Consider the following 56863-nt stretch of genomic DNA (forward strand, 5'->3'; position numbering starts at 1 on the left):
GGCGGCGCCTGCGGCGCCACGTACCCCGGCCCCGGACCCGTACTCGGCGGCAACGGCAGCGGAATGTCGTTCCCCTGCTCGATCTTCTTCATCTCCTCCGCGTTCTCGTCATCCGTCCCCCGGTGACTCGCCACCATCGACTTCAGATTCGCCGCCACCTGACCCGTGTTGTCCAGGAACGCCTTCAACGCCGCCAGCGTCTTCTCCTGCTGCTCCGACAGACCGATCACCGCCGCCGTCTTCCCACCCAGCGACTCCCCCACCAGATCCTTGCCGTAGATCTCCTTGTTCACCGTCCCCACATACGTCTTCAGGACGACGAACGCCTCCTGCAGATCGTCGTACATCCGCTGGATCATCGTCGCCGACGAATCCACCTCAGCCAGATCGATACTGAACGAACCGGAACTCCCGGCCATCTACCCCTACTCCCACCACAGTTGACCGCCGGCGCGGCACACATCCGGTGCCAATCAATCCGTCGTACGTGACCAAGGGGTGCCATCGAGCGACTGCGGAAGCAACGCACGGGTTAAGGGAGTTCGAATACCGCACCATCGCGCTCGGCCTTTCACCGGCAGCAGGGAAGTAAAGAGACCGGAGGGCAATCGACAGTGCCCGAAAGGGCAGATCCGGTCAACGCCGTTATGCGAGGGCGCGATTGAATGACCGTCAGAGCGAACCGGCCGAGGGACGGGCGGCACCGGTCCGTGCGGGGTCCCCCGCCTCGGTCAGGGCGCGGACCCGGGCCGCCAGGGTGGCCATGTCGACGGGGAAGCGGGCCTCCAGGTCGATGCCGAGCGCTTCGGCGATCACCAGGACGGAGAACAGGCAGTCCGACAACTCGTGGGCGATCCGCTCACGGTCCGCCGTCAGGTCGATACGGTGCCCCGCCTGGGCCATGACGAGTTTCGCCAGGTCGCCGACGTCACCGGCGAAGCCGAGGGCGTAGTCGGTGAGGTCCCAACGTCGGCCGAGACGCTGCTCGTTGAGCCGGTCGTAGGCATCGCGCACCTCGCGCGCGGCATCGTGCAGACCGTGTCCGTCGGACATTCCCGCCTCCTCGGCCGTCCGGGATTCAGCTGTGGGCCTCGACCAGTGAGCGCGGGTCGAAGCCGTCACCCCACCCGTGGGTAGAGAAGCCACGCCCGCCGGCCAGGTAGCCGGAGAGTGCGGCGTGCGCGGAGGCGAACATCGGCAGCGGCAGGCCCGTGGCCGGGGCCCAGCGGGCCTCCAGGTGCTTCTCCGGCTCGACGTTGGTGAGCCGGCCGCTCCAGGTGGTGGCGAGGAAGACCGAGACCAGGAAGGCGCCCTTGCCGTCCCAGCCCTCGCGGACCTGGACGGTGTGCACCAGCCGCAGCCGCTCCGGGTCCGTCAACAGGCCGGTCTCCTCGCGCAGTTCGCGGGCGGCGGCGACATCGAGCTGCTCGCCGGGCTCGACCTTTCCGCCGGGGATCGTCCAGGCCGGGGTGCCGTCCCAGCCGGGGGACGCGTACCGGAGCAGCGCGATCGCCGCCCTCTCCCGATCGTGCGCGATCACGGACACGGCCTGGCGCAGGATCTCCACGGCCCCACCTCCGAGTGGCTGGTCGCCCGGCCGGGTAGGACGGGGTCGGCGACAGATGATGCTGCCCCGTCGGAGCACCGTTCAAGCAGGACCTACCATGCGGGGATGCCCGAACCGATCGTCTACCGCGTGACCAAGTACGACCCCGCCGACCGCAACGAGCGGGGGTACTACGTGGGCACACTCGACTCCGCCTGCGACGAGGGGCCGATCGAGGCGGCGTACCTGGAGGCGCTGGCCGCGTTCGCCCGGGCGGCGGGGGTGGAGCGGCTGACGGTGCGTGAGCCGGAGCTCGGCGGGTCGGTGCACTTCGGACTCGGGCCGAGGCTGCCGGGCGGCGGCCTGGCCGACCTGTTCGCCGAGCCGACGGACTTCCACGACGGGGCCGAGGTGAGCCTGGCGACCGGGATCGAGCTGGTCCGGGTGATGCTGCGGGAGAGCGGCGGCTGGTGCCGACTGGAGGTGGCGGACCGGTTCTTCGTCCACGTCGGCTACGACCAGTACCTGTACGTCGGCACTGCGGGGCCGATCCGGCCGGGGGTGGAGCGGGCGCGCGAGCTGGGCCTGTACCCGGAGCGGATCGACGAGTCGCCGTACGCCCCCGAGCCGGACGGAAGCGCGCGGGAGCTGCCCGCCGACGCGTCGTACTGGGCCCGGCTGCGGGACGCAGTGGCGGACGGCCGGGTGCGGCTGCTGGAGGAGCGCTCCGCCATGACGCGGTGGCACTGGCTGCGCTCCCCCGGCGCGGTGGACGCGGTGCGCGCCCGGCTGGTACCGCGCGCGCGGCTCACCGCCTGGCCGGACCTGTTCACCGTCGGGCCGGCCGCCGTGCTGTCCGGGCTCGATCCCGAGGAGCACCACCGCCTGCTGTGCGAACTCCCGGACGGCCGGCTCGCCACCGACTGGTTCGACCTCCAGGACCCGGCGGACCTCGCGGTGCTGGCCGCTGCCCACAGCGTGGCCCTGGTCCCGGAGGAGTCCACGGCGTTGCCGGACGCGGTGCTGCCCGACGCCGACGGCGTGGTGCGGGTGCGCGGCTGACGACCCGGTCGGTCACGACCCGTCAGAGGCGGCGAACGGCCAGGCCACGATGTCCCGGTAGTAGATCGGGCCGGGGCCGCGCCCGATGTTGCTGCCGACCAGGTGGAGCCGTTCGGTCGGCCACGTCCGCCCCTTGAAGTCGGTCAGCCCGGCGGCGACGGCCGGGACGCTGAGCGGGTCGTCACGGCGGGCCCGGGCCAGCGTCAGGTGGGGACGCAGCCGGCGCTCCAGGAAGGTGATCCCGCAGGACCGCACCACACCCCGGACCTCGGCCGCCAGGTCGTGCAGACCGTCGAGGTCCCCCTCGATGCCGCTCCACAGCAGCCGGTCGTCGAAGTGGCCGCCACCGCGCAGGGCCAGCCGCAGGGCAGGGCGGGAGCCGGCCGTACCGGCCAGTGCGGTGCGCAGCAACGGCACGGCGCTGCTGGGGAGTTCGCCGAGGAAGGCCAGGGTGACGTGCCAGTCCTCGATCCGGTTCCAGCGCAGCTGCGGGTACGCCCGGTAGGCGGGTTGCAGCGCCCGGGCCAGTTCGTCCTTGGCATCGTCGGGCGGGGCCAGCGCCAGGAACAGGCGGCGGGTCGGCGGGTCGGGGTGTCGATCTTCCACGGGGGACATTCCAGCACCTCCGTGCGGTCCGACCACCCGCCGGGACGGCCACCCGCCGGGCGACCGGCCGACGGTCCGTCAGGCCGGGTGGGAGGGCGGTACCAGGCCGGACTGGTAGGCGATGGCGACGAGCTGGGCCCGGTCGCGGGCGTCGAGCTTGGCCATCGCCCGGTGCACGTGGGTGCGGACGGTGAAGGGGCTGACCACCATCCGTTCGGCGATCTCCTCGTTGGTGAGACCGGTGGCGGCCATCGCCATCACCTCGCGTTCGCGGGCGGTCAGGACCGCCAGCCGGGCCGAGGGTGGGGCTGCGGCGGCCGGGCCGGGCTGGGCGAGCAGACGGTCGATCACGGCCCGGGTGGCGGCGGGCGAGAGCAGGGCCTCACCCGCGGCCACCGTACGGACGGCGGCCAGGAGTTCGGCAGGGGCGGCGCCCTTGCCGAGGAAGCCGCCAGCTCCGGCGCGCAGGGCCTGGGCGACGTACTCGTCCTCCTCGAAGGTGGTCAGGATGAGCACCCGGGTCCCGGCCAGTTCCGGATCGCCGCAGATCTCGGCGGTGGCACCGAGACCGTCCGAGCCGGGCATCCGGATGTCCATCAGGACCAGGTCCGGCCGGGTGGCGCGGGCGAGTTCGACGGCCTGGTGGCCGTCGGCGGCCTCGCCGACCACCTCCATGTCGTCCTCGGAGTCGATCAGCATCCGGAAGGCGCCCCGGAGCAGGGCCTGGTCGTCGGCCAGCAGTACGCGGATGGTCATACGGAGCCGTCCTCCTCCATCGGATCGGTCAGGTCGGTCGGGTCGGTCCGGCCGGCACCGCCTGCGCGACCGGCACCACCGGCACGGTCGGCCGGGGCGTCGGGGGCAGCCGGGACGTCGGGGGCAGCCGGGCGATCGTCCAGCGCGGCCGGGCGGTCGTCCAGCGCGGCGGGGCCACCGGTCCGCAGCGGGAGTTCGGCGGTGACCAGGAAGCCGCCGTCGGGGCGCCGTTCGGTGGTCACCCGGCCGCCGACGGCGGTGGCCCGCTCCTGCATGCCGATCAGCCCGAAGCCGCCCTGCCCTCCGCCGCCCGCCGTCAGCGGGGCCCGGCCGTCCGGTGCGGGGCGGCCGTTGGCGACGGTGAGGGTGAGGCGGCTGCCGCTCCAGCCGAGCGCGATCCGGGCCTCGGCGCCCCGGGCGTGCTTGGCGACGTTGGTCAGCGACTCCTGGAGGATCCGGTAGGCCGTCAGGTCGATGCCCGGGGAGAGCGGGCGGGCCTCGCCCTCGACGCTGAGCCGGACCGGCAGCCCGGCCCGTTCGAAGGTCTGCAGCAGCTCGGGCAGCCGGTCCAGGCCGGGGGCCGGCTCCAGCGGGGCGGGCTCCTCGGCGCGGCGCAGCAGGCCGACGGTGGCGCGCAGCTCCTGGAGCGCGGAGCCGGTCGCCTCGGTGAGGTGGCTGAGCACCTCGCGGGCCCGGTCGGGGTGACGGTCCATCAGGTGGACGGCGATGCCCGCCTGGGCGTTGGCCAGCGCGATGTGGTGGGCCACCACGTCGTGCAGGTCGCGGGCGATCCGGATGCGCTCGTCGGCGACCCGGCGGCGGGCCTCCTCCTCACGGGTGCGTTCGGCCCGCTCGGCCCGCTCCTCGATGGTGGCCAGCTGGACCCGGCGGTTGCGGATCGAGTCGCCGATGGCGCCGGGCAGCAGCGACCAGGCGAGCACGCCGAGGCGTTCGGCGATCGGGCCGCCGGGGCCGAAGGCCAGGGACATGCCGGTGAGCAGGGCGGCGGTGACCAGCGAGGCGCGCAGCGAGGTGGTGCGGTCGGTGCGCACGGCGAGGAAGTAGAGCGCCAGCAGCAGCGGGGTGGCCAGGGCGGGGGTGAGCTTGGCGCTGGTGGTGGTGAGGGCGGTGGTGCAGAGCAGGGTGACCAGGACCACCGCGCGCGGGTGGCGGCGGTGCAGGAAGACGGCGGCGGTGGAGAGGGCGGCGATCAGGGCGGTGGCCAGGCCGGGGGCCTTGTAGTGGCCGGCGTTCTGATCGACCGTCACGCCCAGCACCATGACGACGACCAGGGTGGCGCCGCCCACGGCGTCCAGCAGCCGGGGGTGGTCGCGGCGGACGCGCCGCCACAGGTCGCTCATCGGGATCTGCGCTCCGGTCGGGAAGGGGTGGTCCTGGCTGCCAACGGTAGCCCTCCGCCCCCGGCCGTCGGGCCGGGGGCGGAGGGGGTGTCACACGGTCAGACGCGGGCGGGTTCGCGCTGCGGGGCCGGCGCGGGGGCGGCGGCGTCCTGGAGCTTGCTGCCCTCGACGTCGACGTCCGGCAGCACCCGGTCCAGGCCGCGCGGCAGCCACCAGGCGCGGCGGCCGAGCAGGGCGAGCACGGCCGGCACGATGGTCATCCGGACCACGAAGGCGTCGAAGGCGACGGCCGCCGCGAGCCCCAGGCCCATCATCTTGATCATCGGCTCGCTCATCCCGATGAAGCCGGCGAACACCGCGATCATGATGAAGGCGGCGGCCGTGACCACCCGGGCGTTGTGCCGGAAGCCGGTGACGATGGCCTCCTCCGGGCTCTCGCCGTGCACGAAGCCCTCCCGGATCCGGGTCACCAGGAAGACCTCGTAGTCCATGGCCAGGCCGAAGACCACGCCGACCAGGAAGATCGGCATCATGCTCATCACCGGGCCGGTCTGCTCGACCCCGATCAGGCTCGCCAGCCAACCCCACTGGAAGACCGCGACCACGGCACCGATCGCGGCGGCCACCGAGAGCAGGAAGCCGAGCGCCGCCTTCAGCGGCACCAGCACCGAGCGGAAGACCAGCAGCAGCAGGAGCACGGCCAGGCCGACCACCACGGCGAGGTAGACCGGGAGGGCGTCGGTGAGCTTCTGCGAGACGTCGATGTTCATCGCGGTGGTGCCGCTGACCAGGACGGTCGCACCGGTCTCCGCCTTCAGCCCGCCCGCGTGGCCGCGGATCGCGGTGACCAGGTCCTTGGTCGCGGCCTCGGCCGGGCCGGTCTTCGGGACGGCGCTCACCAGGGCGGTGTCCCCGGCCGGGTTGAACATCGGCGGGGTGACCGCGACCACGCCGGGCAGGCCGGCCACGGTCTTCGCCACCCGGTCGGTGGCGGCCTTCGGGTCGGGTGAGCCCTTGACGTCCACCAGCAGGGTGAGCGGGCCGTTGAAGCCGGGGCCGAAGCCCTCGGAGAGCAGGTCGTAGGCGCGGCGCTGGGTGGAGGAGGTCGGCTTGGACTCGTCGCCGGGCAGGCCCATCCGCAGGTCCAGCGCGGGGGCCGCCAGCACGCCGAGGCCGACCACACCGCCGAGCAGCACGGCCAGCGGACGGCGCAGCACGAACCGGGCCCAGCGGGCCCCGCCGTTGTCACCCTTGCCGACGACTCCCTTGCGGGCCTTGCGCGGGAGCACCCGCCGGCCGAGGAAGCCGAGCAGGGCGGGCACCAGGGTGAGCGCGACCAGCACCGCGAGCACCACCGTGCCGGCGGCGGCCAGGCCCATCTTGGAGAGCATCGGGATGTTCACCACCGACAGCCCGGCCAGCGCGATCACCACCGTCAGCCCGGCGAACACCACCGCCGAGCCGGCCGTACCGACCGCCCGTCCGGCGGCCTCGCGCAGCTCCCGGCCCTCGGCCAGCTCGGCCCGGTGGCGGGAGACGATGAACATCGCGTAGTCGATGCCGACCGCCAGGCCGAGCATCATGGCCAGCGTGCCGGTGGTGGTGGAGAGTCCGAGGGTGCTGCCCAGTGCGGTGATCAGCGCCATGCCGAGGCCGACCCCGACCAGCGCGGTGAGCAGCGGCAGCCCGGCCGCCAGCAGCGAGCCGAAGGTGATCACCAGCACGACGGCGGAGAGCGCCATGCCGATCGCCTCGCTGCTGCCGCCCGCCTCGCCCTTGGTCAGCAGCGCGGTGCCGCCGATCTCGACCTTCAGGCCGGCGTCCCGGCCGTGCTGGGCGGCCTGCTCCAGCGCGGCGGTGGCGCCGTCGGACAGCTCCCCGGCCTTGGCCGAGTAGCTGACGGTGGCGTAGGCGGTGGTGCCGTCCTGGGAGACCGCCTTCGCCTGGAACGGATCGACCGCACCGGTCACCTGCTCGGCGTGCGCCAGCTCGGCGACCGTCCGGTCGACAGCCTCCTTGGCCGGCCCGGCGGTGATCTTCTGGCCGTCGGGCGCGACGAAGACCAGGCGGGCCTGCGCCCCGTCGGCGTGGCCGCCCGGGAAGCGCTCGTTCATCAGGTCGAAGGCGCGCTGCGCCTCCGTGCCGGGCATCGCGAAGCCGTCGTCGGGCGCGGCGGGCGCCTTGGCCGCGAGCACACCGGCCACGGCCAGCACGGCGACCCAGATCAGCGTCACCCACTTGCGCCGGTCGAAGGACCAGCGGCCCAGGCGGTACAGGAACGTGGCCACGGGGTGCGGCCTCCTTCGGGGTCGGTGTGGTGCGGGGTCGGTGCCGTGCGGGTCGGCGCCCGGGTCCCGGAACGCGCCGCGAGCGGCCCGCCACCGTCTCCGGTACGGTCCGCCCGCAGCGTGCTCCATCCTTCGCGGCCGACCCCTCACCCGTCGTCGTCCCTGTGCAGGCAGCTGCCGTACTGCGTCCGCAGTACTCCCGCGCTCGCCGTCCACTACTTCCGGAGGAACCCGTCTCCTCCCTAGGCTGGCGCCGCAGCCCGTCCCCGACCGAGAGACCGAGAGACCGCCCGCCATGAACGACCCCCAGCAGGTGGTGGAGCGTCAGCTCACCGCCTACAACGCCCACGACCTCGACGCCTTCCTCGCCACCTACGCCGAGCAGGTGGAGGTGAACCGGCGCGGCGGCGACCCGCTGCGCGGCCGGGAGGCCCTGCGGGAGGTGTACGGGCCGCAGTTCGCGGCCGGCCGCTGCCGGGCCGAGATCCTGGGCCGGCTGACCGAGGGCGACTGGGTGGTGGACCACGAGCTGGCGCACGGCGTGGCCGCCGAGCCGGTCCGGGTGCTGGTGGCCTACCGGGTGCGCGCGGGCCTGATCGACCGCGTCGACTTCCTCGGCTGAGGCCCGCCCGCCGGGCTGACGCGGGCTCATCCACGGCTCCCGGCACGGCGGTTCGCTCCGTCGGATAGCGTGCCGACCATGACCGATCTCGGCGTCACCGACTGGCCGCCCACCCCGCTCCGCACCGAGCGGCTGGTGCTGCGCGGCGCCCGGCCCGGGGACCGCGCGGCGTTCGTGGAGCTGCTCGCCTCACCGCAGGTGTACGAGTACCTCGGCGGCGCCCGGCCCCGGGCGGAGCTGGAGGCGGCGGTGCCCGAGGCCCCCGGGCAGCGGCCCGGTCTGTTCGTGGTGGAGCTGGACGGGAAGATGATCGGCACCGTCACGGTCGACCGCCGCGCGGCCGGGCGGCCCGGCCGGGTCGGCCCGGCGGGCGGGGACGCCGAGCTCAGCTACCTGCTGCTGCCGCACGCCTGGGGCCGCGGCTACGCTACCGAAGCCTGCACGGCGGTGCTGCAGTGGACGGCCGCGGCCCTGCCCGGCGAGCCGGTGGTGCTCTGCACCCAGAGCGCCAACGCCCGGTCGGTGCGCCTGGCCGAGAAGCTCGGCTTCGCCGAGCTGGAGCGCTTCGAGGAGTTCGGCGCCGACCAGTGGTTCGGCGTCCGCCACCCCAGGCTCCCAGCCGCCTGACCACCGGGCGCTTCACTCGCACCGCCGCGAGCTGCAGGGCGGCGATCTGCCCGGATCAGCCCTCCGCCCTGCGCGACCGGACCAGTGCGGTGATCCGCACCGCTGCCTCCTCCGGTGCCTCGTGCTCCCAGACACGGACGGAAGCCCAACCGGCCTCCGCGAGGCGGGCGTCGGTGTCACGGTCCCGGGCGCGATTCTTCTCGATCTTCTCCCGCCAGAACGCGGAGTTGTTCTTCGGCCAGGTCGCGTGCTCGGGGCACCCGTGCCAGTAGCAGCCGTCGACGAAGACCGCGACCCGGGCGGGTCCGAAGAGGATGTCGGCCTCCCGACGGACACCCTTGAGCGGACGCCGGTGCACCCGGTACCGGAGTCCGCCGGCGTGCAGCAGTCGGCGGAGGCTGAGCTCGATGCCCGTGTCGCGGCTGCGCTGGCTGCTCATCCGTGCCCGGACCTTCGGGGTGGTCTCCAGAGGGGTCATGGTCTCATTCTGCCGCGCGGCACTCACAGAGCTCACTCACGCACCTCGGGCCGGGCGGCTGTCGGCCGGGCCCGCTAGCGTGCACGGCATGAGGGCTGAACTGGCAAGGAGCGTAGCCGCGTTGCTGCCGCCCGGGGGATGGGTGGAGCACGAGGACGGGACCGAGCCGGTGCTCTGGCTGAGCGCGGGGCCGGTCGGGGCCGGACTGTGGGAGTCGGTGCTGGCCGAGCATCCCCGGTCGGAGCTGTGGCCGCTCCTGCTCGACGGCGAGAGCCGTGAGGGTCAACACATGTGGGAGCGAGGCGAGTTCCACCCGGGCCGGGCGTCCCGGCCGGACCTCTACGATCCGGGCCTGCTTCTGGCCCGCTGGTGGACGGAGCGCCTGGCGGAGGACGGTCCGGAGCCGATCGCGCCGTTCGGGGTCCGCTGGCCGGGCCTCGTGCCGGGCGGGCCGCCTGCGGCCGACCCGGCACGGGCGGCGGCGGGCTGCGCCCGGGATGTGGTGTCCCGGCGGTCACACGTGCGGCTCGGGCTGGTGGCGGCGGAGTCGGGCGCCGAGGCGCTGGCGCTGCTGGGGTGGGACGGGGTGGCGGAGCAGGACGACGACCTCGGCACCTACGCGGCGGTGCTGGCGAGTTGGGAGGACCGGTTCGGCGCCCGGCTGGTGGCCGTGGACGGTTCGGAGCTGGTGCTGAGCGTGGCGGCACCGCCCTCCGACGAGGCGCAGGCGCTGCGGATCGCCGCAGAGCACTACGCGTTCTGCCCGGACGGCATCCGGTACGGCCCGACGGACACCTTGGCCGGGTACGCACCCACCCTGATCGACTCCGGCACCTGGCGCTTCTGCTGGGACTGAGCCGGGCGCGGCAGCATCGCCGCCGGGCGGGCCGGCTCCGCCCCGAGGTCCGACCGGAGCCGCCCGAAGGGGCGGGCGGTCCCGGCCCCGCACGCGGGCCGAAGCCGACTGCGGGCGGAGGCCGAGCCGTCGGCCGCTACGCCCCGCGCGCACCCTCCGTACTCCCGTTCACCCGTTCCTGACCGAGCACCGGCCGGTCCGCCACCGCCGCCGGGACGGCCGGACGGGCCGTCAGGCGGAGCCGCAGCCGCCTCGGGCGGTAGACGGTGGCCAGCGGGACGGCCCGGGTGTCGGCGTCCTGTTCGGGGGTGAGGCGCCAGCGGCTGAGCACGGTGGCCAGCGCGAGGGTGGCCTCGGTGCGGGCGTAGAGGTCACCGAGGCACTTGCGGGCCCCGGCGCCGAAGGCGGTGAAGGCCTGGCGGGCCGCCTGGGTCTCCTCGCCGGCCAGCCAGCGGTCCGGGCGGAACTCGTGCGGCAGCGGGAACGCCTCCGGGTCCATCGCCACCGCCGCCGGGCTGAAGACCAGGGTCGCGCCGGCCGGCAGCGGCACCCCGGCCAACTCGGTGCCGGCGCTGGTGAGCCGGGTGAACAGCCAGCCGGGCGGGTGCAGCCGGAGCGTCTCGGTGATCACCCGGTCGGTCAGTGCCAGCGCCGGCAGGTCCTCCCAGACGGCCGAGCGGCCCGCCAGCACGGTGTCGATCTCGCGGTACAATTCCTCGGCGATCGCGGGGTGTTGGCTCAGCCGGTGGAAGACCCAGGCCAGCGTGGCGGCCACCGTCTCGGTGCCGGCCGCCATCACGGTGATCACCTGGTCGTGCACCTCGGCCTCGGTCAGCCGCCCGCCGTCCTCGTCCCGGGATGCCAGCAGCGCCCCGAGCAGGTCCAACTCCCCGGATTCCAGGCCCTCCTGGCCCCGGTGACCGGCGATCAGACCCTGCGTCACCCCGTGCAGGTGGCGCAGCGCCGACCGGTAGCGGCGGTTGGCGGGGGTGGGCAGTCGGCGCAGCGGCGCGGGCAGGAACATCTGGCGGAACAGTCCGTTCAGCACCGTGTCGAAGGCCCGCTCCACGCCCCGGGTGAGCTCCGCGTCGAGCGCGGTGGACCAGAGCGTGCCGGCCACCACCCGCAGCGCCAGCCCGTAGAACTCCGGGAAGGCGTCGATCACCTGGCCGTCCCGCCACCGCCCGGTGGTGTGCTCGATCTCGGCATGCATCGCCACCGCGTAGTGCCGCAGCTGAGGGCGGGTGAAGGCACCCTGCATCAGCCGCCGCTGCCGCCGGTGGTCCCGGTACGGACAGGTGACCAGGCCGTTGCCCGCCACGTCGCGGGCCCGGTCGTAGAACACCCCGCCCTTGTCGTAGACCTGGTCCCCGGTCAGCACCCGGCGCAGCAGTTCGGGGTGGCAGGGCACGTAGGCGGTGGACGGGCCGATCCTGATCCGGACCAGGTCCCCGTGGGCGGCCAGTGAGGTCATGAACCGGACCGGACTGCGTGTCATCTGCCAGGCGTGCCCGACCCCGGGCACCGCTCCGGGGGCCGTACCGACCACGAAGGTCTGCTGGTTCACCGCGCTCCTCCTCGTCCTCAGGGCGTGCCGCACCCGTCCGGCGGCACGCCCTGGGGACTACATCGGCCGATCGGCCGCACGGGTGAAGCTCCGGGCGGCTACCGGCCCTGCTCGGCGGCGAGGTAGACCCAGGCCGTGGTACCGGAGGCGAGCACCACCTCGCGGCGGGCGTAGTCGTCCACCTCGTAGTCGTCGGCGGCGGCCAACTCCTCGTCGGTGATGGTGAAGACCCGGCCCTCGACCGAGTCCTCCGGGTCCTCGGAGCGCAGCACCAGCGGGTGGCGGTCGGTGCCGCTGGTGGCGATCACGGCCGGGTCGGTGATCCGGAGCACGGTCATCCGGTGGCCCGGCAGGGCATCGGCGCTCCCCTCCAGCACCCTTCCGAAGCGGTCGAGTTGGACCTGTTCGAGCTGCAGGGTGCCGTAGGAGAAGAGACGGTGGGTCATCGCCGGGTACCTCCAGGGTCGCTCGGATCGGGACCCCGCCATCCAAGCAGCCCGAACGCCCGCACCAGGAGGAGTTTCCCCGAGTGCGGGCGTACTGGGTCAGAACGGCCCGACGGACCGGCTGCCGGATCAGCGGCTGCCGGTCCAGCGCCTGCCGGTTCACCGGCTGCCGGTTCAGTGGCTGCCGTTGACCACCGAGTTCTGGATCGCGCCCTCGGCGAGCTGGCGCTTCTGCAGCACGGTGTCGTAAGTACCGTTCACGATGAGCGTGTTGACCGCCTTGACCAGGACGTCCCGGAGCTCCTGGTCGCCCTTGCGGACCGCGATGCCGAACGGCCGGGACTGCAACTGCGGCCCGGCCAGGTCGAAGGTCTTGCCGCCGTCCAGGGTCAGCGCGTTGTACTGGGCCTTGGGGTAGTCGGTGATGTAGACGTCGGCACCGCCGCCCCGGACGTTGGCCAGGGCCTCGTCGTCGGAAGCGGTCTCCAGCACCTTGAGCGGCTTGCCGACGTGCTCGCACGCCTTCTGCTGACGGGTCACCAGGTCGTTGTGGGTGGTGCCCTTCTTCGCCGTGACGGAGTGACCGCAGAGATCGTCGATGCTGGAGACGCCCTTGGGGTTCTTCTCCTTGACCACCATGCCGATGCCCGCCATGAAGTAGTCCACGAAGTCCACCCCCTCGTTGACCGGGTCGCCGTTCTTGTCGACGCCGAGCTGGCGCTCGCGGGTGTCGGTGATGCCGGACATGCCGATGTCGTACTTCTTGGAGAGCAGACCGGGCAGCACGTTGGCGAACGCCCCGGCGTCGAAGAAGTCCAGCTTCACCCCGAGCAGCGGCTCCATCGCGGCGGCCAGATCGGCGTCCAGGCCGTCCGCCTTGCCCTCGCCGTTCTTGAAGATCACCGGGGCCGCGGTGAAGGAGGCGCCGACCTTGATGACTCCGGCGTCCCGGTACTGCTTGGGCAGTTGGTCCCGGAGCGAGACCTTCTTCTCACCCGCGCCACCGCCCGAGGTGCTCGAACCGCAGGCGGTGAGCAGCAGGGCGCCGATGACGGCTCCGGTGACGAGGTGGGTGCGACGGCTGGCGAGGCCCTTGTTCATGTTCATCCCGACGGATCGCGCGGTGCGGGGCCGGGCACGGCTTCGGCGGGCACGCCGCGGGCACCCGACCGGCCCCCGCGCCGATGGTTCCCTTCCCGGGCAGGGCACTGCCCCGGGAACGCTTCCGTCGACCGCCGTCCGACGAACTGCCGGACCGATGATAACCAGCATGCGCACGCCACCCCACGCCCGGGTTCGTGCACCGCCAGACCGCCGGGCGGACCGCCCCCGACCTGCGGGGACGCCTGCGGGCCGATCCCCGGCGGGCGCTTCGGGCAGCCCCGCGCGACGCCGCCCCGCACCACGGCCGGGGCACCGCGCCGTACGAGTTCACCCAGGTGCCGCCGAGCCTTCACCGTTCCTCCCTGGCACCTACTCCGGTCCCCCTCGAAGGGGCCGGCCCGGAGGTGCGAAGGCGCGGGCCGCGCCACCGTCCCTCCGGGTGGCCGCGCGAGGGAGGTCGGCGGGTGCGGGTTGGTTCGACGGGTCCGCGCGGTCGACCTCCGGGCCGTCAGGTCGTGCGAGATCCGACCGTCGGCGAGCACCGGAGCCGACGGACGGTCAGCGCTGCTGCGCGCGGCGGCGACAGGCCGCGCTGGTGACCCGGCAGAAGTCCACGTGGGCAGGGGTGGTGAGGACGGCACTGCGGTGCACGACGACGCCCGCCTCCGGTTCGGTGGTGGCACACTTCGCTCACACCGGTGGTTGACACCCGTGGTGATGTCGAGGATTCTCACACGGCAACGCCTGAATGTGGCAGAGCACCATGAGCGGGAGAGAGCGCGTGGACCGCAGCCCGGCCCAGACCCTGGTCGTCCGGCTGCGCGGGCGGCTGCCCTCGCTGTCCCCCGTCGAACGGGCCGTCGCCGAACGCGTCCTGGCCGATCCGGCCGGCACCGCCGCCCTGAGCATCAGCCAACTCGCCGCCGCGGCAGGCGTGTCGGACACCTCCGTCACCCGCTTCTGCCGCACCCTCGGCCTGCGCGGCTACCCCGACCTGCGGGTGGCACTGGCCGCCGCCCAGGTCGCGGCGGACGAGGAGTACGCCGTCCGGGTCGGTGCCGACGGCGACGTCACGGCGGACGACGACACCCGCACCGTGGTCGCCAAGGTGGCCCGGCTGAGCGCCCGCGCGGTCGAAGAGACCGCCGCCCAACTCGACCTGACCGTCCTGGAGTCGGTGGTCGGGAAGCTCGCCGCAGCCCGCCGCGTCGAGGTGTACGCGGCCGGGGCGGGCGCGGTGGTGGCGGCCGATCTGGAGTACAAGCTCCAGCACCTCGGCCTGGTCGGCACCGCCCGCTCCGACGTGCACCGGGCCCTGATCGGCACGGCCCACCTCACCCCCGAGGACGTGGCGGTCGGCATCTCCTACTCCGGCCGGACCTCCGAGGTGCTCGACCCGATCGCCGAGGCCGCCCGCCGGGGTGCCACCACGGTGGCCCTCACCAGCGACCCCGGCTCCCCGCTGGCCGGCGCAGCCGACCTGGTGCTCACCTTCGCCGGGCGGGAGACCGCCTTCCGCACCGGTTCGACCGTCAGCCGGATCGCCCAACTCACCGTGGTGGACTCGCTCTACGTCCGACTCGCCCAGCTGCTGGAGTCCCGTACCGCCGACGCCCTGCACCGAGCCCACGAGGCCGTCCGGGTCCGCGAGGGCCGCAGCACCACCGTTCGGAGGAAGCGCTGAGATGACCGACCCCGACCTGCTCCTCGGCATCGACGTCGGCGGCACCGGCATCCGGCTGGCCCTCGCCCCGGCCCGCCTGCCCGACGATCGGACCGACCACCTGGACGCGGCGCTGCGGACCGTGCGCATCCCCGCCCCCGCCCGGATCACCGCCGGCGGCCTCGACGCAGCCGCCCTGCTGGACGGGTTGCTGCCCGCCCTAGCCGAGCTCCTCCCGTCCGGCGCCCGGGTCGGCACGGTGGCGGTGGGCGCCACCGGAATGGCCATGCTGGGGCGGGAGTTGGCCGCCGCCCTGCCGGCCCCCCTGATCCGGGCCACCGGCGCCCGCCACCTGGTGCTGGCCAGCGACGCGGTCACCGCCTACGCGGGGGCCCTCGGCAGCCACCCGGGCGTGGTCGTCGCCGCCGGCACCGGCGTGGTCGCCCTCGGCCTGCATCCGGCGCCGTCCGGCGACCGGAACGGCGAGCACGAGGCAGCCGGCCGACACGTGCCCCAGCGGACCGGCCACGCCCCGCAGGCCCGACCCCGTCCGGGCGAGCGGCCCGAACGCGAGGCAGAGCGGCCGGCGGAGCGGCAGGCCGTGCCCGCGACTCCCGGCGCCACCTGGCGCCGCGCCGACGGCTGGGGCCAACTCCTCGGCGACTGCGGCGGCGGTTCCTGGCTTGGCCGGGCCGCTCTGGAGGCCGCGTTGCGCGCCGTGGACGGCCGGCCGGGCGGCTCCGTGGCCCTGCTGACGCTCGCTCAGGACCGCTACGGCCCGGCCGCCGGCCTCCCCGCCGCGCTCCAGACCCGGGCCGACCGGGCCGGCCTGCTCGCCGCCTTCGCTCCGGACGTGGCCACCGCCGCCGCCGACGGCTGCCCGATCGCCGACGGTCTGCTCCGCCGGGCCGGCGAGGAGATCGCGGCCACCGCGACCGCCGCCGCCACCGGCCTGGTCACCGCCCGACTCGCCCTCACCGGTGGCCTGTTCAACCTCGCAGCGCTGCGCGCGGCGACCCTCGCCGCGCTCCCCCCGCACCTCCACCCGCAGGCCCCGGACGGCCCGCCCCTGCTCGGTGCGCTCCGCCTGGCTGCCACGGCGGCGGCGGACTCCCCCTGGCCCGCCGACCCGCCGCTGCTCGACTTCCGCACCCTCTGAGGCGCACCCGGCACCGGCCCGAGGAGCAGACCGGGGAGCCGACCGAAAAGCAGCGCACCCCAGCATCCCCGGGCAGGGGGCACCACACCGGAGACCGGGCGACGTGCCGTACGCGGCCATCGGCACGCGACCAGCGGCCACCGAAGCGGGCGGAGCCCGTCCCGCCCGCTCCCGGACCGGAGGGGCACGCGCCGGAGCAACCGCCCCAACAGCCGACCCGCCCGACGCTCCGTCAGGCGAACCGGCTGCTCCGCACCGGCCCGGCCGACCGCACCCGGTCCCGGGTGGCCTCCGCCTGCGCCCAGGTCCCGGCCACCCGCGCCGCGTACGCCGCCAGCACCTCCGCCGAGTCCGCCGGAGTCCCGCCGTCGCCTTCGTCCGGCGTGCCCGAGGCCGCGAGGATCGCCTCCGCCAGCTCCTCCGCCGTACGCCGGTCGGGCTCCGGCGCGATCCGCTCGCCGTCCGCGTCGAAGCCCATCCCCGGCTCCCAGGGCGCGACCACGGTCTGAGCCAGCAGGCCGCAGACGTCGGCCGAGACGATCGGGGTGTCGGTCCAGCAGGTGACGTGCTCGTAGAGGATCTCGTCCGGTGCGCGCTCGTTCAGCGCCGCCACCAGTTCCTGGTCACACGCGTTCAGGTCGTAGGCCACCACCAGCGCCCCCGCGACGCCGGGACGGTACGGCGCGGCCGGCAGGCCGAACAGCTCGGCCGCCGCCAGCCCGAGCGCCCGGCTGCCCCGGTCCGGCAGCAGCCCGACCAAGGTCACCCGGCGCCCGGTGGCCTCCAGCACCACCCGCAGCCGGTCCAACCCGAGCCGGCAGTTGTCGAAGGAGTCGCCCAGGTACGCGTACCGCCCGGTCATCCCGGCCTCGAAGCCGTACGGGGAGAGGGTGGCCAGCAGACCACCCGTCAGCACGTGGTGCCAGCCCCGCAGGTCCTGGTCGTCCACCGGCGGGGCGGCTGCCGCCCGGGCCAGCGAGCGGGCGATCCGGTCGGCGGCCGGCCGCCACGGCTGCTCGGGCTCGGCCAGCCGCCCGAAGACCTCACGGGCCAGCTCCAGCCGACCCCCCATCAGCGCGTTGAACGCCAGCAGGTACCCCTCCGGCCAGTCGTCGAGCCCCGACGGCCGGGCGGCCTGGTCCTGGAGCACCTCGACGGCCTCGCCGTGCCGGTCCCCGTCCTCCAGTGCGGCCACCAGCTCCATCAGCACCTTGCGCACCCGCTGCGGATCCACCGCCTTGGGCCGACCGAACAGCCCGCGCTTCGGCTCGCGGACGATCGCCAGCGCCTCCCGCAGGGCCGGCACGGCGAGCGCGGAGAGCCCGTGCTCGATGCAGGCGTAGCCGTAGTCGTACAGTGCCCCCGGATCGTCGACGTCGTCCGCCAACTGCGCTGCCGCACCGTACAGTTCGTCGATCTCGGCCAGCCCGGCCAGCCGCACCACCAGCGGTGCGAGCTCACCGGCGGACAGCCGGTCGGCGAGCCGCCGGAGCTCCCGGGCCGTGCCGGGCAGGTCCTCGGCAGCGAGCAGTTCTTCCGCCGTGGCGAGATCGGGGTGCACGGGTTCTTCCTCCGGAGGTCGGTGTGGGCGCCGATGATCGGGCGCCCGCCCGATCATCGGCGCCCACACCACCCCGGGCAAATTCCTTTTCAACACCGCCGCACGGGACCGTGACCCGGCCGACCGTCGAGGTCGACCCGGGGCAGGACACCGCCCCACCACTCGGGCAGCGGGCCCGACCGATGCCCCGCACCCGCGCCGCGCGCCACGAACTCCACCGCACCACGGATGAGTTGGCCAGGTCGGCTTCCGCGGCATCCGGCTCCGGATGGGGTCGGCACAACCGGGCCTGGGCCCCTGGGCGGGAGCACCCGCCGCCGGCCGACGACCACGTCGGATCAGCAGCACCACCGACCGACCACCGCACCGAGCCCCGCCACTGGCCCCCCGACGCCCCCTCCGCCAGCACCGGGCCGCACCGAGCACCCCACACCGAACCTGAGTACGCCTACTCTGTTCCGCCCTACCCCCCGGCCGGAAGGCTGGCCCCATGACGAACCGGCTCCCGCAAACGACCGCCCTCCTCCTCGCCCTGCTCGCGGCCACCGCCTGGGCCGGCTGGCTCGGTTGGGACCAGCAGCGCGACGTGCACCCGGACGGCTCGGTCTCCGGCCCGTACGAGGCGTGGCAGGTGATCGGCCTGGCGCTGACCCTGCTGCCCGCCGTGGTGTGGGCCGCCGCCCGGCGGCACGGAGCGGCGGCGGCGCTCGGCACCTCGGCCGGGCTCACCCTCGCGGTCGCCCTCGACTGGTCGGACGACGGGAGCGGGCTCTTCCTGGTGGGGGCGGCGATGGTCGCGGTCGGCAGCCTGGCGGCCACCGGGGTGGTGGCCGGGCTGACCACCGCCGCCGCACGGGCCGTTCGCCCCTGAACCTTCGCCCGGCCACCGCCCCGGAGGGGGGCCGAGCTGACGGTGAGCGGGGGGCGCCTCCGTGAAGTCCGTCACCCCGGCGGGGCTCCGTCCCTGGTCAGGGGCGGTCCGGCGGCAAGATCGAAACGGGCCGAAGTTAGCATGGGGGCAAGGCCCTACCCTCGAAAGATGGACTTGTGACTGTCAACGACGACGTGCTCACGAACTGGAACAACCGCGAGGAGATCGCGGAGTCGATGATTCCGATCATCGGCCGACTGCACCGGGAGAAGGACGTCAACGTCCTGCTGTACAGCCGCTCCCTGGTGAACAAGTCGGTGGTCTCGATCCTCAAGACCCACCGGTTCGCCCGCCAGATCGCCGGCGAGGAGCTCTCGGTCACCGAGACGCTGCCCTTCCTGCACGCGCTCACCTCGCTCGACCTCGGCCCGTCCCAGATCGACCTCGGGATGCTGGCCTCGACGTACAAGCACGACACCCGCGGCCTGACGGTCGAGGAGTTCACGGCTGAGGCGGTGGCCGGTGCGGTCGGCCCCAACAAGCTGGAGCGCCGCGAGTCCCGCGACGTCGTGCTCTACGGCTTCGGCCGGATCGGCCGACTGCTGGCCCGCCTGCTGGTCGAGAAGGCCGGCTCGGGCAACGGCCTGCGGCTGCGGGCGATCGTGGTCCGCAAGGGCAAGGGCGACGACCTCGTCAAGCGCGCCTCGCTGCTGCGCCGCGACTCGATCCACGGCCAGTTCAACGGCACCATCACGGTGGACGAGGCGACCAACACGATCGTCGCCAACGGCACCGCGATCCAGGTCATCTACTCGAACGACCCGACCACGGTCGACTACACCGCTTACGGCATCGACAATGCCATCCTGATCGACAACACCGGCATCTGGCGCGACCGCGAGGGCCTGTCGAAGCACCTGCAGCCCGGCATCGCCAAGGTCGTGCTGACCGCGCCCGGCAAGGGCGACGTGCCGAACATCGTGCACGGCGTCAACCACGACACCATCAAGCCGGACGAGCAGATCATCTCCTGCGCGTCCTGCACCACCAACGCGATCGTCCCGCCGCTGAAGGCGATGGCGGACGAGTACGGCGTGCTCCGCGGCCACGTGGAGACCGTCCACTCGTACACCAACGACCAGAACCTGCTGGACAACTACCACTCCTCGGACCGCCGTGGCCGCGCCGCCGCGCTGAACATGGTGATCACCGAGACCGGTGCCGCGTCCGCCGTCGCCAAGGCCCTGCCGGACCTCAAGGCGAAGATCAGCGGCTCCTCGATCCGGGTGCCCGTGCCGGACGTCTCGATCGCGATCCTGAACCTGCAGCTGTCCCGCGAGACCACCCGCGAGGAGGTCCTCGACCACCTGCGCGAGGTGTCGCTGACCTCGCCGCTGCGCCGTCAGATCGACTTCACCAACGCCCCCGACGCGGTGTCGAACGACTTCATCGGCTCCCGCCACGCCTCCATCGTGGACGCGGGCGCGCTCAAGGTGGACGGCGACAACGCCATCCTCTACCTGTGGTACGACAACGAGTTCGGCTACTCCTGCCAGGTCGTGCGGGTCGTCCAGCACGTCTCGGGCGTCGAGTACCCGACCTTCCCGGCCCCGGCCACCACGGTCTGACCGACCGTCCGGAGCCACGGCCGACCGAGGCCGCCCCCGCCGACACGGTGGGGGCGGCCTCGGCCGTTCGCGCAACCGTTGATCGTCCGAGCGGATGAAAAGCGGTGTCGGACAATACGGTTTGACGGCGTTTCAGGAGGTGGGGGCCGTTCCCGCCGGTGCACTCTCCGGAGAACGACCCCCGGAGAAAGGCCCAGGTAACGCCGGTGCCCGCGCTACGCCGCCCACCCAGGAGAGCAGCAGCTCTCACCGTCCTCTCGCTCTGCGCCGGCTACCTCGGGGCCTGGATCCCCGGCGCCGAGGCCGCAGCCGGAGACGGCTCGGTCACCGTCCGGGTGGTCCGGGAGGTGAACGGGAACGGCGCGTACGACAGCGTCCTGGAGCCCGGGATGGCCGGGGTGACGGTCAATCTGACCGACGACGCCGGCACCACGATCAGCGGCACCACCGGGACGAACGGCCAGGTCACCCTGAACGCCGGCACCAGCACGCTGACCGGCGGGAAGTACCGGGTGCAGGTGATCAACCCCAAGCCGGGCGTGCTGTACTCGGCCTTCGCCGACCGCACCGGCCTGTCCGGGGCACCGAACAAGCTGAGCAGCACCGAGGAGTTCGTCGACCTCTCCGGCGGCAAGAACGTCTCCTACACCACGGCCTTCTGGAACCCGGGCGACTACTGCCAGAAGAACGCGCCGCTGGTCACCGCCTGCATCCGCAGCGACATCGCGCCGGTGGACGCCGCCACCACCCGGACCCTGGTGCAGTTCCCCTACAACGCCCGCGGCGTGGACAACCAGACCACCAACCTGGCCACCAAGGCGCAGACCGGTGCGCTGTACGGCATCGGCTACGGCAAGCAGAAGAAGTGGATCTTCAGCGGCGCCCACGCCCACCGCGGCGCCGGCTACGGCCCGTCCGGCCAGGGCGCGATCTACCTGACCGACCGCGCCACCAACACCACCACCCTCTTCACCACCGTCCCGAACGCCGGCACCACGGCCCACGCCTTCGCCACCGACACCGACGTCGGCTTCACCCCGTACGTGGCCAAGGAGTCGCTCGGCGACGTCGAGGTCTCGGAGGACGGCCAGGACCTCTACGTGGTGAACCTGGCGGACCGTCAGCTCTACCGCTACGACGCCACCGCGAAGACCGCGAGCGCCGCCAAGGCCGTCTACCCGATCCCGCAGCCGACAGTCCCGTGCCCGGCGGACGGCGACTGGCGTCCGTACGGCCTCGGCATCCAGGACGGCGTGGTCTACGTCGGCGGCGTCTGCTCCGGCGAGTCGACCCAGCTGAAGTCCGACCTGCGCGCCGTGGTGCGCACCTTCGACCCGGTGGCCGGGACCTTCGGCGCGGTGGTGATGGACGAGAAGCTGGACTTCCCGCGCCCGATCTCCTTCGAGTCGGCGTCCAACTGCAAGGGCGCCTCCTGGTACCCCTGGAACGACCGGATCCCGAACCAGCAGGACGGCAAGAACTGCCCGGCCGGGTACTACGCCAACCCCGAGCCGATGCTGGCCGACATCATCGTCGACACCGACGGCTCGCTGATCCTCGGCTTCCGCGACCGCCTGACCGACCAGCTCGGCCAGGGCCAGGTGATCGCCCCCGGCAGCGGCCTCTACCAGCCGGCCTCCGGCGGCTCGCTCGCCCGGGCCTGCCTCTCCGGCACCACCTTCGTGATGGCCGAGAACGGCGGCTGCGGGAAGACCGGACGGGGCACCAACTACTACTACAACCGCACCTACTGGGAGCACGGCAACGGCATGTTCGCCGGCAACGCGCTCTCCAAGGTCGAGGCGACCATCGCCAGCTCCGCCGTCGACCCGGTCGGCGAGATCTTCTCCGGCGGCACCGCCTTCGCCAACCGCGACGGCTCCGAGAGCCCGCGCGACGCCACCCACGGCAACCGGCTCACCACCACCTTCGGCAAGGGCGGCTCGATGGCCGACCTGGAGGTGCTGTGCGACGAGGCGCCGCTCCAGATCGGCAACCGGGTCTGGTACGACGTCGACAAGGACGGCATCCAGGACCCCGGCGAGAACCCGGTGGTCGGTGCGACCGTCCGGCTCTACGACGCGAGCGGCACGATCGTCGGCACCATGAAGACGACCGCGCGCGGCGAGTACTACTTCGACGACTCCAACGTGGCGGGCGGCCTCAAGCCGAACACCCGGTACACCGTCAAGGTCGACCTGCCCGCCGACTACGCCTCCGGCGGCCCGCTGTTCCAGTGGGTGCCGACCCAGGCCGACGCGGGCAGCAACGACTTCATCGACAGCGACGGCCGGGTGCCGCCCGGCGGCACGTACCCCGAGTACTCCCTCACCACCGGCGGACCGGGCCAGAACAACCACACCTACGACTTCGGCTTCAACCAGCCGACCGGCACGGTCACGGTGACCAAGACCGACCCGGCGGGCAAGGTGCTGCCGGGCGCCGTCTTCCAGCTCTGGCGGGAGAGCAACTCCACGGCCGGGCTGCAGACCGACGGCGCCACCCCGGACACCAAGGTCGGCACCCCCTGCACCACCGGGGCCGACGGCAAGTGCACCGCCGACGTCGGCCTGGGCACCTACTACTGGCAGGAGACCAAGGCCCCCGATGGCTACCTGATGCCGGCTCAGCCGGTCTTCGGGCCGATGACGCTGACCCTGGCCAACTACCAGCAGGGCGGCGCCGTCACGGCCGTCGACCAGCCGATGACCGGCGTGCTGACGGTGACCAAGACCGACCCGGCGGGCAAGGTGCTGCCGGGCGCCGTCTTCCAGCTCTGGAAGGACACCAACGGCACGGCCGGCCTGCAGACCGACACCGACACCAAGGTCGGCGCCCCCTGCACCACCCCCGCCAACGGCCAGTGCACCGCCACCGTCGACCTGGGCACCTACTACTGGCAGGAGACCCAGGCACCCGACGGCTACTCCCTCCCGACCCCGAGCGTCTTCGGCCCGGCCGTGCTGACCTCCGCCAACTACCAGGCGGGCGTCACCACCGTGGCCGTCGACCAGCCGCTGACCGGCGCCGTGACGGTCACCAAGACCGACCCGGCCGGCCAGGTGCTGGCGGGCGCGCAGTTCCAGCTCTGGCGGGAGACCAACGGCACCGCCGGGCTCCAGCAGGACGCGGACACCAAGGTCGGCGCCGTCTGCACCACCCCCGCCGACGGCCGCTGCACCACCACCGTCGAGCTCGGCACCTACTACTGGCAGGAGACCAAGGCCCCCGACGGCTTCCTGATGCCGGCTCAGCCGGTCTTCGGCCCGCTGGTCCTGACCACCGCCAACTACCGGCAGGGCGTCACCGTCACGGCGGTCGACCAGCCGATGACCGGCAGCGTGACGGTCACCAAGACCGACCCGAAGGGTGCGGTGCTGGCCGGGGCCGAGTTCCAGCTCTGGCGCGAGACCAACGGCACCACCGGCCTCCAGCAGGACGCGGACACCAAGGTCGGCACCCCCTGCACCACCCCCGCCAACGGACAGTGCACCGCCACCGTCGGCCTCGGCACCTACTACTGGCAGGAGACCAAGGCACCGGCCGGCTACGAGCTGCCCGCCCAGCCGGTCTTCGGCCCACTCACCCTCACCTCGGCCAACTACACCGCCGGGGTCACCGCCACCGCCGTCGACCAGCCGGTCAAGGGCAGCGTGACGGTCACCAAGACCGACCCGAAGGGCCAGGTGCTGGCCGGAGCCGAGTTCCAGCTCTGGCAGGACACCGACGGCACCACCGGCCTCCAGACCGACACCGACACCAAGATCGGCACCCCCTGCACCACCCCCGCCGACGGCCGCTGCACCGCCACCGTCGAGCTCGGCACCTACTACTGGCAGGAGACCAAGGCACCGGAAGGCTTCCTGCTCCCCTCCCCGGCCGTCTTCGGCCCGCTGGTCCTCGACCTGACGAACTACCAGACCGGCGTCACCACCACGGCGATCGACCAGCCGATGACCGGCGCGGTCACCGTCACCAAGACCGACCCGGACGGCAAGGTGCTGGCCGGCGCCGAGTTTCAGCTCTGGCGCGAGACCAACGGCACCGACGGCCTCCAGCAGGACACCGACACCAAGGTCGGCGCCGTCTGCACCACCCCCACCGACGGCCGCTGCACCACCACCGTCGAGCTCGGCACCTACTACTGGCAGGAGACCAAGGCGCCCGACGGCTTCCTGATGCCCGATCAGCCCGTCTTCGGCCCGCTCACCCTCACCTCCGCCAACTACACCGCCGGGGTCACCGCCACCGCCGTCGACCAGCCCATGACGGGTGTGGTCACCATGGTGAAGACCGACCCCCGGAACAACCTGCTGGCCGGGGCCGAGTTCCAGCTCTGGCAGGACACCAACGGCACGGCCGGGCTCCAGCAGGACACCGACACCAAGGTCGGCACCCCCTGCACCACACCCGCCAACGGGCAGTGCACCGCCACCGTGGGCCTGGGCACCTACTACTGGCAGGAGACCAGGGCCCCCGAGGGCTACGACCTTCCTGCCCAGCCGGTCTTCGGCCCGCTGGTCCTGACCAGCGCCAACTACCAGGCCGGCGTCACCGCGACCGCCGTCAACGAGCCCGTCAAGGGCGAGGTGACGGTCGTCAAGACCGACCCGGCCGGCAACACCCTCGCCGGCGCGCAGTTCCAGCTCTGGCACGAGACCAACGGCACCTCCGGTCTCCAGACCGACGGCGACACCAAGGTCGGCCCGGTCTGCACCACCCCCTCCACCGGCCGGTGCACCACCGCGGTCGAGCTCGGCACCTACTACTGGCAGGAGACGCAGGCCCCCGAGGGCTACGAGCTGCCCGCCCCGGCCGTCTTCGGCCCGCTGGTCCTCGACCTGACGAACTACCAGACCGGCGTCACCACCACGGCCGTCGACCAGCCGATGACCGGCGCCGTCACCGTCACCAAGACCGACCCGGACGGCAAGGTGCTGGCGGGCGCGCAGTTCCAGCTCTGGCGGGAGACCAACGGTACGGACGGCCTCCAGCAGGACACGGACACCAAGGTCGGCGCCGTCTGCACCACCCCCGCCGACGGCCGCTGCACCACCACCGTCGGCCTGGGCACCTACTACTGGCAGGAGACCAAGGCCCCCGACGGCTACGTCCTCCCCGACCCGGCCGTCTTCGGCCCACTCACCCTCACCCCCGCCAACCACCGACAGGGCGTCAGCACCACCGCCGTCGACCAGCCCGTCCGGGGCCTGGTCACGGTGACCAAGACCGACCCCGACGGCAAGGTCCTCACCGGTGCCGTGTTCCGCCTCTGGCGGGAGTCGAACGGCACGGCCGACCTCCAGCGCGAGGGCGGCACCCCGGACCTGGTGCTCGGCGAGCTCTGCCGTACCCCGGCCGACGGCCGCTGCGCCCGGCAGGTGGAGATCGGCACCTACTACTGGGAGGAGACCCAGGCCCCCGACGGCTACCTGCTGCCGGACCGCCCGGTGGCCGGACCGCTGGAGATCACCGCAGCCAACGCCTCGGCCGGCGCCACCCTCACCGTGGTGAACCAGCCGATGACCGGTCAGGTCGGCGTCCTGAAGACCGACCCGAGCGGCACCCCGCTGGGCGGGGCCGAGTTCCAGCTCTGGCAGGACACCAACGGCACCGACGGCCTCCAGCAGGACACCGACACCAAGGTCGGCACCCCCTGCACCACCCCCGCCAACGGCCGCTGCACCACCACCGTCGACCTGGGCACCTACTACTGGCAGGAGACCAAGGCCCCCGACGGCTACCTGCTCCCGGACCCGGCCGTCTTCGGCCCGCTCACCCTCACCCCCGCCAACCACCGACAGGGCGTCAGCACCACCGCCGTCGACCAGCCGGTGACCGGCAAGGTGACGGTCCTCAAGACCGACCCGAGCGGCACCCCGCTGGCCGACGCCGAGTTCCAGCTCTGGCAGGACACCAACGGCACCGACGGCCTCCAGCAGGACACCGACACCAAGGTCGGGACCCCCTGCACCACCCCGCTCGACGGCACCTGCTCGGCCACCGTCGGGATCGGCACCTACTTCTGGGAGGAGACCCGGGCTCCGGCCGGCTACCAGCTCCCGCGACCGGCCGTCTTCGGCCCGCTCGCCATCACCGCCGCCAACCACGCGGCCGGTGCGAGCGTCACCGCCGTCGACCAGCCCCTCCCCGGCGCGGTCAGCGTCCTGAAGACCGATCCGGACGGGAAGCCCCTCCCGGGTGCCGTCTTCCAGCTCTGGCGCGAGGCCAACGGCACCGACGGCCTCCAGCCGGACGGCGACACCAAGGTCGGCGACCCGTGCACCACCCCGGCCGACGGCCGGTGCCTCAGCAACGTCCCGATCGGCACCTACTACTGGCAGGAGAGCAAGGCCCCCGACGGCTACGAGCTCCCGGCCCGACCGGTGTTCGGCCCGCTGGTCCTGACGGTCGCCACCTTCGACCAGGGCGTCAGTGTCACCGCCGTCAACCGCCCGCTCCGGGGCTGGGTCACCGTCCTCAAGACCGACCCGGCCGGCAACGCCCTCGGCAGAGCCGTCTTCCAGCTCTGGCAGGAGACCAACGGCACCCCCGGCCTCCAGCCCGACACCGACACCCGGATCGGCACCCCCTGCAGCACCTCGGCCTCCGGCCAGTGCAGCGCCGAGGTCGGGCTCGGCAGCTACTACTGGGAGGAGACCGCCGCCCCCGTCGGCTACCTGCTGCCGTCCCCCACCGTCTTCGGCCCGCTCACCATCACCAAGGAGAACTACCGAAAGGGCCTCTCCGCCACGGTGGTCAACGAGCCCCGCCCCGGGTACGTCCACCTCCTCAAGCGGGACGGCCGGACGCACGCCGCCCTGGCCGGCGCCGTCTTCCAGCTCTGGCAGGAGACCAACGGCACCGACGGCCTCCAGGCCGACGGGGACACCCGCATCGGCACCCCCTGCACCACCGACCCCGACGGCGGCTGCCACTTCGGCCCGCTGCCCCCCGGCCGCTACTACGCCGAGGAGACCAAGGCCCCCGACGGCTACCGCCTCCCGACCGTGCCGGTCACCGAACTGACCCTCGGCACCGACGGCCCGACCACCTCCACCACCGTGACGGTCGACAACGACCGCATCCCGCCGCCGCCCCCGGAGAAGCCCCGGAAGCCCCTCCCCAAGACCGGCATCCCGACCTTCCTCCTCACCACCACCGCCGCCCTGCTCACCGCAGCCGGCCTGGTGCTCCTGCTGACCCTCCGTCAGCGTCGCCGCAAGGCGTGATCACTGAGCTCCTGAGCTCCTGATCCCTGCGGGGTGGGACCGGCCTCGAAGGCCGGTCCCACCCCGCAGGCATGTCCACGTCCCGGGCCAGGGCGACCCGCTACGCCCACGCGCCGATCCGCACCGGCTCCGGCCGGAGCACGACCCCGGTGGCCGCCTCCACCTGGTGGGCCAAGCGGTCCAGGGCCCGGGCGAAGCCGGTCGCGGTGGCACCGTCGTGGACGGTGAGCGTGAGGGCCCGCCGTGCCGAACAGCGGATGCCCTCCGCGACCGGGCTGCCCGGGCGGTGGCCGACGTGCTCCAGCAGCCAGCCCGCGCTCACCCGCGGCCGACCGTCCGGGTCGGGGTGGACCGGGCAGCCGAGGGCCGACCAGCGGGCCGCAGCCGCAGCGGTGACGGCCGGATTCAGGAAGACCGATCCCGCCTGCCGGGCCTCGGCGCCGTGCCGGTCCCGGAGCAGGCCCCGCCGGTGCCGGTCGGCGAGCACCGCTGCCACCACCTCCTCGACGGACGCCCATGCCCCCGTCCGCAGGCCGGGCCGCACACCGAGGGTCTGCGCCAACGGCCGGTGGACCACCGGGACCGCGCGCGAGCGGGTGAGGCGCAGCGTCACGGTGAGGATCACCCACCGGCCCGGTGCCCGTCTGAACCGGCTGTCCCGGTAGCGGAGTCGGCAGGCCACGGCGGGCAGGGTCCGCAGCAGTCCGGTCTCCCGGTCCCAGGCCGTCAGGCGGTGGAGCACGTCGGAGAGTTGCCGCCCGTACGCGCCGGTGTTCTGCACCGGGGCGGCGCCGACCGTGCCGGGGATGCCGGCCAGGCACTCCACGCCGGCCAGCCCCTCGGCCGCCGCCCAGCCGACCAGGTCGGCGAGCGGGTGCCCGGCCTGCACGGTGACGTCCACCGTCCGGCCCGGTCCCCGGACCGGGGCGATGCCACGGGTGTTCATCAGCAGGACGGTGCCGGGGTGGCCGGCGTCGGCGGCGAGGACGTTGCTGCCGTGGCCCAACACCACCGGGGCCCGGCCGGTGCGACGTTCCAGGCCCCGGAGGGCCTCGTCCCGGTCGGCGGGGTCGGAGAGGGTCAGGACCTCGGCCGCCGGACCACCGAGCCGCAGCGTGGTCAGGGTGGCGAGGGAGCGGCCGGTCACGGTGCACCGCCGTCGACCCGGTGGTCGGCGATCTCCGCCAGGGCCAGGGCCCAGAGCGGGGCCACGGCCGCGCGGTTGTCCCGGTGGTGGTAGACCGCGTTGGTGCACAGGGCCAGGTAGCGGCCGGTGGCCGGGGCGAGGTAGAGGCTGGTGCCGGTGAAACCGTGGTGCAGGCAGACCCCGTCGTCGGTCAGCGCCCACGCCAGACCGCGCCGGTAGCCGGGCTCGATCACCACGCGGGGACGCCTGCTGATCTCCAGCCACGCCTCCAACTCCCCTCCTCTGTCCAGGATTCGAGCGGCGAAGGTGGTGAGATCGGCGGCCGTCCCGAAGACCCCGGCGTGGCCGGCGACCCCGCCGAGCAGCGCCGCGTTGTCGTCGTGCGGGATGCCCCACAGCCAGGGTGCTCCGGCCAACCGACGCTCGGTCGGGGCCACCGCCGCGGAACGGGCGACCGGCCCGTACTGCGTCCGGGTCATCCGCAGGTCCGCCCACAGCCCGGCGGCGAGGTCGTCCAGGCGCCGGCCGTGGAGCTGCGCGAGCGCGAGCCCGAGCAGGATGAACCCCCGGTTCACGTACCGGTGCCCGCCCCCGTCCTCATCCCCGCTCCTGGCGACCAACGGCTCCTCACAGATCAGCCGGACCAGTGGCTCCGCCCGGCCCCGGTAGCGGTCGAGCCTGGTCTGCGGGCTCAGACCGGAGGTGTGGGTGAGGATCGCACCGACCGTCACCCGGCCGCCCGGCGCCCCGGCGGGTACCTCGGGCAGCAGGTCCCGCAGCCGGGTATCCAGGGTCAACTCCCCAGCGGCCAGCGCCCGTCCGATCAGCGGCCAGACCGCCAGCACCTTGGTCAGCGAGGCCAGGTCGTACTGCGTGTCCGACCCCGGACGGGCCCCGCCGCACTCCGGCGCGACCACCCCGGCGGCCAGGAAGCCGGGGGCGGCACCGACCGTCCCGTAGCCGATCACCCCACCCGGGACGGTGCCGTCGGCGGTCAGCCGCTCCAGGCCCTCCCGTAGCCGGACCAGCGCGGCCCCACTCCACGGACGCGTCACGTCACATCCCCTTCGATCGTCAACTCCGCACCCAGCGAGGCGAGTTTGGGCAGCAGATGGCCGTGGCCACGGCGCAGGTGGTAGAGCCCGCGTACGGTCGACGTGCCGTGCGCGGCCAGTGCCGCGATCACCAGCGCACTGACCGCCCGGATGTCCTGGCCGACCACGTCGGCAGCGGTCAGCCGGGACGGCCCGCGTACCGTGATCACCGGACCGGCGGCACCGACGGAGGCACCGAAGGCGATGAGCGCGGGGAGATGGCTGTCCCGCCTCCGGTAGATGCGTTCCTCGATCCGGGAGGTGCCCTCGGCCCGGGCCAGCGCGGCGGTCAACTGCGGTTGCACGTCGGTGGGGAAGCCGGGGTGCGGGCCGGTGGCCAGCCGCACCGCCCGGAGCCCGGCGGGTGCCCGGACCTCCGTCCCGCCGCCTGCCCCGGCCGCGTCACCACCGACGGTGTCGTCGCCGTCGCCGTCGCTCAGGTGGATCCCCGCCGCCGCGAACACCGCGACCAGCCCGGCGGGAAAGGCGCTCACCGGGAAACCGGCCAACCGCACCGAGCCGCCGGTGACCGCCGCCGCCAGCGCCAGGGTGGCGGCCTCCAGCCGGTCCGGCGGCACCGCGAACACCCCGCCCCGGACGTACCCGGTGCCCGTCACCCGCAGTTCCCCGTCGCCCCACTCGACACCCACCCCGGACTGCTCCAACAGCGCTGCGGCGCAGATCACTTCGGGTTCCCGGCTGGGATTGCGGATCACCGAGGTGCCGGGCGCCCTGGCGGCCAGCAGCATGGCCGTGACCGTCGCCCCGAGGCTGGGCCCCCAGCGCCGGGTGGCGGCGTCCACCGCGAACGGCCGCCGCCTGCCGGGCCCGAACCGGGCACGCACCCGGCCCCGGGCCACCTCGACCTCGCAGCCGGCCGCCGTCATCGCCGCCAGGTGACGGTCGATCAGCCGCACGCAGAACGCATCCCCGCCCGGCATCGGGAAGCCGACCCACCCGGCCCGGGCCAGCAGCGCGGCCCCGAGGACGGCGGTGGTCCGGATCCGCCGCCCCGGGCCGGCCGGGATCACCGGATGGGGGTGGCCCGCCGGACGGACGGTGAACTCCCCGGCCCGGACGGTGGTTCGGGCGCCGGTACGGCGCAGGATCTCGGCGCAGACCCCGGTGTCCAGGATCTCCGGCGCACCGGTCAGGGTCAGCGGCTCGTCGGCGAGGGCGCCCACGGCGTAGAGGTGCAGGGCGATGTTCTTGCCGCCCTGCACCGTGACGGTGCCGCGCAGCGGGCGGCCTCCGGTGATCCGCACGGACGGCTCGGTTCCGGACACGGTCACCGCCCCTGGCTTCCGGCCGGTAAGAACCCGCCGACCTGGGTCCTCGGGTGCAGCAGGCTGTGCGCGCCGACCAGTGTGCCGGGTTGCAGCACGGTGCCCGCCGGGACCACCACCCCGTCCCCGATCACCGCACCGAACTTGGTCTGCCCGGTCGCCAGCCGACGACCGTCCAGCCGGACGCAGATCTCCTCGACCGCGGGTTCGGTCACCGGCCCCGAGGTGATCCGCAGGCCGGTGGTGGAGACGAACGCACCGATGTTGACGCCCAGTCCGAGCACCGAGTCGCCGACGAACCCGGCGTGCTTCATCAGTACCCGCCCCACCAGCAGCGACCGGGTCACCTCGGCCCCGAAGCCGATCCGGCAGTCCGGCCCGATCACCGTGTTGTCCCGGACCCGGGCTCCTGCCCCGACCACCGCACCGGCACAGACCAGCACCGGGCCGATGACGGACGCCCCCCGGGCGATCACCGCACCGGGTGCCACGATCACCCGCCCCCGCACCTCGGCCCCCGGTTCGACGGTCCCGGCGGCACCCCCCGGGGACGGGTCCGGCAGGTCGGCGATCAGCTCGGCCGCCGCTGCCTTGAGGCCGAACACGCTCGGACAGGAGCCGAGCAGCTGCCGCACCAGTGGGTCCGTGACCTGCCGGACGTCGACGTAGTAGGACGGGGCGGTCCGGCGGTCCAGCCGGTCCGGGACGGGCGCGTTCTGCTTGGGCACATGGCCTCCAGCCTTGAGGGGAACGGGAGTTGCACCAGTGAACAGCCGATCGACCGCGCCGATCCGCAGGCCCGCTACGAGCCGTCGCCGGGCTACGGCCCGCGCCCGGCCCCGGCCCCGCCTCCGGGGCCACCCCGGGGTCCGCCCCGGGCCCGCAGCCGCACCACGACCCGTGGCCGGGCTACGGGTCGGCCGCAGGGCGGGCTCGGGGCGGGCCCGGACCGGGCTCGGGGCGGGCCTCCGCCAACCGTCCGGCGTCCGGCGTCCGGTCAGACGCCGGGGACGCCGGCCCGGACCGCGAGGTCGCGTACCCCCGGCACCCTCCGGTCGTGCCGCAGCAGACCGGCGGTCAGGTCCCGGACCACGCCCCGCCGGATCTCCTGCGGGGCGGCCTCCTCCGCCGCGAGCAGGGCCTGATGGCACCGCTCGGGCTTGTCCCACTGGTCGAAGGCCCTGGCCAGATCGATGAAGTACCGGGCCCGGCGCTCGGCGCTCGGCAGCGCGGCCGGGTCCACTCCCGCCGCCACCTCCACCGCCCGTCCCGCATCGCCCAGTTCGTAGTGCACGGACAGCTCGTGCAGCACGACCCCCCGGACGCCGTCCACCAGCCCGGAGGCCCGACCGGCCGCAGCCGCGCTGTCGGCCGCCTCCCGGATCAGCGCGTGCGCGTACGCCCGGTCCCCGTTCTTGGCGGCGGTGTAGGCGGCGGTCGCGTACAGGTCCGCCCGGGTGGCCAGCCGGTCCGGCTCCGGCACCGTGGTCTCGCCGAGGAGTTCCTCCGCCGCGCGCACCACGATGTCGGTCGCCCTGACCAGGCTGCCCTGCCGCCGCCAGGCACTGGAGACCATCCGCCGCGCCTCGGCAGTGACCAGCGGGTCTCCACCCGCCCTGGCGGCCGTCAGCGCGCGGTCGGCCGTCACCGCCACCAGGCCGTTGTCACCGAGCTTTATGCAGAGCCGGGCGGCGAGGTTGTACAGCCGCGCGAGAGCGCGGGCCCGCTCCTCGGCCGGGCCGACCGCGCCGGCCACCGCGATCCGCCCCGGCAGGGCCGCCGCCAGCGCGTCGTACCGGGCGGCGCCGAACTCCTGACGGGACCTCAGCAGGTCTTCGGCGACCATCTCCCGGCCCGGCTCCCGCTCCCCCGCCGGCCACCGGACGGCTCCGTAGAGCAGCAGGTCCTCCAGCCCGGCCAGCGGCCAGCCCGCCACACCGCCCGGGTGCTCCGGATCGGCGTGCACCGCGTCCGCCGCCCGCCGAGGCGGGAGCGGGACGAACAGCGCGGCGGCGGCCACCGTCTCGAACGGGCGGCGCCGCCCCTCGCCCTCCACCGTCCCGCCGCCGGCCGGAGCCGTGGAGGCCGGAGCGACGGAGGCCGCCCGCCCACCGCGTGGCCCCCGGGCCCGTACCCTCACCCGCCCCGCCGCCGGCTGCGGCAGCTCCGCCAACTCCTCGAAGCCGCAGCCCAGCACCTCCGCCAACCGCCGGAGCAGCACCAGGTCCTTGACCTGCTGCACGTCCCGCTCGACCGACGACATCCAGTCCTCACTGCGCCGCACCTCGGCCGCCAGTCGGCTCTGCGTCCACCCCAACTCCGCCCGCCGGAGCGCGAGGTACCTGCCGAACGTGCTGCCGCCCACCGCCACTTCGACCCCTGACCGTCCGCGCTCCCCGCACCACGGACCGTCACCGCAGCGAGGTGGACAGTAGCCGATGCCGCAGCCACTCCGGCACAGCTTTCCACCACCCCCCGACCCCCCGGCGCGGGACCACTCCCGAGGGTGAACGGGCCCCACCGAGTGGACACTTGGGACCCTACGATGATCATCTCGGCCCCTCGCCCGCACCGTTCCCGCCGACCGACCGACCCCGGGGGATCGCCTACCGTGAGGGCATGACGATTCGGGTGATCATCCTCAACGGCGGCTCCAGCGCCGGGAAGTCCAGCATCGTGCGGGAGCTCCAGGCCGTCCTGCCGGACCCGTGGCTGGCGTTCGCGATCGACGGGTTCGTGGAGGCCCTGCCCGCCCGGCTGCGGGAGGCCGAGGACGGCATCGTCCTCACCGAGGACGGCGGCGTGGAGGTGGGGGCGGACTTCCGGGTGCTGGAGGCGGCCTGGATGGCCGGGGTGGTGGCGACGGCGCGGGCCGGGGCGCGGGTGGTGGTCGACGACGTCTTCCTCGGCGGGGCCGAGTCCCAGGCGAGCTGGGAGACGGCCCTGGCGGGGACGGACGCGCTCTGGGTCGGGGTCCGCTGCGACCCCGCCGAGGCGACCCGGCGGGAGGCCGCCCGGGGCGACCGGATCGCGGGGATGGCGGCCCGGCAGGCGGCGGTGGTGCACCTCGGCGTGCGGTACGACCTGGAGGTCGACAGCACCCACGCCACCCCGGCGGACTGCGCCCGGGCCATCGCCGCCCACCTGCCGCAGGGCTGACCGGCCGTCAGCCGGCCGGCGGGCCGGCGGGCCGGCGGGCCATCGGATCGCCGGATCGCCGGATCGTCAGTCGGGCCAGGGGTCGGTGGGGAAGCGGGCGGTCAGCGGGCCGCCGGGGGCCGAGCGGTGGATCCAGACCGGGCGGTGGCCGAGCTGGGCCACCGCGGGCGTGACGTAGAGCTGACCGCGCGGCTCGCCGGGCTCACCGGTGTCGTAGGCGGCGGCGAGCACCAGGCGCAGCGCCTGGCAGGCCGCCAGGTCCGGTTCGATCACGGCCGACGGGTCGAGGTGCACGGCGAGGGTGGTGAGGGCCTCCCAGAGCGTGGGGGTGATCCAGCTGACGGGAGCGCCGTCCAGACCGGGGTGGCCTGCGGTGTCGGGGCAGCTCCGGGTGCCGCCGGGGGCGGTGGTGGTATCCATGCCCGGACCGTACGACCGGGGACCGACACCGCGAGCGGCCGGACTGTCACTGTGTCAGGGCATGCTGATGCCAGCAGAGTTGGGCCGCACCGGCGTCCCTGCGCCCGTACGTGCGGGGTGGAAGGCCACCGCACCGGCTCCGCCCCGCGCTCCTGCCGGGGCCCGGCGGGCGGGGCCCCCTTCGCCGGGCCCCGGAGGCCCACGGCACAGAATGGGCACATGACCGTCTTCGCCTGCCGCGCCTGCGGGCACACCCTGACCGAGGACCTCCGCATCACCCGCCGCGCCGCCGACACCGGCAACCCCAAGCGCCGGGGCCGGACCGGCCGCCTGGACGCCCCGCCGTCCGCGATCGAGGGCACCTACCGCGAGGACGCCCACGACGGGGAGCTGCTGCTGCACCCCGACGACGTCCCCGGGACGGTGGAGCACCCGGACGACAGCCGCCTCAACGGCTGCTGCGGGCTCGACGGCCAGGACGGTCCGAACCTGGTCTGCGCGGGCTGCGGCGCCGAGGTCGGCACCCGGCAGTCGGACTGCTGGACGCCGAACCGGGTACTGCTCATCCCGGCCGCACTCCGGAGCCCGACCGGGTGAAGTCGCCGCCGCGCGGGGCGCGTTCGGTTGCCGTGCCAGCTGCCGGGCGTTGAACTGGCGGCCCGGCGGCGAGAGGCGGAGGACGTGCGGGTACGGCGCGGCAGGGCAGTGGTGGTGGCGGCCGCCACGGGGCTGGTGGCCGTGGCGGTGGCCGGTGGGGTGACGGCGCGTCAGCAGGAGCACCCGAGCCGGCCGGTGACCACGGACGAGGCCGGGCGGCTGGCACTGTCCCGACTGACCAGCTACGAGGCCAGCCCGGTGGTGGTCGAGGTGGAGGTGCCGGACGGGGACGCCCGGACCCGGGTGCACGGGCTGGTGGACTACCGGACGGGGCACGCGGTCGGGAGCTACGAGTCCACCGCGGGCGCGACCGGGCTGCTCGCCTGGGACGCCACCGGGCTGGGCGTCGCCCCCGGGCAGCGGCGGACGGTCCCGGAGGCGGTCGGGGCGGCGGCGGGGATGCCGCCGAACGCCTGGTCCGCCCGCGCGTACACCGACGATCCGCTGGACGCAGCGCTACGGGTGGTCATGGTGCTCGGCACCGACCGCCCGGACAACGCCCAACTGCTCGCCCAGTCCGGCGCCCGCTGGCTGCGCACCGAGCGGCTCGCGGACGGCCGGGGCTACGACGTGTTCTCGGGACCGCTGCCGAGGGACCACGCGGGCGGCGAGGCCCGGCTCTCCTACTGGGTGGACGGCGAGGGCAACCTCGGCCGCTTCCGGCTCCGGGTGGACGGCCTGGCCCAGCCCGTGACGGTGGACCTGACGGAGCGTCGGGCGACCCACCAGGTACCGGCCACCCCCTGGGAAGTACCGGGCCGGGGCACCGGCCGGACGCCCGCTCCGTCGAGCGGTCCGACTCCCGGGTAGAGGCAGCCCGGTGGGTGCGTACGACGGCGACCGCCCCACCAGGAGGGACAGCAGCCCCTGACGTCCCGGCAGCTGGCGCAACCCGGCACCGACAGGCGGGCAGGCAAGCAAGCACCGGTCCGTCAGGAGTCCGGCAGGGGGTAGTCGTCCGCCGGGACCGGCCCCGGCAGGCCGACCGCCGCGATCGGCGGGGCGGTCTCCGGGTCCGCCGATCCGGGTCGCGCGGGGGCCGGGGGCAGCGTGCGGAAGGAGCGGCCCGGCGGTGCGGTGACGGCGGCCGGGCGGTCGGCCACCGGCGTGCACGGGCCGTCGGGCCGGGCCGAGAAGCAGTTGCCGGTGCGGGCGAGTGCGGTCAGCACGCCGTCGGCACCGTTGCCGGAGAGCGCGTTGCCCGCCAGCCGGTTGCCGTCGGCGGGGTGGCCCTGAACGTCGGTGACCAGCAGGCCCGCCGCCGCGTTGCCGGTGATCAGGTTCCGGGTCACCAGGTTGCCGGTGCCGCCGCCGATCCCGAGGCCGATGCCGAAGCCGCCGTCGGCCTGTTCGGGGCTGTCGGGGTCGTTGTTGTCGCGGATGACGTTCCCGGCCACCACGGCGCCGTGCTGCGGGGCGAGCGCCTCGACGTCGTTGGAGTTGAGGGTCATGCCGACCCGGTTGCCGACGATCCGGTTGCCCAGGAACCAGAGGCTCTCGGAGGCGTTGGTGACCTCGATGCCGACCGCGTTGTGGGAGACCTCGTTCTGCCGGACCACGGTGTCGCAGGGGCGGCACTGGCCGACGTAGATCCCGGAGTCGGCCTGGCCGGAGGCGTACGAGTGCTCGATGACCCCGGCGTGCGCGTCGAAGGCGTAGATGCCGTAGAGGGCGTTGGCGTCGGCGGTCACGTACGAGGCCCGGAAGCCCTGGAGCGGCGGGTACTTGACGGTGTCCAGCGGGTCGTACCCGGAGCCGCCGGCGCCGCGCTGCTGGAGCCGCTCGTCCGTCACGCCGGTGAACAGCAGCCCGTTGGCCAGGTGGTGGCGCACCGTCAGGTTCTCCACCGCCGATCCGGCGCCGGTCACGGTGATCCCGTTCGCCCGGCGGAACTCGCCGTCGATCACCACGCCCTGACGGTCCGTGCCGCGCAGCACCACCCGGGGCGTGCGCAGGGTGACGCCCTCCCGGTAGACCCCCGGACGGACCAGCACCAGATCACCCGGACGGGCGGAATCCGCCGCCGCCTGGACGGTCGGGTACTCCCCCGGCACGTGCAGCACGGCGGCCGGGCGCGGGGCCGCCGCGTCCCCGCCCGGAGGGGTGCCGGCGCAGCCGGACACGGCCGTGAGCACCGCGTTCACCAGGAAGAACGTCCCGAGCAGCGGCCGGCGCCGACGCCGTGCCGCACCGCCCTCCGGGCGGCCGGGGGTGACGGCCCGGCAGATCCGCACAATTCGCATGAAACCCTGTGTACCGGGTTCAATCGCCGCCGTGCACCCCTCGCCGCCCGGTCCCGCTCCGCTCCCCCGCCGGCTGCTGCTGGGCGGCGTCCTGGCCACCCTGACCGGCGGGGCCGCCGCCCTGGTCGCCACCGCCACCCGGGCGGACCGGACCACCCGGACCACACCGCCCGGCCCGGCCGGCACACCGCGGCCGGTCGGCACCCCGCGCCCGGCCACGACCCTGCGCCCGGCCGGCCCGCCCCGGGCATCCGGCACGCCCCGCCCACCGGCCACCGTCCGCCCGCTCGGCACACCCCAACGAGCGCTCACCGAGGCGCAGTTGCCGTACACCCTGGTGCTCTCCTACGACCTCCCGGCGGGCCTGACCGGCAGCACGGGCGCCGCCGCGCTGCGCGCGCTGTGCGCCGACTGGCTCCGGGGTCTCCCACCGGAGGTCCGGGCGGTGCTGGCCCTCGGCCCGGGCCCGCTGCGCCGGCTACCGCTGGCCGCACCCGCGCTCGCCGAACTCCCGGCCTTCCCCGGCGACCGCCTCGACCCGGCGCGCGGCGGCGGGGACGTGCTGGTCCAGCTCTGCGGCCCGGACGGGGCCGAGCAGCTCACCGCCGCCGCCGCGCGGCTGGACGACCGGGCGGCGGCCGGGCAGCTGACGGCCCGTTGGCGGCAGGCCGGGGAGCTGGCGCCGACCGCTCCGGGCGCGACGCCGCGCAACGCGTTCGGCTTCAAGGACGGCACCGCCAATCCGGACCCCGCCGACCGGAGCCGGATCTGGCTGCCCGACGGGCCGCACGCGGGCGGCTGCCACCTGGTCTACCGCCGGATCGCGATGGACACGGCCGGGTTCGGCGCGCTCCCGGCGGAGCGCCAGGAGGAGGTGATCGGCCGCCGCCGCGAGGACGGCCGACCGCTCGGCGGCACCGCCGAGCACGAGGAGCCGGACCTGCACGCCAAGCACCCCGACGGCCGGTACGTGGTGCCGGCCGGCGCCCACGTCCGGCAGGCCAACCCCCGGCTGGACGGCGGTGCCCGGATGCTCCGGCTCGGCTACGGCTACCAGGACGGGCCGGACGAGCGGGGGTTGGCGTTCTGCGCTTACCTGCGCGATCCGGCGCTCTTCGTCCGGGTGCAGCAGCGCCTGGCCGAGCGGGACGCGCTGTCCGCCTTCACCGAGCACCGCGCCTCGGCGGTCGGCTGGGTGCCGCCGGCCGGACCGGACGGCACCCCGCTGCTCTGACCGCCGGTCAGCCGACCACGGCCTGGGCGTCGATCTCGACCAGCATCGGCTCCTGCGGCAGCTCGCAGAAGATGGTGGTGCGGCAGGGCTTCACGGCGCCCGGCTCGATGTTCTCCTCGATGAACTCGGCGTAGACCTCGTTCATCAGCGCGAAGTCGGAGCGCTTGGTGAGGTAGACGCGGAACATCACCACGTCCTCGACCGTGGCGCCGCCCGCCTCCACGATCGCCTTGACGTTCTCCAGAGTGCGGCGGGTCTGGGCCTTCACGTCACCGTGGTACAGGTACTCGCCGGTGGCCGGGTCCTGCGGACCCTGGCCGGAGACCTGGAGGATCGGGCCCTTGCGCACGCCCTGCGAGAAGCTCCAGGCGGGGGCGGGGGCACCGTCGGTGCGGATCTCGGTCTTCACGAGCTTCGCGTTCTCGGTCATCTTCGGGGTCTCTCCTTGCTGAAGGGTCATCAGGGGGTCTTGGGCGGCAGGCCGGCGTCGGCCGAGATCGCGGCAGCGGTGGCGCGCAGCTGCGGCACCAGCTCCAGCACCCGCTCGTACGGCAGCACCACGTCCGGCACCGAGATGGAGGCGGCGGCCACCACCCGGCCGGTGGCGTCCCGGACCGGTGCCGCCACGCAGTTGATGAAGGACTCGTGCTCGGCGTGGTCCTGGGCCCAGCCCTGCGCCGCGACGAGGTCCAACTCGGCCAGCAGCGCGGCCGGTTCGGTGATGGTGCGGGGCGTGTGCCGGGTGTACTCGATGGTCTCCGCCACCCGCCGCCGCTCGGCGGACGGGAGGTCGGCGAGCAGCACCTTGGCCACCGCGGTGTTGTGCAGGGCGGCCCGCAGGCCGACCCGGGAGTACATCCTGACCGGGTGCCGGGAGTCGTACTTGTCGATGTAGACCACCTCGCCGCCCTCGTAGGCGGCCAGGTGCACGGTCTGGCCGGTGGCCGCGTTCAGCTCGCGCAGGTGCGGGGCGGCCACCGCGCGGATGCCGCGCTGCTCCAGGGCCAGACCGGACAGCGCGAACAGGCCGGCGCCCAGGTGGTAGCGGTAGGCCGCGTCGCGGTAGACGAAGCGCTCCTCCTCCAGTGACTGGAGCAGCCGGAGCACGGTGGTCTTGTGCACGCCGATCAGCTCGGCGAGCTGGTCCAGCGAGCGTTCGCCCTCGCCGAGTTCGGCGAGCAGGCGCAGGGCGCGGGTGACGGTCTGGCTCATGAGGCGCCCTGCGGGGCGGTGCGGGGCGAGGCGGTGCGGGGCGAGGCGGGGCAGGGCAGGCCGGTGCGGTGCGAGGCGGCACGGCACGGGGTGCTGCGGCGCGGGACGGTGCGGTTCATGGCGGCTCGGTTCATGGCGTTCGGGGCCGGGGCAGGGTGAGGGGCAGGACAGGGGACACGATGCCATCCGCCGTCACCCGGGTCGCGGCCCACTCCTCGGCGGAGGCCGCCAGCAGGGCGGTGATCACCCGGGCGGGTGGCAGCACGCCGTGGTCCCCGGGGGTGGTGAGGGCGGAGGCGGCCGAGAGGTGGCCGAGCCTCAGCCGCTCGCGCGCGCCGAGCCCGCGCAGGGTGCCGGCCAGGTAGCCCGCCGCGAACGCGTCCCCGGCTCCGGTCGGCTCCAGCACCTCGACCGCCAGCGCCCGCTCGGTGACGGCGCTGCCGTCCCTGGCCAGCGCGCTGGCCTGGTGCTCGGCGTCCTTGACCACCAGGACCTCGGGCGAGGGGAACAGCTCGCGCAGCCGGGCCGGCCCGACCGCGCCGAACGCGGCCTCGGCCTCGTCGGCCCCGAGCAGCAGCAGGTCGGTCGCGTCCAGCAGGGCGGGGAGCACCGCCGGGTCGCGGTCCCGCCACAGCGCCGGGCGCCAGTTGAGGTCGAAGCTGACCAGCCGGCCGGGGCGGCGGTCGGCGAGCAGCGCGCGGGTCAGGGCCAGGCAGCCGTCGGAGAGCGCCGGGGTGATGCCGGAGAGGTGGAGCAGCCGGGCGCCGTCCAGCAGCCGGGCGACGGCCGGTTCGGCCAGCACCGCGGGGGAGAGCGCGGAGGCGGCGGAGCCGGTCCGGTAGTAGTGCAGGCGGCTGCGGCCGGGGCCGAGGTCGTGCGGGTGGGCGGTGCCGCCGGTCTCCTTGAGGTAGACGCCGGTGGCCCGGTGCGGGTCGGTGAGCACGCCGGAGACGTCCACCCCGCGCGCGGCCAGCTCCTCGGTGAGACGGCGGCCGAAGCCGTCGGTGCCGACCCGGCTGACCCAGGCGGCGGGGACGCCCAGCCCGGCGAGCCCGCAGGCGACGTTGGACTCGGCCCCGCCGACGGCGGGGCTGAAGGAGGCGACGGTGTCCAGCGGCCCCTGACGGTCCGGCAGCAGCACGGCCATCGACTCGCCGATGCAGACCGCCTGGGCCGCTCCGGCACCCCCGTCGTGAACAGTCATGGTGTGCACTCCCCTGTGACCGGGCGGTCCGTTGACTGCGCCCGGCGTGAATGCTAGAACCGTCATACCAACATACGCAATGTGCGTTGCATATGTTGCAACTTCACCGGAGGTACAGCAGTGGGCCCGCAGTGTTACGCCGCGAGCGGCGAGGGACCGGGGATCGACGGCGGCCTGGTGGCCGCCCTGGCCGAGGAGCGCCTCGACTGGCGGTTCAAGGCCCTGCCGCCGGGAGCCTGGGGCCTGACGGTCCGTGAGTACCTGGCGACCGAACCGACCCTGACCGGCCTCGGCACCCCGCTGCTGACGCTGGACGCGGGCGCCCTGGAGCACAACCTGCGCACCATGGCCGCCTGGTGCGACGAGGCCGGGGTCTCGCTCGCCCCGCACGGCAAGACCACCATGGCGCCCGCCCTCTGGCAGTCCCAGATCGCGGCCGGCTGCCACGGCATCACGCTGGCCAACTTCTCCCAGCTCCGGGTCGCCCGGGCCTTCGGCGTGCAGCGGGTGCTGCTGGCCAACACCCTGCTCGACCCGGTCGGCCTGGGCTGGCTGGCCCGGGAGCTGGCCAGCGACCCGGACTTCGCCGTGGTCTCCTGGGTGGATTCGGTGGCGAGCGTGCGGCTGATGGACCGGGCCCTGCGCACCGCCGGGGCCGAGCGCCCGGTCGAGGTGCTGGTCGAGCTCGGCGGCCCGCACGGGCGGACCGGCGCCCGGGGCGTCGACGGGGCACTGGAGGTGGCGGCCGAGGTGCTCCGATCCCCCACCCTGCGGCTCGCCGGGGTCGGCGGCTACGAAGGCGCACTGGCCCACGACGCGTCCACCGCCGGGCTGGACGCGGTCCGCGACTACCTGCGCCAACTCGCCTACCTGCACCGCTCGCTGGCCGACGACTACCCCGGCCCGCAGCCGCTGATCACGGCCGGCGGCAGCGCCTACTTCGACACCGTGGTGGAGGAGCTGGCCCCCGTCGCCCGGGAGGTCGGCGGCGCCCCGCTGGTGCTCCGCTCCGGCGCCTACCTGGTGCACGACGACGGCTTCTACCGGGGCATCTCGCCGCTGGCCCGGGACGGCCGGGGCCGCCCGTTCCGCTCCGCCATGCACGGCTGGGCCCGGGTGGTCTCGCACCCCGAGCCGCAGCTCTCCCTGCTCGACGGCGGCAAGCGCGACTTCCCCTACGACGAGGGCCTGCCCGAGCCCCAGCTGGTCCGGGGCGGCGAGGAGTTGAAGGACGCCACGGTCACCGCGCTGAACGACCAGCACGCCTTCCTGCGCGGCGCGGGCGAGGCCGCCCCGGTCGGCGCGGTGGTCCGGCTCGGGCTCTCGCACCCCTGCACCGCCTTCGACAAGTGGCAGCTGATCCCGGTGCTGGACGACGCGGACGCCGCCGAGCCCAAGGTGGTCGACCTGGTGCGGACCTTCTTCTGATGGCCGATCTGCTCTTCCGGGGCGCCACCGTCATCGACGGCAGCGGCGCCGACCGCTTCCGGGCCGACGTCACCGTCACCGACGGGACGGTCGAGGCGGTCGGCGGCGAGGGCCTGACCGCACGTCAGGTGATCGACGCCGACGGCCTGGTGCTCACCCCCGGCTTCATCGACATGCACGCCCACTCCGACCTGCGGCTGCTGGCCGAGCCCGCCCACCCGTCCCGGGTCACCCAGGGCGTCACCTGCGAGGTGCTCGGCCAGGACGGCCTCTCCTACGCCCCGGTGGACGACACCACGCTGCCCGCGCTGCGCCGCCAACTGGCGGGCTGGAACGGCGATCCGGACGGCTTCGACTGGAGCTGGCGCAGCGTCGGCGAGTACCTGGACCGCCTCGACGCGGGCATCGCGGTGAACGCCTGCTACCTGGTGCCGCACGGCTCGCTGCGGATGCTGGCGATGGGCTGGGACAACCGCCCGCCGACCCCGGCCGAGCTCAGCCGGATGCGCGGGCTGCTGGCCCGGGGCATGGCGGAGGGTGCGGTCGGGCTCTCCACCGGGCTGACGTACACCCCGGGGATGTACGCGGACACCGAGGAGCTGGTCGCCCTCTGCGAGGTGGTCGCGCACTACGGCGGCTTCCACGCTCCGCACCAACGCTCGTACGGCGCGGGTGCGTTGGAGGGCTACGCGGAGATGGTGGAGATCGCCGGCCGGGCCGGCTGCCCGCTCCACCTGACCCACGCCACGATGAACTTCGGGGTGAACCGGGGCCGGGCTGGCGAGCTGCTGGAGCTGGTGGACCAGGCGCTGGCCGACGGCCTGGACCTCACCCTGGACAGCTACCCCTACCTGCCGGGCTCCACCACCCTGGCCGCGCTGCTGCCCAGTTGGGCCACCGAGGGCGGCCCGGACGCCACGCTGGCCCGGCTGACCGACCCGGCGGTCCGGGAGGGCGTGCGGATCGAGGTGGAGGAGAAGGGCAGCGACGGCTGCCACGGCGTGGTGACGGACTGGGAGACCATCCAGGTCTCCGGCGTCGGCGCCCCGGAGCTGGCCGACCGGGTGGGCCGCACGGTGGCCGGGATCGCGGCCGCCGAGGGCCGGTCCGGCACCGAGGTGTTCCTCGACCTGCTGATCGCGGACCGGCTGGCCACCACCATCCTCCAGCACGTCGGCCACGAGGAGAACGTCCGGGAGGTGATGGCCCACCCCGCGCACACCGTGGGCAGCGACGGCCTGCTGGTCGGCGCCCGCCCGCACCCCCGGGGCTGGGGCACCTTCCCGCGCTACCTCGGCCACTACGGGCGGGAGTTGGGCGTCCTGACGCTGGAGCAGGCGGTCACCCGGATGACCGGCCGCCCGGCCCGCCGGCTGCGGCTGGACCGGCGCGGGCTGGTCCGCCCCGGCTTCCACGCCGACCTGGTGCTGTTCGACCCGGAGACCGTCCGGGACGCGGCCACCTTCGACCACCCGCGCACCCCCGCCGTCGGCATCGAGCACGTCTATGTCAACGGCCGCCCCGTCCTCTCGCAGGGCCGCCCGACCGGGGCCCTGCCCGGCCGGGCCCTGCGCCGCACCGAACAAGGGACCCGAGCCCGATGACCACCACCGTGCCCTCCCCCGCCGAGCTGCGCACCGCACTCGCCGCCGACCCGGTGATCGCCGTGGTCCGCGCCCCGCACATACCCGACGCCGCCGCGCTCTGCTCCGCGCTGGCGGCCGGCGGCATCGGCTGGACCGAACTCACCTTCACCACACCCGAGGTGACCACCCATCTGGCCCGGGCGGCCGAGGCAGGGCACCCCGTCGGGGTCGGCACCGTGCTCACCGCCGAGCAGGCCCGCGAAGCCCTGGACGCCGGGGCCGGCTTCCTGGTCACCCCCGGCCTGCGCCCCGAGGTGGCCGAGACCGCCCACCGGGCCGGGGCCCCCGTGCTGCTCGGCGCGCTCACTCCGACCGAGGTGGCCACCGCCCTCGACCTGGGCGCCGCCGCCGTCAAGATCTTCCCCGCCAAGAGCTTCGGCCCCGGCTACTTCAAGGACCTCCAGGGCCCCTACCCCGGCGTCCCGCTGGTCGCCTCCGGCGGGGTCAACGCGGGCAACGCGGCCGACTTCCTGGCCCACGGCGCCCTCGCCGTCTGCGCGGGCACCGACGTGGTCCCCCCGGCCGTGGTGGCGGCGGGCGACTGGGCCGAGATCACCCGCCGCGCCAAGGCGTTCACCGAGGCCCTGCGCCCCGCCTGACCCGGCGCCGACCCCACCGGCGGGCTCAGGGCCCACCGGTGGCCACGTCGGCGGACGACCCGTGGGCCCTACCGAACGCGTCGTCACCGCCCCGGACTTCGACCACCGACGGCCCGGCCGCGCGGTCAGCCCGGTCAGCACCTTCCGACTGCTCCGGGCCGACCGCGCGGCCGGGCCGTGCAGTCAGCCGCGCAGCTTGCGGTAGCGGCGGTGCAGGCGCTGGAGGGTGACCAGGCTGTCCATCCGGTTCTCCAGGGTGAGGCGGTACTTGAGCTTGGGCAGCGGGCGCAGCCCCTCCAGCTTCTCCACCCCGATCTCCTTGAGCAGCCGGCTGACGTGCTCCTGGTACGCCGCACGGTAGTTGGCGTCACCGTCCGGCACGGTCGAGAAGAACATCGGGATCTCCTCGGTCAGGCAGTTGGCGTCGTAGGCGGCCAGGTACTCCTCGCGGAACTTCGGCTCCGGCCGGGCCTGCAGCCACTCGCGGACCAGCTGCATCGAACGCACCCGGTCGGTCAGCCCCCGGGTGTCGGTGCGCTGCTGGGTGATCGAGGCGCCGTCCTCCCGGATGCGCCAGTGGTAGATCGGCTCGGAGAGGACGTCCACGCTCTCCGCCAGGAAGTGGTGCGGGACGCTGACCGGGGCGTCCTCGTAGAGGATGCCCTCGGGGTAGAGCACCTCGGCCGCGTCGAAGAAGGAGCGGCGGTAGACCTTGTTCCAGGCCGTCCGGTCGGTGAGCAGCGCGGGGAACTCGCTGACGTGGGTCTTCAGCCGGGTCCGGCCGAAGGCCCGGCGGTGGGCGCCGGAGGGCTGGAGACCGGCGATCCGCAGGCGCAGGGTGTTGCCGGTGACGAAGTCCGAGCCGGTCTGCTCCAGGGTGGAGATCATCAGCCGGTAGGCACCCGTCGGGAGGGTGTCGTCACTGTCCACGAAGGTCAGGTAGGTGGTGCCCGGGGTGATGTGCCGGTAGCCGGTGTTGCGGGCCGCACCGAGGCCCTTGTTCTCCTGCCGGACCAGCCGGAAGCGCTCGTCCCTGGCCGCGTAGCGCAGGGCGATGGCGGAGCTGGAGTCGGTCGAGCCGTCGTCGACCATCACGCACTCGAAGTCGGTGAAGGTCTGGGCGGCGATGGAGTCCAGGCACTCCTCCAGGTACTGCTCGACGTTGTAGACGGGGACGACGACGGAGAGCTGGGGAGCCATCGGCTGGCGGGCCTTTCGGAGCGGAGCGGGCGGTGCTGCCACGGGTGCACCAGTCGGACGGGGCCCCAGCTTATGACAGTGGCGGGCAGCCCGGCGCCCGCGCCTTCCGGGCGGCTGGACGCATGCGGACGACTGCCCCGGCACCGGCCCGTGCCCGAACCGCCGGGGTGGCGTCGGCCCTGTGGGCGGCCCGTGATAGGCATGCGGGCACGGACGTCGATCATGGCGGGCCGGTGGAGATTCCGAGGACGATCCCGGGGGACACGATCATGGCGCTATTTCGACGGCGCTCCGGCGGTGACGGCTCGTCAGACCGCTCCGGCTGGGGCTTCGGGCGGTCCGCCCGGACGAAGCGGGTGCCGACGGTGGACCCGACCCTGGGGGACCCCCGGCTGGCCGAGCTGCTCCGGCTGGCAGCGGCGGCCGAGGGCGCGGCCGGCTGGGCCGCGCTGCGGGCGGAGCTGGTGACCCTGGAGGACCAGGCCGAACTGACCCGGGCGATAGACCTGGTGGCCGAGACCGAGGGCCTGGAGCGCACGCTGGCCGCCGCCCTGGCGGCCGACCCGGCCGACGCGCTGGCCCTGCTGGTCTCCGGCGCCCGGCAGGTCAAGTGGGCCTGGGAGGCCCGCAGCAACTCCCGGGCCGAGTACGTCTCCGAGGACCAGTGGAAGGTGTTCGGCGAGCGGCTGGAGAAGGCCGAGGAGCAGCTGCTGGAGGTGGCCGAGCGGGAGCCCGACCGGCTCGCCCCCTGGTACTTCCTGCAGATCTCCGGCCGGGGTGCCTCGCTCGGCCACGCCGTGGTGCGGGCCCGCTTCGACGCCGCGGTGCGCCGCTACCCGTTCCACCGGGCCTCGCACTCCCAGCAGCTCCAGCAGAACTGCCGCAAGTGGGGCGGCTCGCACGAGCGGATGCACGCCTTCGCCCGCTCCTCGATGCTGGCCGCCCCGGTCGGCAGCCGGCTGGCCGAGCTGGTGGTGCTGGCCCACCTGGAGCACTGGCTGGACCTGGAGTCCGGCGAGGACTCCCGCTACCTGACCAGCCCCCAGGTGGTCTCCGAGCTCCGGGAGGCGTACGAGCGCTCGCTCGGCCACCCCGACTACCGGCGCGAGCCCGGCTGGCAGGCGGCGCACAACACCTTCGCGATGGCGTTCGCCATGGTCGGCGAGAAGTTCTACGCCCGGCGCCTGTTCGAGGAGCTGGACGACGCGGTGACCGAGTTCCCGTGGCAGTACCTGGACCGCGACCCGGTCGCCGCCTTCACCCGGCTCCGGGACTCCTGCGCCCGCTGACCCACCGTCAGCCCCCTCCTCCCGCGCCCGCCTCCTCACCGAACCCGAAAGAGCCTCCACCGGTGTCCTCCAGCAACCCCGCCTCCGGCGCGCACACCTTCCAGGTGGACCTGCGCGGCCTGGTCGACCTGCTCTCCCACCACCTCTACTCCAGCCCCCGGGTCTACCTGCGCGAGCTGATGCAGAACGCGGTCGACGCGATCTCGGCCCGCCGGGCGCTCGACCCGGCCGCCCCGACGAAGATCACCATCCGGGCCGGGGCGGAGTTCTCCGTCACCGACACCGGGGTCGGCCTCAGCGAGGCCGACGTGCACACCTTCCTGGCCACCATCGGCCGCAGCTCCAAGCGGACCGCCGACGGCGAGCTGGACGGCTCCGGCCTGGCCCAGGCCCGGGGCGACTTCATCGGCCAGTTCGGCATCGGCCTGCTGGCCTGCTTCGTGGTGGCCGACGAGATCACCGTGGTCAGCCGCTCGGCCAAGACCCCGGACGCGCCGGTCATCGAGTGGCGCGGCTCCTCGGACGGCCGGTACACCATCAACACCCTGCCGGCGAGCGCCAAGCCCGAGCCCGGCACCACCGTGACGCTGCGCCCGCGGGCCGACGCCACCGAGTGGACCACGCCCGGCCGGGTGCTCGAACTGGCCCGCCACTACGGCAGCCTGCTGCGGCACGAGGTCACGGTGATCGACGGCGGCGGCACCGAGATCCCGGTCAACCCCACCCCCGCGCCCTGGGCCGCCGCACACGGCTCGCCGCTCGCCCGCCGCGAGGCGCTGACCGCCTACTGCCGCTCGGCCTTCGACTTCACCCCGCTGGACTCGATCGAGCTGGACCTGCCGCTGGTCGGCCTGCGCGGGGTGGCCTACGTGCTGCCCGACGCGGTGCCGCCGTCCCGGCAGGCCGGCCACCGGGTGCACCTCAAGGGCATGCTGGTCTCCGACACCGCGCCCGAACTGCTGCCGGACTGGGCCTTCTTCGTCCGCTGCGTGGTGGACGCCGACAGCCTGCGCCCGACCGCGTCCCGCGAGGGCCTGTACGCGGACGAGACGCTGGCCGCCGTCCGGGACGCGCTGGGCGCCCGGATCCGGGACTGGCTGACCGGCCTGTCGGCCAGCGACCCGGCGCTGCTGCACCGCTTCATCGGCGCCCACCACCTGGCCGTCAAGTCCCTCGCCCGGCACGACGACGAGCTGCTGCGGATGCTGCTGCCCTGGCTGCCGTTCGAGACCACCGACGGCAACGTCACGCTGGACGAGTTCGCCCGCGCGCATCCGGTGGTCCTGGTCGCCCGCACCGTCGAGGAGTTCCGCCAGGTGGCCCCGATCGCCGCCGCCGCCGGGCTCGGGGTGGTCAACGGCGGCTACACCTACGACCGGGATCTGGTGCACCGGCTGCCCGAGATCCGCCCCGGCAGCTCGGTGGCCGACCTCGACCCGGGCACCGTCACCGCGCACCTGGACGCCGTCTCCCCGGACGCCGAGCTGGCCGCCGCCGCCTTCCTGGCGATCGCCCGCGAGGTGATCGGCCGGTTCGACTGCGACGTGGTGCTGCGCACCTTCCACCCGGCGAACGCCCCGGCCCTGCTGCTGGACAACCGGGACGCCCGGCACGAGCGGGCCCGGGCCCAACTCGCCGACGAGGCGGACGGGTTGTGGGCCGACATCCTGGGCTCGCTGCGCTCCGAGGTGCCGCGTGCCCAGCTGGTGCTGAACCACCTCAACCCGCTGGTCCGCCGGGCCGCCGGCATCGGCCACCGGGAGCTGGCGGTGACGGCCGTCGAAGCGCTCTACGGGCAGGCCCTGCTGCTCACCCGCCGCCCGCTGAAGTCGAGCGAGAGCGCCCTGCTCAACCGCTCCTTCATCAGCCTGCTGGACCACGCCATGCTCGGCCACGAGCCGACCGCGCCGCACGAGGAGTCCTGATGACCGACACCAAGGACGCGCTCTACCAGGCGCTGCGCGACAACGACGAGGAGCCGCACGGCCGCCCGCGCACCGTCAAGGCCGAGGAACTCGCCGAGGCGGCCGAGCAGTTCGACGACCGTGAGCTGCTGCTGCTGGCGCTCTTCGACCTGATGGAGGCGTACGAGTACGACGCCGAGCCGCGCAAGGCCCCGGTGGTCTTCGCCCGGATCCTCAAGCTCTGGGACCAGCACCCGGACGAATTCAACGAGTGGAGCCGGCTCCAGCTGTTCTGGCGGTTCAAGTGGGTCGCCAGCTCGCTGCTCAGCGTGCCGGAGGTGCCGCTGGCCGCGATCGAGCGCTGGCACGCCGAGATGCGCGAGCGGTACCGCACCGAAGGCCTCGGCCTCCAGCCGTACTACGCCCAGCGGTACCACCTGGCCGCACACACCGGCACCGGCACCGAGGACGCCTACGAGCTGTGGGCCGGCCGCCCGCGCACCCGCTACAGCGACTGCCACGCCTGCGAGTTGCGCGCCCAGGCCCGCCACCACGTCGGCCGCGGCGACGACCAGCGGGCGCTGGAGACCTGGGCCCCGGTGCTGGACGGCACCGACACCTGCACCGAGGAGCCCTACACCAGCCAGGCCCACGCGCTGCTGCCGCTGCTCCGCCTCGGCCGTACCGACCAGGCGCGCTCGGCCCACCTGGCGGGCTACCGGGCGGCCCGGGGGAAGTCCAACGCGGCCGGCCAGATCGGCCTGCACCTGGAGTTCTGCGCGCTCTCCGGGAACGCGGCGCGCGGCCTGGAGATCCTGGCGGAGAACCGCGACCTGTTCGCGGCCGGCCAGGGCGATCCGATCTCCCACCTGTCCTTCCTGACCGGCGTGGAACTGCTGCTGGCCACCCTGGCGGACCAGGACCACGGCGACCTGACCGTCAGCGGCCCGCCCGGCGGCCCGTCCACGGTGGCCGGGCTGCTCGCGCTGGTGCGCGGCGAGGCCGAGGACCTGGCTGCCCGCTTCGACGCCCGCAACGGCACCGACCGGATCGGCACTCGGCGCCTGGAGCGGCTGGCCCGCCGACCGCTGCTGACCGAGCCGCTGGCCCTCGGGCTGCGCGCCGCCACCGTCGTGCCGACGGCCCCGGCGGCACCTGCCCGGCCAACCGAGCCCGCCCCCGAGGACTTCACCGAACTGGTGCTCCGGGCCCGTGAGTTGCGGCTCACCGCGCACCCCGAGGCGGACCGGCTCTGGCAGCTGGTGGCCGACCGCCGGGCCGCCGAGGACGGCCCGCTGCCGGAGGCGCTCGGCCCGGTCGAGCGGCTGCTCGCCGATCTCGCCCTGCAGCGCGCCTCGGACGCCTTCGACCGCGACGAGGACCAGCTCGCCGCCGCCGAACTGGTCGAGGCGGAGCGGCTGTTCGAGCTGGCCGGCTACCCGGACAAGGCCGCCGCGCAGCGCGCCCGGGGCGCCCTGGTGAACTTCACCGAGGACGACTGGACGGCCGACTGGGCACTGCTGGACGAGTCGCTGCGGATCACCGGGGAGGCGCTGGCGGCCGGCCGGGCCACCGGCCCCGAGGATCTCCTGGTGGTCCGCCAGTGCCGGGCGATGGCCGGCTACCGGGGCCACGTCGGCGGGCTGCCCGAGCCCACCGCCGAGGCCACCGAGGTGTTCGAGCGCGAGGTGACCGCCTACCACGCGGAGGCACTGGCGCACGGCTACCCGCACCGCGCCGCGACCGCGCTGATGTACCGGGCCGACGCACTCGGCCGGGCCGGGCAGTTGGAGGCCTCCGAGGCCGCCGGCCAGGAGGCACTGGCCCTCCAGGAGAAGGCCGGCACGCCGTGGCAGAGCCCGCGCACCCTCAGCCTGCTCAGCCAGCTGCGCTTCCAGGCCGGCGCCCCCGACCAGGCGGTCCCGCTGCTGCACCGCGCGCTGGCCGAGGCCAACCGCTGGGGCGACACCTCCTTCCCGTTCGGCTCCACCTACGCGATGCTCGGCCACGCCTACGCGCACGGCGGCGACCACGCCGGCGCGGTCCGCGCCCTCTCCGAGGCGGCGGCCCGGCTGGACGCGGCCGGCGATGCCGCCAGTGCGACCGAGATCCGGGGCCAACTCGCCGACCAGCTGCGGGAGTCCGGCCGCCCGGCGGACGCCGTCGCGGTGCTGGAGTCGGCCCTGCTGGAGACCGACGGGCTGGACGAGCGACTGACCGCCCAGCTCCGGCTGGACCTGGCCCGGGGCCTGTACGCGCTGGACGAGAACCGCGAGGCGGCCGAGGAGTACCTGCGGCTGGCCGACGTAGTGGCCGGCTGGGAGGACCAGGACATCCACACCATGGTCGCCTGCGAGGCCACCGTGGCGCTGGCCGAAGCCGGCCACTGGGAGGCCGCCGAGGCCGCCCGGGACCGGGCCGTCGCCTCCCATGCGGTGGCTCCGCGCACCGGCCAACTGGCCGACGTCTTCCAGCAGTTCGCCCGCCTGACGATGAGCGCCAAGGGTCCGGACGGGCTGCCGGAGGCGCTGGGGCTGCTGGCCGAGGCGGACCGGATCCGGGAGGCCGCCCGGGCGGCCGGCGAGGAGCTCGACTTCTGGTACCTGGAGGGCGGGGCGCACGACTCCCGGGCCCGGGTGTACGCGATGGCCGAGCAGTTCGAGGAGGGCCTGGCCGAGGCCGAACTCTCCATCGCCGCCTACGGCGTGGGCGCCGAACGCGGCGAGGGCCCGCGCGCCGAGGGCGTCCGGCTGGCCGCCGTCCTGGAGGGCGGCAAGCTGGGCCGCACCGAGGCGGCGGCGGCCCGCCTGGAGGCCGGCATCGACCGCGCCACCCGGGCCGGCCTGCTGGAGGCCGCCGCCATCCTGCGGGACCTGCGCGAGCGGATGCAGCAGGACTGACCCCCTGCCACGGCCCCGGGCCGCCGCCACCACCCGGCGGCGGCCCGGACCGTCCGGGCGGCGAGGCCCCGGCAGCCAGGTCCGGGCAGCGGGGTCCGACCGGCGGATCACACCGACCGCGAAGCCGGCGACTCCGCCGGCCCCTGGGCACCCGGCGAGGACGAGCACGGGCGCCGTCACCGGGCACACGGCAGGTGCGACCTGCGGGCGGGCAGTACAGCCGGGCAGCGGGCAGGTGGGCCGACCTAACTCGTCCCGGCGTACCGCTCCGGCCGCGCGGCGACGGCAGCCCCGACCCGGCCTCCCCGTTCAGCCGCGCGGCCCGCGCGGCCCGCGCAGCCCGTTCAGCGCCGTCACGATCCGGCGCTCCTCGAAGGCGAAGTGCGACTCCATGATCGCTCCCAGTCCGTCCAACCGGCTCCGCACCCGGGCCACCTCCTCCTCGCCGGGCTCGTCGCCGACTCCCGCCAGCACCTGCTCCAGCGCCTCCACCAGCCCGCTGATCATCCGGTGGTCCTCCGTCAACTGCTCCAGCACCGGGCGCAGTTCGGGGTACTCCCGGGCCAGCTCGGGAAACATCACGGCATCCTCCCCGGTGTGGTGCTCCGTCAACGCGCCGCAGAACGCCGCGCAGTGCTCCCGCAGCCCCCGCTCCCGCCGCCGGCCCCCGGCCACCCCGGCCCTCAGCCGCGCCAACTCCTCGCGCAGCCCGTCGTGCACCACCACCAGCTCGCCCCCGAGCGCCGTCAACCGCTCGGCCGCACCGGAAGGATTCGTCGTCATACCCGGTCGTCTCCAGACGTGATTCGGTGACCGCCCGCCCGAGGGGCACGGCGGCGAGGAGTGATGCAGGGGATGGAGCGGATGAGGGACGGAAGCACGCCCGGACGCCAACGGCGGCCGGCGCTCCGATCGCTCCACGGGGCGGCGCTTCAGGCGCCCACGCCCCGGATTCCGGCGGGCTCCACCGGCCCGCCCGGCGATCACGCGTCGGCCGGGAAGCCCACTCGCTGATGGCCCGAGGCCGACCCGGCAGTCACCCCGGGACCGTAACACAGCACGGCTGAACAGAGGCCCCGGCGCCCGGCCCCGGAACGGACTCGGCGCACGCCCCGACGGCGGCGATCCGCCGGGACGTGCGCAGAGCGGGTGGGCGTACGGGTGAGGGGCGCACGCCCGGGGGTGGTGCGCCGGTCAGCGGGTGACGGCCGCCGCCGGGGGTGCCGGGCACTGGGCCGGTGCCTGGTCGTGCTGGCCCGCCAGCCAGAATCCGGCCAGCAGGCCGGCGACCGCGTAGACCTTGTGGCGGTGCTGCTTCCACCAGGACGGCGAACCCGCCGCCATGAAACGGAGTTGGGTGTAGTCCGGGTGCTCACGTGGTGGGGCGTCCTTGAACATTCCCATGGTTGGTGAACCTCCTTCCACCTTCAGGGGGTTCATGACCATACGCCCGGCTCTGTCTTGATCGCAGGTCATTAATCCTTTTCCCCCGGCACACTGATGCCTCGTCAGCCCCTCCGCCCCCGCGGGTTACGGTGGAAGCGTGCCCTCCGCCCTGCCGCCCGGCTGGCTCCCGCCCGAACGGTTCGTGCCCACGCTGCCGCACGGCGTGGCCTGCGCCGGCCTGCTCCTGACCGACCGGTCCGGTCGCCTGCTGGCCCTGCGCTCGGTCCGGGGCCCGGACCAGTACGTGCTGCCGGGCGGCTTCCTGGAGGAGGGCGAGGACCTGCTCGCCTGCGCGCGCCGGGAGACCGTGGAGGAGCTCGGCTTCCTGCCCGCCGCCTGCGCGGCGGCCGAGCCGCCGCTGCTGGTGCTGGCCTGGTCGGCCCCCGAGGGCCCCTGGCCCTGGCGGCTGGCCGCGTTCTTCGACGGCGGGGTGATCACCGAGGCGGAGGCTGCCCGGATCGTGCTCGACCCGGTGGAGCACGACGCCTTCGCGCTGCGCCCCGCCGAGGAGTTGATCGCGCTGGCCGACCCCCGCCGGGGCGCGGTGCTCCGGGCCGCCGCCGACGCCCGCCGCACCGGCCGCCCGGTCTACCTGACGCTGCCGCCGAGCGCCTGAACGGCAGACGGCTGAACGACGGACGGCTGAACGAGGGAAGCCCGAACGACGGAAGGCCGAACGACGGAAGGCCCCGCCGGCTTCCGCCGACGGGGCCCGCGCCCGGCAAGGGACCGGCAGGATCAGCTGCCGTGCACCCCGAGGTCGTAGACCGAGTACCCCCACTGGGTGCCGCGCTGCTCGCCGTAGAGGCGGATGTAGCGGGCCAGGGTGGGCGCGAAGACGGCGGTGTCCAGGCCGCCGTTGCCCTCGGTGGTGGACCAGACGGTGCGCCAGGCCGAGCCGTCGTCGGAGACCTCGATCCGGTAGCCCTTGGCGTAGGCCCGCTCCCAGAGCACGGTGACCCGGCCGACCACGGTCGGCGCGCCGAGGTCGACCCGCAGCCACTGGCCGTCGCTCCAGTCGCTGGCCCAGCGGCTGCCGGAGTCGGTGTCCACCGCCCGCCCGGCGGCGTAGCTGACGAACGGGTTCCACTCGGTGGTGCTGGCGGCGGCCGGCCGGCCGGCCGCCAGGTTCACCGTGGCGTTGTGCTTCTCCGAGGCGCCCCAGGTGGTCAGGTAGGACTCGGCGCCGCGGAACAGGTCGTCCACCACGCCCTGGCCGCCGACCAGCCGGATGTCCTCGATCCAGTCCGGCACCAGGCCGACGTGCGCGGCGCCGTCGGTGTTGATGTCCCAGGTGCGCTGCCCGGTGGTCTGACGGTCGATCAGCGAGCCGCCGTCGGTGGAGCGGAAGGGGTAGCGGACCGGGTTCGGGGTGTCCGCCCCGCGCGGGCCGGGCCAGCCGCCGACACCGTTCATGTCGGTGCCGTAGCCGTAGCCGACGCCGTACTTGTCGCGCAGCGCGTCGGTGCGCTTCGCCTCGGCGGAGAAGCCCTCGGCGCCGTGCATGTACTGGGCCACGAAGCCGCCCAGCTTGTAGACCCGCTCGGTCCAGTCCAGGTCCATCCAGCTGTGCGAGGAGATGATGCCCGGGTAGGAGGCGGACTCCAGGATGTCGAAGGCCGCACCGGCCGCCTTGACGCCCATGTGGTCGATCTCCAGCATCATGTGACGCTTCATCAGTCCGCGCACCGCGTAGGCGCCCAGCTCGGTCAGCCCCCGGCTGTTGCACTGCGCGTCGGCGGCGTAGCCGGGCACCGAGGTGCCGGCCGGCAGCAGGCCCTGGGCCTGGGCAGAGGGGGCGATGCCGATCGGGTTGTCGTGCTGCGGACCGGCGCACTTCTCGGTCTTCCAGAAGGTGCCGGTGGAGAGGAACTGCCCGACGTTGATCGCGGTGCCGAGCGCGCCCTCGTCGAAGCGGACGCCGCACAGCGCGTTGTCGAGCTTGTGGCAGAGGAACATGCTGCGCACGCCGATCCGGTGCAGCTCGTCCAGCCCCCGGTCGATGTCCTCCCGGCTGCACTGGGCCACGTCCAGGATCTGCTTGCAGCCGAACGGCTCGGAGGTCTCCACCCCGAGCACCACCGCCAGCTTGCCCTGCTCGATCACCTGCCGGGCCATCGCCGAGTCGGTGACGATCCGGAACCAGCCCTTGCCCGGGCCGCCGTACATCCGGTCCACGTAGTCCTGGAGCTCGTAGGTCTTCTGGGCCTGGAGCCGGATCGAGGTCATCTCGTCGCAGCTGCGGTCCTTGAAGAAGTAGACCGAGCAGATCACGCCGTTGGTGACCAGGTCGTTGACCAGCACCCGCTGGCCGCCGCGCCAGGCGCGCTCGACCCAGGCGTAGTAGTTCTGCTGGTGGGTCAGCGAGTCGTGGGCCGGCCAGTCCTTGAAGGTGGGCCAGCCGACCGGGTCGTGGCGGCCGTCGCCGCCGTTGGTGATCATGTCGAAGATGGCCAGCGAGCCATCCGGGTAGTGCTCCGGACAGTCCTTCAGGGCGTCCGCGACACCCTGCTGGGAGAACGCCTGACCGCAGATCAGCCGACCGCCGAACGCCTCCGCCGACATCAGGTGGTCATGCGCGTCCACGAAGCCGCGCACCTTGCCACCTGCGTCGGTGCCCTTGAACGGCTCCCCGGTGACGTTGATCTGCGAGTCCGGCGCGGGCCGGGCGGTCGGGTCCCACCAGTTGCCCCCGGCGGCGGCCGACCCCGGGGCGGGGCCGACCAGCAGCACGGCGAGGGCGAGTATCGGCGACAGCAGCGCGACGAGTACGCGTCTGCGGTCCGGGCGACGAGCAGGGGTCATCCCATACCTCCGCGATCCGGCCGTGGCGGGCCGACACGGCCCGCGTGCACAGTGCGACGAGGATCGCGAGCACGCCGGGGACGCGTCAAGGCTTTCGACCATCTTCCTGACATTACGTCAGCAAGAATCGACCAGAACCGCCCTCAAACCCCCACGGATCCCCGGATCCGCTCAGCGCGAGCCGGAGTTGCGCGGGTGCCGCTTGGCCGAACGCTCGTTCCCCCGCTTGTAGTTGCCGGTCCAGCGGGCCATCACCAGCTGCGCGTCACCCGACTCCACCTCGGCCAGGAACTCGTCCGCGCGCTGCCCCCGGAGGGTGCCGGCCTGCTTGCGGCGGTGCAGGATCAGCACCGTCCCGTCCGGGCGCTGCTGGTACTCGAATCCCGACGGCGCGGGCACGTGCTCTCCTCTGTCCGATCGCTTCGACCGGCCCACCCTGGCCCACGTGTCGCACCCCGGCAAACGATTTCCGTGCGCCACCATGGGAGGAGGGGGTCCTTCGGACACGCCCGGGAGGCGGTCATGAGCGGCGACGGTTTCACCATCTGCCTGTGGTT

49 protein-coding genes (1 of these 49 cut by a window edge) are annotated in these 56863 nt (G+C 74.2%); 21 read left to right on the forward strand and 28 right to left on the reverse strand.

Annotated features, from left to right (window positions below; genetic code table 11):
- From ACIRBX_RS34040 to ACIRBX_RS34050, 3 genes are all read right to left on the reverse strand, one after another.
- On the reverse strand, positions 1-419 hold a 419-nt coding region (locus tag ACIRBX_RS34040), incomplete at its 3' end, for a hypothetical protein (protein WP_402303314.1).
- Positions 420-672: 253 nt separating this feature from the next.
- Positions 673-1053: a nucleotide pyrophosphohydrolase gene (locus tag ACIRBX_RS34045; protein ID WP_402303315.1), complete on the reverse strand. Its 381-nt coding sequence runs from the start codon at positions 1051-1053 to the stop codon at positions 673-675.
- A 25-nt stretch (positions 1054-1078) separates the two neighbouring features.
- Positions 1079-1567 (reverse strand): NUDIX domain-containing protein, encoded by a 489-nt coding sequence (locus tag ACIRBX_RS34050; RefSeq protein WP_402303317.1) that lies wholly within the window; start codon positions 1565-1567, stop codon positions 1079-1081.
- Between the two features lie 105 nt (positions 1568-1672).
- Here ACIRBX_RS34050 and ACIRBX_RS34055 point away from each other — a divergent pair, with 105 nt between their 5' ends.
- Positions 1673-2608, forward strand: coding sequence for an RNA-binding protein (locus ACIRBX_RS34055; protein WP_402303319.1), 936 nt, complete (start codon positions 1673-1675; stop codon positions 2606-2608).
- A gap of 12 nt (positions 2609-2620) precedes the next feature.
- On the opposite strand, the gene thpR is transcribed toward ACIRBX_RS34055, so the two are convergent.
- The 4 genes from thpR to ACIRBX_RS34075 form a co-directional block, all read right to left on the reverse strand.
- Entirely contained in the window at positions 2621-3223 is a 603-nt protein-coding gene (gene thpR / locus ACIRBX_RS34060; RefSeq protein ID WP_402303320.1) for an RNA 2',3'-cyclic phosphodiesterase, read from the reverse strand.
- Positions 3224-3292: 69 nt separating this feature from the next.
- Complete coding sequence (locus tag ACIRBX_RS34065; RefSeq protein WP_402303322.1) at positions 3293-3970, reverse strand: response regulator; 678 nt, start codon at positions 3968-3970, stop codon at positions 3293-3295.
- Positions 3967-5331: a sensor histidine kinase gene (locus ACIRBX_RS34070; protein WP_402303324.1), complete on the reverse strand. Its 1365-nt coding sequence runs from the start codon at positions 5329-5331 to the stop codon at positions 3967-3969. The genes ACIRBX_RS34065 and ACIRBX_RS34070 overlap by 4 nt, the downstream gene beginning before the upstream one ends.
- A gap of 98 nt (positions 5332-5429) precedes the next feature.
- Positions 5430-7619: an MMPL family transporter gene (locus ACIRBX_RS34075; RefSeq protein ID WP_402303326.1), complete on the reverse strand. Its 2190-nt coding sequence runs from the start codon at positions 7617-7619 to the stop codon at positions 5430-5432.
- Positions 7620-7914: 295 nt separating this feature from the next.
- Here ACIRBX_RS34075 and ACIRBX_RS34080 point away from each other — a divergent pair, with 295 nt between their 5' ends.
- Positions 7915-8241 (forward strand): nuclear transport factor 2 family protein, encoded by a 327-nt coding sequence (locus ACIRBX_RS34080; protein WP_402303328.1) that lies wholly within the window; start codon positions 7915-7917, stop codon positions 8239-8241.
- Positions 8242-8319: 78 nt separating this feature from the next.
- Positions 8320-8868: a GNAT family N-acetyltransferase gene (locus ACIRBX_RS34085; RefSeq protein WP_402303331.1), complete on the forward strand. Its 549-nt coding sequence runs from the start codon at positions 8320-8322 to the stop codon at positions 8866-8868.
- A gap of 55 nt (positions 8869-8923) precedes the next feature.
- Here ACIRBX_RS34085 and ACIRBX_RS34090 read toward each other — a convergent pair whose 3' ends face one another.
- Positions 8924-9346, reverse strand: coding sequence for a very short patch repair endonuclease (locus ACIRBX_RS34090; RefSeq protein ID WP_402303333.1), 423 nt, complete (start codon positions 9344-9346; stop codon positions 8924-8926).
- A gap of 88 nt (positions 9347-9434) precedes the next feature.
- Here ACIRBX_RS34090 and ACIRBX_RS34095 point away from each other — a divergent pair, with 88 nt between their 5' ends.
- The gene (locus tag ACIRBX_RS34095; RefSeq protein WP_402303335.1) at positions 9435-10202 is read left to right on the forward strand and encodes a DUF4253 domain-containing protein; all 768 of its coding nucleotides are present in this window, start codon (positions 9435-9437) and stop codon (positions 10200-10202) included.
- Between the two features lie 136 nt (positions 10203-10338).
- Here ACIRBX_RS34095 and ptlI read toward each other — a convergent pair whose 3' ends face one another.
- The 3 genes from ptlI to ACIRBX_RS34110 form a co-directional block, all read right to left on the reverse strand.
- On the reverse strand, positions 10339-11769 hold the full coding sequence (ptlI, locus tag ACIRBX_RS34100; RefSeq protein ID WP_402303336.1) for a pentalenene oxygenase: 1431 nt from the start codon (positions 11767-11769) through the stop codon (positions 10339-10341).
- A gap of 98 nt (positions 11770-11867) precedes the next feature.
- Entirely contained in the window at positions 11868-12215 is a 348-nt protein-coding gene (locus tag ACIRBX_RS34105) for a gamma-glutamylcyclotransferase family protein (RefSeq protein ID WP_402303338.1), read from the reverse strand.
- Positions 12216-12389: 174 nt separating this feature from the next.
- On the reverse strand, positions 12390-13316 hold the full coding sequence (locus tag ACIRBX_RS34110) for a transporter substrate-binding domain-containing protein (RefSeq protein ID WP_402303340.1): 927 nt from the start codon (positions 13314-13316) through the stop codon (positions 12390-12392).
- Positions 13317-14100: 784 nt separating this feature from the next.
- Between ACIRBX_RS34110 and ACIRBX_RS34115 the strand changes: the two genes are divergently transcribed.
- Positions 14101-15003: a MurR/RpiR family transcriptional regulator gene (locus ACIRBX_RS34115; protein WP_402303342.1), complete on the forward strand. Its 903-nt coding sequence runs from the start codon at positions 14101-14103 to the stop codon at positions 15001-15003.
- 1 nt (position 15004) lies between these two features.
- Positions 15005-16141, forward strand: a complete 1137-nt coding sequence (locus tag ACIRBX_RS34120; RefSeq protein WP_402303344.1) for a BadF/BadG/BcrA/BcrD ATPase family protein — start codon at positions 15005-15007, stop codon at positions 16139-16141.
- A gap of 232 nt (positions 16142-16373) precedes the next feature.
- Here the strand turns inward: ACIRBX_RS34120 and ACIRBX_RS34125 are convergent, their stop codons facing one another.
- Positions 16374-17702 carry a hypothetical protein gene (locus tag ACIRBX_RS34125; protein WP_402303345.1) on the reverse strand — a complete coding sequence of 443 codons (1329 nt, stop codon included), beginning with the start codon at positions 17700-17702 and terminating at the stop codon, positions 16374-16376.
- A 490-nt stretch (positions 17703-18192) separates the two neighbouring features.
- Between ACIRBX_RS34125 and ACIRBX_RS34130 the strand changes: the two genes are divergently transcribed.
- The 3 genes from ACIRBX_RS34130 (at position 18193) to ACIRBX_RS34140 (ending at position 27433) form a co-directional block, all read left to right on the forward strand.
- Positions 18193-18573: a hypothetical protein gene (locus tag ACIRBX_RS34130; protein ID WP_402303347.1), complete on the forward strand. Its 381-nt coding sequence runs from the start codon at positions 18193-18195 to the stop codon at positions 18571-18573.
- Between the two features lie 176 nt (positions 18574-18749).
- Positions 18750-20201 (forward strand): glyceraldehyde-3-phosphate dehydrogenase, encoded by a 1452-nt coding sequence (locus ACIRBX_RS34135; protein WP_402303349.1) that lies wholly within the window; start codon positions 18750-18752, stop codon positions 20199-20201.
- Between the two features lie 206 nt (positions 20202-20407).
- Positions 20408-27433 (forward strand): SpaA isopeptide-forming pilin-related protein, encoded by a 7026-nt coding sequence (locus ACIRBX_RS34140; protein ID WP_402303352.1) that lies wholly within the window; start codon positions 20408-20410, stop codon positions 27431-27433.
- 100 nt (positions 27434-27533) lie between these two features.
- On the opposite strand, the gene ACIRBX_RS34145 is transcribed toward ACIRBX_RS34140, so the two are convergent.
- The 5 genes from ACIRBX_RS34145 to ACIRBX_RS34165 all read right to left on the reverse strand — a co-directional run bounded on the left by ACIRBX_RS34145 (position 27534) and on the right by ACIRBX_RS34165 (position 33325).
- Positions 27534-28580, reverse strand: a complete 1047-nt coding sequence (locus ACIRBX_RS34145) for a UDP-N-acetylmuramate dehydrogenase (RefSeq protein ID WP_402303355.1) — start codon at positions 28578-28580, stop codon at positions 27534-27536.
- Positions 28577-29635 carry a serine hydrolase domain-containing protein gene (locus tag ACIRBX_RS34150; RefSeq protein ID WP_402303356.1) on the reverse strand — a complete coding sequence of 353 codons (1059 nt, stop codon included), beginning with the start codon at positions 29633-29635 and terminating at the stop codon, positions 28577-28579. Before ACIRBX_RS34150 ends, ACIRBX_RS34145 begins: the two co-directional genes overlap by 4 nt.
- A complete protein-coding gene (locus ACIRBX_RS34155; RefSeq protein WP_402303359.1) occupies positions 29632-30960 on the reverse strand; it encodes a UDP-N-acetylglucosamine 1-carboxyvinyltransferase in 1329 nt (442 codons plus the stop codon). Before ACIRBX_RS34155 ends, ACIRBX_RS34150 begins: the two co-directional genes overlap by 4 nt.
- A gap of 2 nt (positions 30961-30962) precedes the next feature.
- Positions 30963-31688 carry a hypothetical protein gene (locus ACIRBX_RS34160; RefSeq protein ID WP_402303360.1) on the reverse strand — a complete coding sequence of 242 codons (726 nt, stop codon included), beginning with the start codon at positions 31686-31688 and terminating at the stop codon, positions 30963-30965.
- Positions 31689-31957: 269 nt separating this feature from the next.
- Positions 31958-33325, reverse strand: a complete 1368-nt coding sequence (locus tag ACIRBX_RS34165; RefSeq protein WP_402303362.1) for a helix-turn-helix transcriptional regulator — start codon at positions 33323-33325, stop codon at positions 31958-31960.
- A gap of 254 nt (positions 33326-33579) precedes the next feature.
- Here ACIRBX_RS34165 and cpt point away from each other — a divergent pair, with 254 nt between their 5' ends.
- A complete protein-coding gene (gene cpt / locus ACIRBX_RS34170) occupies positions 33580-34119 on the forward strand; it encodes a chloramphenicol phosphotransferase CPT (protein ID WP_402303365.1) in 540 nt (179 codons plus the stop codon).
- A gap of 66 nt (positions 34120-34185) precedes the next feature.
- On the opposite strand, the gene ACIRBX_RS34175 is transcribed toward cpt, so the two are convergent.
- Positions 34186-34539, reverse strand: coding sequence for a hypothetical protein (locus ACIRBX_RS34175; protein ID WP_402303368.1), 354 nt, complete (start codon positions 34537-34539; stop codon positions 34186-34188).
- Positions 34540-34758: 219 nt separating this feature from the next.
- Between ACIRBX_RS34175 and ACIRBX_RS34180 the strand changes: the two genes are divergently transcribed.
- On the forward strand, positions 34759-35136 hold the full coding sequence (locus ACIRBX_RS34180) for a hypothetical protein (RefSeq protein WP_402303370.1): 378 nt from the start codon (positions 34759-34761) through the stop codon (positions 35134-35136).
- A gap of 114 nt (positions 35137-35250) precedes the next feature.
- Complete coding sequence (locus tag ACIRBX_RS34185; protein ID WP_402303372.1) at positions 35251-36006, forward strand: hypothetical protein; 756 nt, start codon at positions 35251-35253, stop codon at positions 36004-36006.
- A 122-nt stretch (positions 36007-36128) separates the two neighbouring features.
- Here ACIRBX_RS34185 and ACIRBX_RS34190 read toward each other — a convergent pair whose 3' ends face one another.
- Positions 36129-37439, reverse strand: coding sequence for a nitrous oxide reductase family maturation protein NosD (locus tag ACIRBX_RS34190; protein WP_402303373.1), 1311 nt, complete (start codon positions 37437-37439; stop codon positions 36129-36131).
- Positions 37440-37470: 31 nt separating this feature from the next.
- On the opposite strand from ACIRBX_RS34190, the gene ACIRBX_RS34195 reads away from it, so the two are divergent.
- Positions 37471-38673, forward strand: a complete 1203-nt coding sequence (locus ACIRBX_RS34195) for a Dyp-type peroxidase (protein ID WP_402303374.1) — start codon at positions 37471-37473, stop codon at positions 38671-38673.
- Between the two features lie 7 nt (positions 38674-38680).
- Here the strand turns inward: ACIRBX_RS34195 and ACIRBX_RS34200 are convergent, their stop codons facing one another.
- The 4 genes from ACIRBX_RS34200 to ACIRBX_RS34215 are packed head-to-tail and all read right to left on the reverse strand — an operon-like array spanning position 38681 to position 41089.
- Positions 38681-39103, reverse strand: a complete 423-nt coding sequence (locus ACIRBX_RS34200) for a RidA family protein (RefSeq protein WP_402303376.1) — start codon at positions 39101-39103, stop codon at positions 38681-38683.
- Positions 39104-39132: 29 nt separating this feature from the next.
- The gene (locus ACIRBX_RS34205) at positions 39133-39885 is read right to left on the reverse strand and encodes an IclR family transcriptional regulator (RefSeq protein WP_402303378.1); all 753 of its coding nucleotides are present in this window, start codon (positions 39883-39885) and stop codon (positions 39133-39135) included.
- Positions 39882-40004 carry a hypothetical protein gene (locus ACIRBX_RS34210; RefSeq protein WP_402303380.1) on the reverse strand — a complete coding sequence of 41 codons (123 nt, stop codon included), beginning with the start codon at positions 40002-40004 and terminating at the stop codon, positions 39882-39884. The genes ACIRBX_RS34205 and ACIRBX_RS34210 overlap by 4 nt, the downstream gene beginning before the upstream one ends.
- Positions 40005-40015: 11 nt before the next feature.
- Complete coding sequence (locus ACIRBX_RS34215; protein ID WP_402303383.1) at positions 40016-41089, reverse strand: sugar kinase; 1074 nt, start codon at positions 41087-41089, stop codon at positions 40016-40018.
- A 120-nt stretch (positions 41090-41209) separates the two neighbouring features.
- Between ACIRBX_RS34215 and ACIRBX_RS34220 the strand changes: the two genes are divergently transcribed.
- Genes ACIRBX_RS34220 through ACIRBX_RS34230 form a run of 3 tightly spaced genes read left to right on the forward strand, consistent with a single transcriptional unit; the run spans position 41210 to position 44762 of the window.
- On the forward strand, positions 41210-42517 hold the full coding sequence (locus tag ACIRBX_RS34220; RefSeq protein ID WP_402303385.1) for an alanine racemase: 1308 nt from the start codon (positions 41210-41212) through the stop codon (positions 42515-42517).
- Complete coding sequence (locus ACIRBX_RS34225; RefSeq protein WP_402303388.1) at positions 42517-44121, forward strand: amidohydrolase family protein; 1605 nt, start codon at positions 42517-42519, stop codon at positions 44119-44121. Before ACIRBX_RS34220 ends, ACIRBX_RS34225 begins: the two co-directional genes overlap by 1 nt.
- On the forward strand, positions 44118-44762 hold the full coding sequence (locus tag ACIRBX_RS34230; protein ID WP_402303390.1) for a bifunctional 4-hydroxy-2-oxoglutarate aldolase/2-dehydro-3-deoxy-phosphogluconate aldolase: 645 nt from the start codon (positions 44118-44120) through the stop codon (positions 44760-44762). The genes ACIRBX_RS34225 and ACIRBX_RS34230 overlap by 4 nt, the downstream gene beginning before the upstream one ends.
- A gap of 183 nt (positions 44763-44945) precedes the next feature.
- Here ACIRBX_RS34230 and ACIRBX_RS34235 read toward each other — a convergent pair whose 3' ends face one another.
- The gene (locus ACIRBX_RS34235; protein ID WP_402303392.1) at positions 44946-45962 is read right to left on the reverse strand and encodes a glycosyltransferase family 2 protein; all 1017 of its coding nucleotides are present in this window, start codon (positions 45960-45962) and stop codon (positions 44946-44948) included.
- Positions 45963-46231: 269 nt separating this feature from the next.
- Here ACIRBX_RS34235 and ACIRBX_RS34240 point away from each other — a divergent pair, with 269 nt between their 5' ends.
- From ACIRBX_RS34240 to ACIRBX_RS34250, 3 genes are all read left to right on the forward strand, one after another.
- Entirely contained in the window at positions 46232-47251 is a 1020-nt protein-coding gene (locus tag ACIRBX_RS34240; RefSeq protein ID WP_402303393.1) for a hypothetical protein, read from the forward strand.
- 62 nt (positions 47252-47313) lie between these two features.
- Positions 47314-49176, forward strand: coding sequence for an HSP90 family protein (locus ACIRBX_RS34245; protein ID WP_402303396.1), 1863 nt, complete (start codon positions 47314-47316; stop codon positions 49174-49176).
- A complete protein-coding gene (locus ACIRBX_RS34250; protein WP_402303399.1) occupies positions 49176-52055 on the forward strand; it encodes a hypothetical protein in 2880 nt (959 codons plus the stop codon). The genes ACIRBX_RS34245 and ACIRBX_RS34250 overlap by 1 nt, the downstream gene beginning before the upstream one ends.
- Positions 52056-52364: 309 nt before the next feature.
- Here ACIRBX_RS34250 and ACIRBX_RS34255 read toward each other — a convergent pair whose 3' ends face one another.
- Both ACIRBX_RS34255 and ACIRBX_RS34260 read right to left on the reverse strand, forming a co-directional pair.
- Entirely contained in the window at positions 52365-52838 is a 474-nt protein-coding gene (locus tag ACIRBX_RS34255) for a hemerythrin domain-containing protein (RefSeq protein WP_402303401.1), read from the reverse strand.
- 411 nt (positions 52839-53249) lie between these two features.
- Positions 53250-53459, reverse strand: coding sequence for a hypothetical protein (locus ACIRBX_RS34260; protein WP_402303403.1), 210 nt, complete (start codon positions 53457-53459; stop codon positions 53250-53252).
- A gap of 139 nt (positions 53460-53598) precedes the next feature.
- Here ACIRBX_RS34260 and ACIRBX_RS34265 point away from each other — a divergent pair, with 139 nt between their 5' ends.
- Positions 53599-54117 (forward strand): NUDIX domain-containing protein, encoded by a 519-nt coding sequence (locus ACIRBX_RS34265; RefSeq protein ID WP_402303406.1) that lies wholly within the window; start codon positions 53599-53601, stop codon positions 54115-54117.
- Positions 54118-54239: 122 nt separating this feature from the next.
- On the opposite strand, the gene ACIRBX_RS34270 is transcribed toward ACIRBX_RS34265, so the two are convergent.
- Both ACIRBX_RS34270 and ACIRBX_RS34275 read right to left on the reverse strand, forming a co-directional pair.
- Complete coding sequence (locus ACIRBX_RS34270; protein ID WP_402303407.1) at positions 54240-56306, reverse strand: discoidin domain-containing protein; 2067 nt, start codon at positions 56304-56306, stop codon at positions 54240-54242.
- Positions 56307-56477: 171 nt separating this feature from the next.
- Complete coding sequence (locus ACIRBX_RS34275; protein WP_402303409.1) at positions 56478-56705, reverse strand: hypothetical protein; 228 nt, start codon at positions 56703-56705, stop codon at positions 56478-56480.
- Positions 56706-56828: 123 nt separating this feature from the next.
- Between ACIRBX_RS34275 and ACIRBX_RS34280 the strand changes: the two genes are divergently transcribed.
- Positions 56829-56863 carry the 5' portion of a VOC family protein gene (locus ACIRBX_RS34280; protein WP_402303411.1) on the forward strand. 445 nt of this gene lie beyond the right edge of the window, so 35 of the gene's 480 nt are visible here — the first part of the coding sequence; it begins with the start codon at positions 56829-56831; its stop codon lies off the right edge, out of view.

The organism is Kitasatospora sp. NPDC096147 (genome assembly GCF_044763225.1).
GTDB lineage: Bacteria > Actinomycetota > Actinomycetes > Streptomycetales > Streptomycetaceae > Kitasatospora.

Coding starts and splice junctions, on each gene's coding strand:
- ACIRBX_RS34045 (WP_402303315.1), bottom strand. CDS start 1,053: ATGTCCGACGGACACGGTCTGCACGATGCCGCGCGCGAGGTGCGCGAT.
- ACIRBX_RS34055 (WP_402303319.1), top strand. CDS start 1,673: ATGCCCGAACCGATCGTCTACCGCGTGACCAAGTACGACCCCGCCGAC.
- thpR (WP_402303320.1), bottom strand. CDS start 3,223: ATGTCCCCCGTGGAAGATCGACACCCCGACCCGCCGACCCGCCGCCTG.
- ACIRBX_RS34065 (WP_402303322.1), bottom strand. CDS start 3,970: ATGACCATCCGCGTACTGCTGGCCGACGACCAGGCCCTGCTCCGGGGC.
- ACIRBX_RS34070 (WP_402303324.1), bottom strand. CDS start 5,331: ATGAGCGACCTGTGGCGGCGCGTCCGCCGCGACCACCCCCGGCTGCTG.
- ACIRBX_RS34080 (WP_402303328.1), top strand. CDS start 7,915: ATGAACGACCCCCAGCAGGTGGTGGAGCGTCAGCTCACCGCCTACAAC.
- ACIRBX_RS34085 (WP_402303331.1), top strand. CDS start 8,320: ATGACCGATCTCGGCGTCACCGACTGGCCGCCCACCCCGCTCCGCACC.
- ACIRBX_RS34090 (WP_402303333.1), bottom strand. CDS start 9,346: ATGACCCCTCTGGAGACCACCCCGAAGGTCCGGGCACGGATGAGCAGC.
- ACIRBX_RS34095 (WP_402303335.1), top strand. CDS start 9,435: ATGAGGGCTGAACTGGCAAGGAGCGTAGCCGCGTTGCTGCCGCCCGGG.
- ACIRBX_RS34105 (WP_402303338.1), bottom strand. CDS start 12,215: ATGACCCACCGTCTCTTCTCCTACGGCACCCTGCAGCTCGAACAGGTC.
- ACIRBX_RS34110 (WP_402303340.1), bottom strand. CDS start 13,316: ATGAACAAGGGCCTCGCCAGCCGTCGCACCCACCTCGTCACCGGAGCC.
- ACIRBX_RS34120 (WP_402303344.1), top strand. CDS start 15,005: ATGACCGACCCCGACCTGCTCCTCGGCATCGACGTCGGCGGCACCGGC.
- ACIRBX_RS34130 (WP_402303347.1), top strand. CDS start 18,193: ATGACGAACCGGCTCCCGCAAACGACCGCCCTCCTCCTCGCCCTGCTC.
- cpt (WP_402303365.1), top strand. CDS start 33,580: ATGACGATTCGGGTGATCATCCTCAACGGCGGCTCCAGCGCCGGGAAG.
- ACIRBX_RS34175 (WP_402303368.1), bottom strand. CDS start 34,539: ATGGATACCACCACCGCCCCCGGCGGCACCCGGAGCTGCCCCGACACC.
- ACIRBX_RS34180 (WP_402303370.1), top strand. CDS start 34,759: ATGACCGTCTTCGCCTGCCGCGCCTGCGGGCACACCCTGACCGAGGAC.
- ACIRBX_RS34190 (WP_402303373.1), bottom strand. CDS start 37,439: ATGCGAATTGTGCGGATCTGCCGGGCCGTCACCCCCGGCCGCCCGGAG.
- ACIRBX_RS34200 (WP_402303376.1), bottom strand. CDS start 39,103: ATGACCGAGAACGCGAAGCTCGTGAAGACCGAGATCCGCACCGACGGT.
- ACIRBX_RS34205 (WP_402303378.1), bottom strand. CDS start 39,885: ATGAGCCAGACCGTCACCCGCGCCCTGCGCCTGCTCGCCGAACTCGGC.
- ACIRBX_RS34210 (WP_402303380.1), bottom strand. CDS start 40,004: ATGAACCGCACCGTCCCGCGCCGCAGCACCCCGTGCCGTGCCGCCTCG.
- ACIRBX_RS34215 (WP_402303383.1), bottom strand. CDS start 41,089: ATGACTGTTCACGACGGGGGTGCCGGAGCGGCCCAGGCGGTCTGCATC.
- ACIRBX_RS34225 (WP_402303388.1), top strand. CDS start 42,517: ATGGCCGATCTGCTCTTCCGGGGCGCCACCGTCATCGACGGCAGCGGC.
- ACIRBX_RS34230 (WP_402303390.1), top strand. CDS start 44,118: ATGACCACCACCGTGCCCTCCCCCGCCGAGCTGCGCACCGCACTCGCC.
- ACIRBX_RS34235 (WP_402303392.1), bottom strand. CDS start 45,962: ATGGCTCCCCAGCTCTCCGTCGTCGTCCCCGTCTACAACGTCGAGCAG.
- ACIRBX_RS34240 (WP_402303393.1), top strand. CDS start 46,232: ATGGCGCTATTTCGACGGCGCTCCGGCGGTGACGGCTCGTCAGACCGC.
- ACIRBX_RS34250 (WP_402303399.1), top strand. CDS start 49,176: ATGACCGACACCAAGGACGCGCTCTACCAGGCGCTGCGCGACAACGAC.
- ACIRBX_RS34255 (WP_402303401.1), bottom strand. CDS start 52,838: ATGACGACGAATCCTTCCGGTGCGGCCGAGCGGTTGACGGCGCTCGGG.
- ACIRBX_RS34260 (WP_402303403.1), bottom strand. CDS start 53,459: ATGGGAATGTTCAAGGACGCCCCACCACGTGAGCACCCGGACTACACC.
- ACIRBX_RS34270 (WP_402303407.1), bottom strand. CDS start 56,306: ATGACCCCTGCTCGTCGCCCGGACCGCAGACGCGTACTCGTCGCGCTG.